At 45.0% G+C, this 57,671-nt stretch carries 53 protein-coding genes and 1 pseudogene (2 of these 54 only partly in view); 29 read left to right on the top strand and 25 right to left on the bottom strand.

Annotation, left to right across the window (positions count from 1 at the left end):
- Positions 1-130, top strand: partial view of a hypothetical protein gene (locus tag HUB64_RS15075; RefSeq protein WP_113939800.1) — the 3' portion only. 167 nt of this gene lie to the left of the window's left edge; 130 of the gene's 297 nt are visible here — the last part of the coding sequence; its start codon lies beyond the left edge, outside the window; it ends in the stop codon at positions 128-130.
- Between the two features lie 209 nt (positions 131-339).
- Positions 340-1,674 (top strand): dicarboxylate/amino acid:cation symporter, encoded by a 1,335-nt coding sequence (locus HUB64_RS15080; protein WP_173497315.1) that lies wholly within the window; start codon positions 340-342, stop codon positions 1,672-1,674.
- A gap of 73 nt (positions 1,675-1,747) precedes the next feature.
- Here HUB64_RS15080 and HUB64_RS15085 read toward each other — a convergent pair whose 3' ends face one another.
- Positions 1,748-2,164 carry an META domain-containing protein gene (locus tag HUB64_RS15085; RefSeq protein ID WP_173497316.1) on the bottom strand — a complete coding sequence of 139 codons (417 nt, stop codon included), beginning with the start codon at positions 2,162-2,164 and terminating at the stop codon, positions 1,748-1,750.
- A gap of 71 nt (positions 2,165-2,235) precedes the next feature.
- On the opposite strand from HUB64_RS15085, the gene HUB64_RS15090 reads away from it, so the two are divergent.
- A complete protein-coding gene (locus HUB64_RS15090; protein ID WP_028759411.1) occupies positions 2,236-2,466 on the top strand; it encodes a hypothetical protein in 231 nt (76 codons plus the stop codon).
- Between the two features lie 36 nt (positions 2,467-2,502).
- Here the strand turns inward: HUB64_RS15090 and HUB64_RS15095 are convergent, their stop codons facing one another.
- Complete coding sequence (locus HUB64_RS15095) at positions 2,503-3,519, bottom strand: GGDEF domain-containing protein (protein ID WP_173497317.1); 1,017 nt, start codon at positions 3,517-3,519, stop codon at positions 2,503-2,505.
- 168 nt (positions 3,520-3,687) lie between these two features.
- On the opposite strand from HUB64_RS15095, the gene HUB64_RS15100 reads away from it, so the two are divergent.
- Positions 3,688-4,230 (top strand): GNAT family N-acetyltransferase, encoded by a 543-nt coding sequence (locus tag HUB64_RS15100; protein WP_131525099.1) that lies wholly within the window; start codon positions 3,688-3,690, stop codon positions 4,228-4,230.
- An 80-nt stretch (positions 4,231-4,310) separates the two neighbouring features.
- On the top strand, positions 4,311-4,661 hold the full coding sequence (locus tag HUB64_RS15105; protein WP_131525100.1) for a hypothetical protein: 351 nt from the start codon (positions 4,311-4,313) through the stop codon (positions 4,659-4,661).
- A 38-nt stretch (positions 4,662-4,699) separates the two neighbouring features.
- On the opposite strand, the gene HUB64_RS15110 is transcribed toward HUB64_RS15105, so the two are convergent.
- The gene (locus HUB64_RS15110; protein ID WP_131525101.1) at positions 4,700-5,104 is read right to left on the bottom strand and encodes a GNAT family N-acetyltransferase; all 405 of its coding nucleotides are present in this window, start codon (positions 5,102-5,104) and stop codon (positions 4,700-4,702) included.
- 158 nt (positions 5,105-5,262) lie between these two features.
- Here HUB64_RS15110 and HUB64_RS15115 point away from each other — a divergent pair, with 158 nt between their 5' ends.
- Positions 5,263-7,677, top strand: coding sequence for a TonB-dependent receptor (locus HUB64_RS15115; protein WP_173497318.1), 2,415 nt, complete (start codon positions 5,263-5,265; stop codon positions 7,675-7,677).
- A gap of 123 nt (positions 7,678-7,800) precedes the next feature.
- Here HUB64_RS15115 and HUB64_RS15120 read toward each other — a convergent pair.
- The 3 genes and pseudogenes from HUB64_RS15120 to metK form a co-directional block, all read right to left on the bottom strand.
- Positions 7,801-8,126, bottom strand: a pseudogene (locus tag HUB64_RS15120) (transposase); the annotation flags it as partial.
- Between the two features lie 77 nt (positions 8,127-8,203).
- Complete coding sequence (locus tag HUB64_RS15125; protein ID WP_105252989.1) at positions 8,204-8,689, bottom strand: hypothetical protein; 486 nt, start codon at positions 8,687-8,689, stop codon at positions 8,204-8,206.
- A 142-nt stretch (positions 8,690-8,831) separates the two neighbouring features.
- Complete coding sequence (gene metK, locus HUB64_RS15130; protein ID WP_028761631.1) at positions 8,832-9,983, bottom strand: methionine adenosyltransferase; 1,152 nt, start codon at positions 9,981-9,983, stop codon at positions 8,832-8,834.
- Positions 9,984-10,428: 445 nt separating this feature from the next.
- Between metK and tkt the strand changes: the two genes are divergently transcribed.
- The 6 genes from tkt (at position 10,429) to nhaD (ending at position 18,802) form a co-directional block, all read left to right on the top strand.
- Positions 10,429-12,423 (top strand): transketolase, encoded by a 1,995-nt coding sequence (gene tkt / locus HUB64_RS15135; RefSeq protein ID WP_173497319.1) that lies wholly within the window; start codon positions 10,429-10,431, stop codon positions 12,421-12,423.
- Positions 12,424-12,539: 116 nt separating this feature from the next.
- On the top strand, positions 12,540-13,556 hold the full coding sequence (gene epd, locus HUB64_RS15140; RefSeq protein WP_173497320.1) for an erythrose-4-phosphate dehydrogenase: 1,017 nt from the start codon (positions 12,540-12,542) through the stop codon (positions 13,554-13,556).
- Positions 13,557-13,690: 134 nt separating this feature from the next.
- Positions 13,691-14,866 carry a phosphoglycerate kinase gene (locus HUB64_RS15145; protein ID WP_173497321.1) on the top strand — a complete coding sequence of 392 codons (1,176 nt, stop codon included), beginning with the start codon at positions 13,691-13,693 and terminating at the stop codon, positions 14,864-14,866.
- A 223-nt stretch (positions 14,867-15,089) separates the two neighbouring features.
- On the top strand, positions 15,090-16,157 hold the full coding sequence (gene fba / locus HUB64_RS15150) for a class II fructose-bisphosphate aldolase (RefSeq protein ID WP_028761627.1): 1,068 nt from the start codon (positions 15,090-15,092) through the stop codon (positions 16,155-16,157).
- A 205-nt stretch (positions 16,158-16,362) separates the two neighbouring features.
- Positions 16,363-17,100: a YdiY family protein gene (locus tag HUB64_RS15155; protein ID WP_028761626.1), complete on the top strand. Its 738-nt coding sequence runs from the start codon at positions 16,363-16,365 to the stop codon at positions 17,098-17,100.
- A 232-nt stretch (positions 17,101-17,332) separates the two neighbouring features.
- Entirely contained in the window at positions 17,333-18,802 is a 1,470-nt protein-coding gene (gene nhaD, locus HUB64_RS15160) for a sodium:proton antiporter NhaD (RefSeq protein WP_173246601.1), read from the top strand.
- Between the two features lie 193 nt (positions 18,803-18,995).
- Here the strand turns inward: nhaD and HUB64_RS15165 are convergent, their stop codons facing one another.
- Together HUB64_RS15165 and HUB64_RS15170 are read right to left on the bottom strand one after the other, a co-directional pair.
- A complete protein-coding gene (locus tag HUB64_RS15165; protein WP_173497322.1) occupies positions 18,996-19,514 on the bottom strand; it encodes a hypothetical protein in 519 nt (172 codons plus the stop codon).
- A 10-nt stretch (positions 19,515-19,524) separates the two neighbouring features.
- A complete protein-coding gene (locus HUB64_RS15170) occupies positions 19,525-20,346 on the bottom strand; it encodes a cytochrome C (RefSeq protein WP_168824862.1) in 822 nt (273 codons plus the stop codon).
- 429 nt (positions 20,347-20,775) lie between these two features.
- Here HUB64_RS15170 and HUB64_RS15175 point away from each other — a divergent pair, with 429 nt between their 5' ends.
- The 3 genes from HUB64_RS15175 (at position 20,776) to HUB64_RS15185 (ending at position 23,571) form a co-directional block, all read left to right on the top strand.
- Positions 20,776-21,525, top strand: a complete 750-nt coding sequence (locus tag HUB64_RS15175; RefSeq protein WP_105250092.1) for a helix-turn-helix domain-containing protein — start codon at positions 20,776-20,778, stop codon at positions 21,523-21,525.
- Positions 21,518-22,072: a hypothetical protein gene (locus HUB64_RS15180; protein ID WP_113939813.1), complete on the top strand. Its 555-nt coding sequence runs from the start codon at positions 21,518-21,520 to the stop codon at positions 22,070-22,072. Before HUB64_RS15175 ends, HUB64_RS15180 begins: the two co-directional genes overlap by 8 nt.
- A gap of 95 nt (positions 22,073-22,167) precedes the next feature.
- Positions 22,168-23,571 (top strand): hypothetical protein, encoded by a 1,404-nt coding sequence (locus HUB64_RS15185; protein ID WP_028761621.1) that lies wholly within the window; start codon positions 22,168-22,170, stop codon positions 23,569-23,571.
- Here HUB64_RS15185 and HUB64_RS15190 read toward each other — a convergent pair.
- The 6 genes from HUB64_RS15190 to HUB64_RS15215 all read right to left on the bottom strand — a co-directional run bounded on the left by HUB64_RS15190 (position 23,552) and on the right by HUB64_RS15215 (position 33,893).
- Positions 23,552-25,789 (bottom strand): PAS domain-containing protein, encoded by a 2,238-nt coding sequence (locus HUB64_RS15190; protein ID WP_173497323.1) that lies wholly within the window; start codon positions 25,787-25,789, stop codon positions 23,552-23,554. The two genes, HUB64_RS15185 and HUB64_RS15190, sit on opposite strands and share 20 nt — an antisense overlap.
- 190 nt (positions 25,790-25,979) lie before the next feature.
- The gene (locus tag HUB64_RS15195) at positions 25,980-26,687 is read right to left on the bottom strand and encodes a TatD family nuclease-associated radical SAM protein (protein WP_173497324.1); all 708 of its coding nucleotides are present in this window, start codon (positions 26,685-26,687) and stop codon (positions 25,980-25,982) included.
- Between the two features lie 228 nt (positions 26,688-26,915).
- Positions 26,916-30,107: an efflux RND transporter permease subunit gene (locus HUB64_RS15200; RefSeq protein ID WP_173497325.1), complete on the bottom strand. Its 3,192-nt coding sequence runs from the start codon at positions 30,105-30,107 to the stop codon at positions 26,916-26,918.
- Positions 30,107-31,318 (bottom strand): efflux RND transporter periplasmic adaptor subunit, encoded by a 1,212-nt coding sequence (locus tag HUB64_RS15205; RefSeq protein ID WP_173246592.1) that lies wholly within the window; start codon positions 31,316-31,318, stop codon positions 30,107-30,109. The genes HUB64_RS15200 and HUB64_RS15205 overlap by 1 nt, the downstream gene beginning before the upstream one ends.
- 362 nt (positions 31,319-31,680) lie before the next feature.
- Positions 31,681-32,940: an ATP-dependent RNA helicase SrmB gene (gene srmB, locus HUB64_RS15210; protein ID WP_105250089.1), complete on the bottom strand. Its 1,260-nt coding sequence runs from the start codon at positions 32,938-32,940 to the stop codon at positions 31,681-31,683.
- Between the two features lie 236 nt (positions 32,941-33,176).
- A complete protein-coding gene (locus HUB64_RS15215) occupies positions 33,177-33,893 on the bottom strand; it encodes a tRNA1(Val) (adenine(37)-N6)-methyltransferase (RefSeq protein WP_173246586.1) in 717 nt (238 codons plus the stop codon).
- A 528-nt stretch (positions 33,894-34,421) separates the two neighbouring features.
- Here HUB64_RS15215 and brnQ point away from each other — a divergent pair.
- The 6 genes from brnQ to HUB64_RS15245 all read left to right on the top strand — a co-directional run bounded on the left by brnQ (position 34,422) and on the right by HUB64_RS15245 (position 40,364).
- A complete protein-coding gene (gene brnQ, locus HUB64_RS15220; RefSeq protein ID WP_168824874.1) occupies positions 34,422-35,834 on the top strand; it encodes a branched-chain amino acid transport system II carrier protein in 1,413 nt (470 codons plus the stop codon).
- A gap of 120 nt (positions 35,835-35,954) precedes the next feature.
- Positions 35,955-36,857, top strand: coding sequence for a site-specific tyrosine recombinase XerD (xerD, locus tag HUB64_RS15225; RefSeq protein WP_173497326.1), 903 nt, complete (start codon positions 35,955-35,957; stop codon positions 36,855-36,857).
- A 140-nt stretch (positions 36,858-36,997) separates the two neighbouring features.
- Positions 36,998-37,723 (top strand): bifunctional protein-disulfide isomerase/oxidoreductase DsbC, encoded by a 726-nt coding sequence (gene dsbC, locus HUB64_RS15230; RefSeq protein ID WP_105250085.1) that lies wholly within the window; start codon positions 36,998-37,000, stop codon positions 37,721-37,723.
- A gap of 94 nt (positions 37,724-37,817) precedes the next feature.
- A complete protein-coding gene (gene recJ / locus HUB64_RS15235) occupies positions 37,818-39,542 on the top strand; it encodes a single-stranded-DNA-specific exonuclease RecJ (RefSeq protein WP_173497327.1) in 1,725 nt (574 codons plus the stop codon).
- A 17-nt stretch (positions 39,543-39,559) separates the two neighbouring features.
- Entirely contained in the window at positions 39,560-39,889 is a 330-nt protein-coding gene (locus HUB64_RS15240) for a hypothetical protein (protein ID WP_105250083.1), read from the top strand.
- A gap of 34 nt (positions 39,890-39,923) precedes the next feature.
- Positions 39,924-40,364: a GNAT family N-acetyltransferase gene (locus HUB64_RS15245; protein ID WP_173497328.1), complete on the top strand. Its 441-nt coding sequence runs from the start codon at positions 39,924-39,926 to the stop codon at positions 40,362-40,364.
- Positions 40,365-40,430: 66 nt separating this feature from the next.
- Here HUB64_RS15245 and ahpF read toward each other — a convergent pair whose 3' ends face one another.
- The 4 genes from ahpF to HUB64_RS15265 form a co-directional block, all read right to left on the bottom strand.
- Positions 40,431-42,002: an alkyl hydroperoxide reductase subunit F gene (gene ahpF / locus HUB64_RS15250; protein WP_173497329.1), complete on the bottom strand. Its 1,572-nt coding sequence runs from the start codon at positions 42,000-42,002 to the stop codon at positions 40,431-40,433.
- 163 nt (positions 42,003-42,165) lie between these two features.
- Complete coding sequence (ahpC, locus tag HUB64_RS15255) at positions 42,166-42,735, bottom strand: alkyl hydroperoxide reductase subunit C (protein WP_105250080.1); 570 nt, start codon at positions 42,733-42,735, stop codon at positions 42,166-42,168.
- Positions 42,736-43,077: 342 nt separating this feature from the next.
- Entirely contained in the window at positions 43,078-44,613 is a 1,536-nt protein-coding gene (locus HUB64_RS15260; protein WP_173497330.1) for a leucyl aminopeptidase, read from the bottom strand.
- An 89-nt stretch (positions 44,614-44,702) separates the two neighbouring features.
- Positions 44,703-45,446 carry a spermidine synthase gene (locus HUB64_RS15265; protein WP_113939824.1) on the bottom strand — a complete coding sequence of 248 codons (744 nt, stop codon included), beginning with the start codon at positions 45,444-45,446 and terminating at the stop codon, positions 44,703-44,705.
- 106 nt (positions 45,447-45,552) lie between these two features.
- On the opposite strand from HUB64_RS15265, the gene HUB64_RS15270 reads away from it, so the two are divergent.
- The 3 genes from HUB64_RS15270 (at position 45,553) to HUB64_RS15280 (ending at position 47,111) form a co-directional block, all read left to right on the top strand.
- A complete protein-coding gene (locus HUB64_RS15270) occupies positions 45,553-46,098 on the top strand; it encodes a mechanosensitive ion channel family protein (protein WP_106651494.1) in 546 nt (181 codons plus the stop codon).
- A 16-nt stretch (positions 46,099-46,114) separates the two neighbouring features.
- A complete protein-coding gene (locus HUB64_RS15275) occupies positions 46,115-46,558 on the top strand; it encodes a hypothetical protein (protein WP_173497331.1) in 444 nt (147 codons plus the stop codon).
- Positions 46,559-46,649: 91 nt separating this feature from the next.
- Positions 46,650-47,111, top strand: coding sequence for a hypothetical protein (locus tag HUB64_RS15280; RefSeq protein ID WP_173497332.1), 462 nt, complete (start codon positions 46,650-46,652; stop codon positions 47,109-47,111).
- Between the two features lie 137 nt (positions 47,112-47,248).
- Here HUB64_RS15280 and HUB64_RS15285 read toward each other — a convergent pair whose 3' ends face one another.
- The 4 genes from HUB64_RS15285 to fccA all read right to left on the bottom strand — a co-directional run bounded on the left by HUB64_RS15285 (position 47,249) and on the right by fccA (position 51,435).
- A complete protein-coding gene (locus HUB64_RS15285) occupies positions 47,249-47,536 on the bottom strand; it encodes a hypothetical protein (protein ID WP_173246570.1) in 288 nt (95 codons plus the stop codon).
- 50 nt (positions 47,537-47,586) lie between these two features.
- Entirely contained in the window at positions 47,587-48,324 is a 738-nt protein-coding gene (locus HUB64_RS15290; RefSeq protein WP_173497333.1) for a dienelactone hydrolase family protein, read from the bottom strand.
- A gap of 68 nt (positions 48,325-48,392) precedes the next feature.
- Positions 48,393-49,382 carry a 2-hydroxyacid dehydrogenase gene (locus HUB64_RS15295; RefSeq protein ID WP_105250073.1) on the bottom strand — a complete coding sequence of 330 codons (990 nt, stop codon included), beginning with the start codon at positions 49,380-49,382 and terminating at the stop codon, positions 48,393-48,395.
- A 259-nt stretch (positions 49,383-49,641) separates the two neighbouring features.
- A complete protein-coding gene (fccA, locus tag HUB64_RS15300; RefSeq protein WP_113939829.1) occupies positions 49,642-51,435 on the bottom strand; it encodes a fumarate reductase flavoprotein subunit FccA in 1,794 nt (597 codons plus the stop codon).
- 498 nt (positions 51,436-51,933) lie between these two features.
- Between fccA and HUB64_RS15305 the strand changes: the two genes are divergently transcribed.
- The 3 genes from HUB64_RS15305 to HUB64_RS15315 are packed head-to-tail and all read left to right on the top strand — an operon-like array spanning position 51,934 to position 53,240.
- Positions 51,934-52,344, top strand: a complete 411-nt coding sequence (locus HUB64_RS15305) for a hypothetical protein (protein WP_105250071.1) — start codon at positions 51,934-51,936, stop codon at positions 52,342-52,344.
- Between the two features lie 5 nt (positions 52,345-52,349).
- Positions 52,350-52,919 carry a bifunctional 2-polyprenyl-6-hydroxyphenol methylase/3-demethylubiquinol 3-O-methyltransferase UbiG gene (locus HUB64_RS15310; protein ID WP_173246555.1) on the top strand — a complete coding sequence of 190 codons (570 nt, stop codon included), beginning with the start codon at positions 52,350-52,352 and terminating at the stop codon, positions 52,917-52,919.
- Positions 52,920-52,949: 30 nt separating this feature from the next.
- The gene (locus HUB64_RS15315; RefSeq protein WP_105250069.1) at positions 52,950-53,240 is read left to right on the top strand and encodes a hypothetical protein; all 291 of its coding nucleotides are present in this window, start codon (positions 52,950-52,952) and stop codon (positions 53,238-53,240) included.
- Between the two features lie 83 nt (positions 53,241-53,323).
- On the opposite strand, the gene HUB64_RS15320 is transcribed toward HUB64_RS15315, so the two are convergent.
- The 3 genes from HUB64_RS15320 to HUB64_RS15330 all read right to left on the bottom strand — a co-directional run bounded on the left by HUB64_RS15320 (position 53,324) and on the right by HUB64_RS15330 (position 55,730).
- The gene (locus HUB64_RS15320) at positions 53,324-53,509 is read right to left on the bottom strand and encodes a hypothetical protein (protein WP_028759392.1); all 186 of its coding nucleotides are present in this window, start codon (positions 53,507-53,509) and stop codon (positions 53,324-53,326) included.
- Between the two features lie 86 nt (positions 53,510-53,595).
- The gene (locus tag HUB64_RS15325; protein ID WP_173497334.1) at positions 53,596-55,029 is read right to left on the bottom strand and encodes a cytochrome C biosynthesis protein; all 1,434 of its coding nucleotides are present in this window, start codon (positions 55,027-55,029) and stop codon (positions 53,596-53,598) included.
- 275 nt (positions 55,030-55,304) lie between these two features.
- Complete coding sequence (locus HUB64_RS15330; protein ID WP_173246549.1) at positions 55,305-55,730, bottom strand: organic hydroperoxide resistance protein; 426 nt, start codon at positions 55,728-55,730, stop codon at positions 55,305-55,307.
- Positions 55,731-55,911: 181 nt separating this feature from the next.
- Here HUB64_RS15330 and ohrR point away from each other — a divergent pair, with 181 nt between their 5' ends.
- Both ohrR and HUB64_RS15340 read left to right on the top strand, forming a co-directional pair.
- On the top strand, positions 55,912-56,367 hold the full coding sequence (gene ohrR / locus HUB64_RS15335; RefSeq protein WP_251071080.1) for a hydroperoxide resistance transcriptional regulator OhrR: 456 nt from the start codon (positions 55,912-55,914) through the stop codon (positions 56,365-56,367).
- 137 nt (positions 56,368-56,504) lie between these two features.
- Positions 56,505-57,671 carry the 5' portion of a glycerol-3-phosphate dehydrogenase/oxidase gene (locus tag HUB64_RS15340; RefSeq protein WP_173497335.1) on the top strand. Its footprint extends 9 nt past the window's final position, so the window shows 1,167 of its 1,176 coding nt (coding positions 1-1,167); its start codon is at positions 56,505-56,507; its stop codon lies beyond the right edge, outside the window.

A 57,671-nucleotide genomic window follows, 5' to 3' on the forward strand; every position in this document is an offset into this window, starting at 1 on the left:
GTCCGACTTTATTTTCAGTGGTTTTGATGACGATTATTGGAGTTATTTGATTGAGCGTGAGCAACCGCCTGCGTCGCTTTATCGTCAGCAAATAGCACCAAAAAAAGTCACAGAATATTTTGATGCTTAAGCAGGAAAACTAACATCTCAGCGGCCAATTTAACAAAGTTGGTTTGGTTAATATTACTGATTTTAAGACGGTTTAGCTCAACGTGACCCAGATCATCCCTCGATTAAAACCCCTCTGCTAGACTCGGCGATTGCCCCATTTAGACTGAGAAACTAGCGCGCTAGTTTTGGTCTTTGCCCCATCATAGTTTCGAATTCAAGGTTATCAATATGACAAAACAAAAGTCGTCAGCATTAGGTCGTGTTTGGTCTCGCTGGATGTCAGTGCCGCTGTGGCTGCAAATTGTTATCGGTATGGTGCTAGGTATTTTAGTGGGCATCATCTTCGGCGAGCAAGCGACTCACTTAAAGCCGATAGGCACCTTGTTTGTTAATTCCATTAAGATGCTGATTGTGCCATTGGTGTTTTGCTCACTGATTGTGGGCGTCACTTCGATGCAAGATACGAACAAGATGGGGCGTATTGGTTTTAAATCTTTTGCGTTTTATCTCTTTACCACGGCTATCGCGATCACTATCGGTTTAATTGTCGGTTATGTTCTTCAACCCGGTGCTGGTTTAGGTTTGTCATTGGCAGATGGCGCGGCTCAAACTGCCAAAGAAATACCTTCTTTAGTCGATACTTTGATCGACATAGTGCCGACGAACCCTATTGCGGCTTTAGCAAGCGGGCAAATTTTGCAAGTTATAGTATTTGCGATTGTTTTAGGTATCGCCTTAGTGCTGATTGGCGAGCATGGCAAACCTGCAATTAAAGTGTTCGAAAGTTTAGCTGAGGCCATGTATAAAATGGCCGACATGGTGATGAAGCTCGCACCCTACGGTGTATTTGGGCTAATGGCTTGGGTAGCGGGGGAGTATGGGATTGATATGCTTTGGCCACTGATCAAAGTTATTATTGCTGTGTATCTTGGCTGTATTATTCATGTGTTTGGATTCTATAGTTTTTTACTGCGCGGATTTGCAAAGTTAAGCCCGCTGCAGTTTTTTAAAGGGATTAGCAATGCCATGTTAGTGGCGTTTACCACATCGAGCTCTGCGGGCACGCTTCCTGTGAGTATGAAGTGTGCGAGTGAAAATTTGGGGGTTCATAAGAAGATCTCTAGCTTTGTGTTACCGCTAGGCACCACAATCAATATGGATGGCACAGCATTATACCAAGGGGTCACAGTGCTGTTTGTGGCACAAGCGTTTGGTATCGACCTGACTGTCATCGATTATCTCACCATTATTTTAACGGCGACGTTGGCCTCTATTGGTACTGCGGGTGTGCCCGGTGCGGGTTTAGTGATGTTGACTTTAGTACTCACAACCGTAGGGCTTCCCTTAGAAGGGGTGGCATTGATTGCGGGAATTGACCGTATTTTAGATATGGTGCGTACTGTGGTAAACGTCTCCGGTGACTTAGTGGCGACGATTGTCATTGCAAAGTCTGAAGATGAGTTGGATATGGCGCATTATAATGCCGACATAGATCAAAGCGCCGTAATAGCCGAACAGAATATTGCCCTCGAAATTGCAGCGGCTAAGAGTGTCAAAGCATAGGGAGCTTTTATTGCTGGTTCGTTAACTAAAAAAACCGCCATTGGCGGTTTTTTTATGCTGACAAGTTTTATGGTTACTTCATTTGGTTTAACACTAACACTGGCTTGTCGTCGCTGTTAAGTAAGGTAAGTCGGCCTTGCACTAATTTTGCTTTGGTAACTAATGGCATAGCTTGCATCACTTTGTGCTCTTGCTGCATTAGGGCATCCACGCAGGCTTTCATTGTGCTACCGGCAGGAGATAGCTTAAGCTCTTCGCCTTGCTGAGTATATTGACCGAAAAAGTTATTGCAGCTGTTGTTGCCATGTAATTTACCTTCGGCCTCAAAGGTGATTTGCGCTGGGCTGTAATCGATAGTCGGTTGGCCTTGAACCATTTCAATGTGCCAGCGGCCTTCTAATGGAATGGTATCATTTGGAGCTATATCGGCACTTTGGCAGGCTGTGATGCCTAAGAGTAATGCACCTAAGATGAATGTTTGTTTTAACATCGTTGCGGTTCCTTTTTCCATGATTATGGCCATAGTGTGACAAGTTTTTCGCAAGATCTAAAGGGGTTTATATGACAGGCTCATTTAAAAGTACTCTGAATTTGTTGAAGTTTTTACATTGGTTAGGTGTATTGATGCTAGTTTGTGGACTTGGGTTTTATATGTTGACGCAATGGAGTCTAGAGATAAGCGGCATGTTATTGATCTCAAGTCTGATTGGTTTAGGGTTGGTCTTAATGTCGCCCTATCCTGTGGTGCTGTTTATCCAATGGGCGAAGCGCCAAGATGAGCATTCCAAGTAATTTTGTACTGCCTAATTAAGCCTAAATTTCATTAAATCAAAGCTCTGCCGAATCTGCGGCGGGATTATCGTACAAGCTTGAGTCAATGGCGAGTTCTACTGGCGTGTCTGCGGCTTGGGGTACAGGTGGGCGCATTGAATCAAGTTTACCCCGTGCGAGTTCCATCATTGGTGCAAGTTTGGCGCTGGATTCTGGGGTAAAAAAACTGTAACTCACATCGAGTTTTAGCTGATGGTTTTGTTGTTCTAGCTGTTTTTCTACTCGCTTCATAATATGTAGAACATCCCGTTCACCATCCACAAAAGCAAGTACCACAAATTGAGTGCTGTTGTAATGGGCGGCAACGTCAGCGGTTCTTATCGTATCTTGGATTAACTTGCCTAACAGTCTGTGGTGATTATTTTCGAGTGGTATTGGTGTGTTATCCGTGCTCAGTAATTCAAAGAAGATGATACCTGCATGGGCACCAAAGCGGCGGCCTAAATTGAGCTGTCTTGGCGCCATCATCAAGAAGCCGTAATGGTTGAGCATGCCGGTTTCTTGGTCGCGCATCGAAAGGGATTCAATTCTATGGTTCTGACACAGCAGAGATAATTCCTGTTGCAGCAATATCTGAAACGGTTCGAGCATAGCGGCATTGGCTAGCGGGTCTGCCATATGTGGGTTGAGTACGCACAGGGCGCCAAATTGGCTGCCATCGGGCCAAGCGATTGGACGTGAGAGAATATGCTGAATACCATCAAAATCCCTTGGTAAATCCTCTAACATAAAGCTGCCGAGGTTTTGATATAAACCATCAGGTTGGCTGTTTTGTATCTGTTTGAAGAGTTCGAGTGCTGGTGGATATAAAGTGCCTGCGGTAAATTGCGGTGTTTCAGTGATTGAACTGACGATGATCTCAAACCCTGCACTGATTTTTTGGAATATGAAAACCGTGTTGGCGTTGTAATAGCTTTTGATGAGCTCACATTGGTGCATCCAGCGTGTGAGATTGACTTGTTGATTATCGGTATCAAGTAAACTCAAGTTGGGATTAATGGTTTCTGGCAACATACAAACGCCTAACTATGGCTAAATATCCATTAAGTTTGGGAAATAAAAGGATATTTAGCAAATCAAAGCCCTAAATATTGCCTTGTCCTTGCTGTGCCTATTAACCCAACCGAGTATACTGGCGGGCTGAAATTGGGCCAAAAGCAGAAATAATGCTGTGAGAATACTGTGAAAATTAGACTAGCCTTACCTCAAGATGTTGATTTATTAGCGATGCTAGAGAAAAAACATCTTAATGATGAATTAGCTTCCGCCAGTATGGGGTTACAAGGACAAGCTTTTTCCCACGGTGAACTGAGCGAATTAGTGCAGCATCATTGGGTCGTAGTTGCACTGGTAGAACAGCAGATCGTCGGTTATGTGATTGCAGGCCGTTGGGGATTTTTCGAACATTGGCCCATTTACCGCACTTTGTTGAATCGTTTAGGGCAACTCGATTGGGATGGACCTAAATTAACTAAGGCCAACTCTTGCCAATACGGGCCGATATGGGTGCAGCAAGCCTACCGTGGGCAAGGGATTTTCGAGGCATTAGTCCATGAAATTCGTCGCCAAGTTGCTCCGCATTTTAGCTATATGTTGACCTTTATTGCTGAAGATAATGAACGTTCCTTTGCCGCTCACTCGGGTAAAGCGCACATGCAGGTTGTGGATTTTTTCACCGTTTCGGCAAGAGATTATTATTTAATGGCGGCAAAGACCCAAGCTTAGTTGTTCGATGATAGAAATTAAGGATTCAATCTCTACTGTGTAAATAACCCGAGTTCAGGTTAAATAACGGAGATAAATACATGAATGTACAATTTGTTGAGTCACTATTAACGGCCTATGCCGAAGTCAATTTATCGGCTTGGGACAACTTGAGATTGGTCCTATCTGAGTGCGCTCACCATGAATGTGAGGCGAGGGGATTTGAAGTCGAGTTTATCTCCGATTCAGGGCAAGTGCAGCATTATTGGGTACAAGTGGGGAATATTTGGCTCGATTGTGGTCGAACCAATGCCTATTCGACGGTGATTACGCGACTGACCGATAAGGAACTTAGCCGTGTAAACTCCAAGAGCGCGTTAGAATGCGCTATTTTATCCCAAGAGCAGATTGGTCTACTCTGCATGCAAAACGCCCATTTCGATCATTGCTGAGAGTGTTAATTCAGTCCGTTTCTCAATCGCTTTTTTGATCAATACTTCTTCATCAGAAAGATGCGCTGAGGGTCAGTGGTGACAGTGCCTATGATCTCAAACCCTTGTTTTTCATAAAACACAGGTGCTTGAATCGATAAGGTATCCACTTGAGCTACCAAGCAACCCCGCTGTTTCGCCTCAGCTTCGGCAAGTGCCATCAGTTTATGCCCAAGCCCAGTGCCTCTGGTTTGCTCATCAACCCAGACAACATTGATTAAGAAGTTTTTATAGATAGTCCGGCCACCCACACCACCAATCAACTTGCCAGCTTCATCACGTGCAATGACAGTCAAAGGCACTGATTTCTCAGGTCCTAACAGCCCAGCATTAAATTGCCTAACGCCGTCTACCAGCGCATCCACAATCGCGATATTTTCTTCACTCATAACTTCAAAGTTCATGTCAAAAACTCTTTCTGGAATGTGATTACTTTATAAACGTAAATGTTATTTCTGTTGTATTCAACTTTTGATTGATCTCACTAATGTTAATCATTATCATTCGCGAAATCATTTATAAGTTACATTTGTAAACTAAGTTTACTAAACAGGAGAGGTTTATGTTATTTCGTCAAACTTGCTTGGCAGTTGCCATTACCGCTGTATTTACGGGTAATTTTGTCCAAGCCGAAGAGGCTCCCGACAGAAAAATGGAAGTTATGGTTGTTACTGCCTCTGGATATGAACAGAAATTGGTTGATGCACCCGCCAGTATTTCTGTTATCACCCAAGAAGATTTGATGATAAAACCTTATACCACTCTCCTAGATGCAGTGCGTGACTTGGAAGGGGTTGATATTGGTGAAACCCGTGATAAAACAGGGCAAGGTACCATCAGTCTACGCGGTATGGGATCTGACTATACCTTAATCCTTGTCGATGGTAAGCGTCAGAATAACCATGGTGATATTTATCCAAACAGTTTTGGTGGCAATCAATTTGGTCATGTACCACCACTTGATGCTATTGATCGAATTGAAGTTATTCGTGGGCCAGCATCAACGTTATACGGTGCAGATGCTCTAGGTGGTGTGGTGAACATCATCACTAAAAAAGTGGGCGACGAATGGTCTGGCTCTATCACTCACAGCCGAACTCATCAAACCAATGATGCCTATGGCGAAGATATCACTACCGATTTCAGCGTGATGGGTCCCCTCATTAAAGGCGTTCTTGGGTTATCGATTCATGGCAGTATTTATGATCGAATGGGGTCTACACCAGAGTATGCACCAGTAGATTATCCCAATGGAGAAGTACGCACTCGTTCACTCGGTTTTGGTGGTGGCGGTAAAACCGTCGATAACGAAAATCATATGTTAGGTGGGAGTTTAAGTTGGACGCTAAATGAACATCACAAAATTTGGTTTGATTTAGATTCCTCATCTCAAGATTATGATAATACGCCACTGATCAATGATAACGGTGAACGCGAGTATCCGCTTGGTACTGTTGATAATATCGATAGTCTCTGGATTGCCAGTAACTTCTGTAAAGGCGGCGTAGGTTCCCGTGAGGCTGCTTGTCTAGCTAGCGGTGGTGAATGGGCAAGACGATCAAATCCGCGAGCGGGTTACAGCGAGACTCAAAAATTTACCCGTGATGCTTGGGCGTTAACCCATGAAGGTGCTTGGGATTTTGGTACAAGCTTTGTGTCACTATCCTATGTAGACACACAAAATAATGGCCGCACACTGCCATTTACCACTGCTGAAAGAGTATTACTACTGCAGATGATTGATGGTAAAGGGGATTACACCGGCATGACTGAAGCCGAACGTAAAGCGATTGCTGAATCCACTTTCCTGCCTAGACCTAAACGCGAAATGGCAAGTAATCAATATACGCTTGATATGAAACTCGATATTCCATTTGAAGCTGCAGGAAATCATGTCGCAGTGACGGGGGCGCAGGTGATTCGTGGTGAGTTGAAAGACGGTGTATTTGGTATGGAAGAAGGTACGCCGGGCGCAGTACAAGAACACAATATGTGGTCTGTTTTTGCTGAAGATACATGGAGCATGACTTCTGATTTATCTGTTACTGCGGGTTTACGTCATGATGATCATGAAATATTTGGCAACCAACTCAGCCCACGTCTATACGGCGTTTACACCATTAATAATGAGTGGACTGTAAAGGGTGGGGTGAGCACAGGCTTTAAAACACCTAAAACCACACAATTGTATGATGGTGTCGTTGGCTTTGGTGGCCAAGGAACCTCACCGCAATTTGGTAACCCAGATCTCGAAGCTGAAACCAGTGTGTCCAGCGAAGTCGCCCTGTATTGGTCTCATCCAGATGGCCATAATTTTAACGTCACTATTTTTAAAAATGACTTTGACGATAAGATTGCTTCACAACCCTGTGGTAAAGGTACGAGCATAGAATGTTCCGATGCGGGTGAATATGCTGATTTAGGTTATGCAGTCAGTAGCAAAACAGTCAACATAGATAAAGTTACTATTCAAGGTGCTGAGCTCGCGGGACGTTGGGAAATTCTAGATGCCTTAACATTAAATGCTAATTATACCTACACAGATAGCGAGCAGAAAAGCGGTGCAGAGCAAGGTCGTCCACTCGGCAACAGTGCCAAGCATATGGCAAACGCGACATTAAAATGGGAGTTGACCGACTCATTTAACGTATTCTTGACCTCAGAATACCGTGCTAAACGTTATCGCTCTTGGGATATCATTAATGATGCTGCACTTTACTATAAGGGTTATAACGTGTTCCATCTTGGTGGTTCTTATCAGGCGAGTGAGTTTGTCACCTTCAACATGCGAGTAAATAACTTGTTTGATAAAGATTTTACTTCATACGATATTGTCTTCACCGAATGTAGTGACACTAGCACCACTTGTGTCTCTGACGACAATGGCCCAAACGGATACACAGCATCTTACGTTGATGATTTTAATAACAAAGATAAGGCCCGTAACTTCTGGGTTGGTATGAATGTACGTTTCTAAACTAATACTCTGTGCATTAGTCATTATTTGATATTCATGGGCGATAGATAAAACTGAGAGTTACCCGTTTGATAAAGGTATCCACTATCAATTAAACAATAGGGTAACTCTCATTACTCATTACTCATTACTCAGTGCACCTGCACTGTGCTGGTGAGTCTGCACTATCGAGCCATCAATAAAGACCCATTCCGTGTCGGCCATTTTCGCTAAAGCTTTGAATAAATAGGCCTGAATGTCTTTTCAGACCATAAATAAAACCGTCTAAAGACCGTACTCCAATGGCTCAACTCTTTGGGTAAATCTTGCCAAGGGATACCTGTTAGAAGGTGGTAAAGAATGCCTTCGAATGTTTGTCTATGTTCAGGTTTATCATAAACACGGCCTGTGCTTTTCATTAAATGAAATAGTGTTTCCCAGTGTGCATTGGTTAGCATCAGTATTGGTATGCTGTCTAAAAATCATTCTCGAAAGCTCAATAGACCCTAGATGAAGTCAGAAAAATTAAAGGTGCTAGCGTATAAGGCTACAGAATGAGCCATTGTCCGTTTGGATAAGTACCAATATAACCAAAGGGGATTCTTCCACAGAGATACCAAGATAGGCGTTCACTCGTAAAGGCTGAAAGTTTAACGTCAGCTAGTAGCAGTGTTGCGAGCGTATTAGCGTCATCGGATGTCAGCGCGCATATTTCTGCAACGGGAATAATTTTCCAAGTGGAGAGGTAAGCTGACTTAGAAATTTCATCGACTTCGCTGTCAGAAATCCAAGCATGCACATCATTTACTACTGCCTTTGTTTTTAACGAATTTGCCAAGTCATGGTCTGTTACACACAGGCTTTCATAGTGGATTTCGTAAGGTGTTTCAAAAAAGGCTTCAGGATCGGATTCAAGAAAAGCGGCGATCTCCTCTAATGTACCGTATGTCTTTGCTGTTTCCTCTGGCAGACCTACGTTGGCTGCCCATGCACAAGATTGAAGTTGCTGTAATAAGATGGCGTTATCGGTCATGGGGTCTGTGCACTCTAATGGTCTGTGTATATGCTGCTTTTATTTTGCCATATTTGTAATCTAACTAAATGTCAGACATAAAAAAACCGCTGGGTAGCGGTTTTTCATGGATCTTAAGTGTAAAAATTGAAATGAATTAAGACTATAGACCCGCGTCAGCACGTAATATTTCGGCTTTATCAGTCGCTTCCCATGGGAATTCGCTGCGACCAAAGTGGCCATAAGCGGCGGTCGCTTGATAAATTGGACGTGCTAAATCTAGCATGGCCGTTAAACCGTATGGGCGCAGTTCAAAGTGTTGACGGACTAACTTGATCAGCACTTCTTCAGACACTTTACCAGTACCGAAGGTCTCGATGCTGATAGAGGTCGGCTCTGCCACACCAATTGCGTAAGACACTTGGATTTCACAGCGATCAGCAAGACCTGCTGCAACTATGTTTTTTGCCACATAACGTGCAGCATATGCCGCGCTACGATCCACTTTTGATGGATCTTTACCAGAGAATGCGCCACCACCATGACGGGCCATGCCGCCGTAGGTGTCAACGATGATCTTACGACCCGTTAAGCCGCAATCGCCTACTGGACCACCGATAACAAAACGGCCAGTTGGGTTGATAAAGAACTTAGTGTCTTTGTTTAACCATTGAGCCGGTAATACAGGCTTGATGATGGTTTCCATCACGCCTTCAATTAAGTCGGCTTGTGAAACGTCATCTCTGTGTTGAGTCGATAACACAACTGCATCGATACCGACAATTTTGCCATCATCATAGGCAAAAGTGACTTGGCTTTTCGCATCTGGGCGTAACCAAGGTAGCGTGCCATTTTTACGCACTTCAGACTGACGTTTCACTAATGCGTGAGCATAGGTGATAGGTGCAGGCATCAGAATGTCAGTTTCGTTGTTGGCATAACCAAACATTAACCCTTGATCGCCAGCACCTTGCTCTGCAGGGTCTGCGCGGTCTACACCTTGATTGATGTCGGGTGATTGCTTACCAATGGCGTTTAATACTGCGCACGAGTCTGCATCAAATCCCATATCTGAATGGGTATAACCAATTTCACGCACCGTTTTACGGGTGATTTCTTCAATATCAACCCAGGCAGAGGTAGTGACTTCGCCACCGACTAATACCATGCCGGTTTTGACATAAGTTTCACACGCTACGCGTGCTTTTGGATCTTGAGCCAGAATTGCATCTAGCACAGCATCAGAAATCTGATCTGCAATCTTATCGGGATGACCTTCTGAGACCGACTCAGAAGTAAACAAGTGCTTTGCCATAGTAGGAAAATCTCGTCGTTAGCATTCAAACGTGTAGAAGCATCTACATCTAGACGGCTATTTTAGTTTAAATCCGATTGCCGATCACCCCCGATAATAAAAAATCCTCTCAGATTGTGACCTGAAAACGACTACGCCCTGCCATAAATAGGTTATTTTACTTATATTTCATGGTATTAAGTTTACTATGTTTTTGAGAAATTTATTTCTCCATTATAAGTGATCCTTGCTATGCCCTCTCAAGTAAACGCGAGCAAAGTGACTAGCTTATTTCTGCGACTTATATACTCAAGCTACCTGAATCCTGCATCTTCAGGTTGTTTGGGTACATATTCGGCCATCTTTTGCTGAGTGAATGGCAATTTTAGTTTGCGTCACACTGGCATGTAGGGGAAAATATGCATCCAAATTGCCCGCTAGACCCCACAAACAAGCAGGAGAGAGCATGTCTTCCCGTAAAGTACTCGCAAACGCAATCCGTGCGTTAAGTATGGATGCAGTTCAAAAAGCAAATTCAGGCCATCCCGGCGCCCCAATGGGTATGGCAGATATTGCTGAAGTGCTGTGGAATGATTTCCTTAAGCACAACCCGAACAATCCGAAATGGGTAGATAGAGATCGTTTTATCCTCTCTAACGGTCACGGTTCAATGCTGATCTACTCTTTACTTCACCTGACTGGTTATGAATTACCAATTGAAGAGCTAAAACAGTTCCGTCAATTGCATTCTAAAACACCGGGTCACCCAGAATACGGTTACACCCCAGGTGTTGAAACCACAACGGGTCCACTCGGTGCGGGCATCAGCAACGCTGTCGGTATGGCGATTGCTGAGAAAACCTTAGCGGCACAGTTTAACCGTGATGGTCACAATATCGTTGATCACTATACTTACTGCTTCCTCGGCGATGGCTGTTTGATGGAAGGTATTTCCCACGAAGCCTGTTCATTAGCCGGTACTTTAGGTTTAGGTAAACTGGTCGCATTTTGGGATGACAACGGTATTTCTATCGATGGCCATGTTGAAGGCTGGTTCACCGATGATACGCCAAAGCGTTTTGAAGCTTACGGCTGGCATGTGATTGCCGGTGTTGATGGTCACGATAGCGCGGCAATCCGTGCTGCTATCGAAGCGGCGAAAGCCGTTACTGATAAACCAACCATGATTTGCTGCAAAACCATTATCGGTTTTGGTTCACCTAACAAATCAGGCAGCCACGATTGCCACGGCGCGCCACTAGGCGATGCGGAAATCGCAGCAGCCCGTGAATTCCTTGGCTGGCCACATGCGCCATTCGAAATCCCTGCTGACGTTTATGCGGGTTGGGATGCCAAAGAAGCCGGTGCTGCCCGTGAAGCGGCGTGGAACGAGAAGTTTGCAGCATATCGCGCTGCTCACCCAGAACTGGCTGCTGAATATGAGCGTCGCGTTCTGAAAGGTGAATTACCGGCTGATTTCGAAGAAAAAGCGCAGGCATTCGTGCAAGCATCACAGGACAAAGCCGAAGGTATTGCGAGCCGTAAAGCCTCACAAAATGCCATCGGTGCATTTGGCGCTATGTTGCCTGAACTGTTAGGCGGCTCTGCTGACTTAGCGGGTTCTAACTTGACACTGTGGTCAGGTTCTAAAGGTATTCAAGACGATCCAGCTGGTAACTACATTTACTACGGCGTGCGTGAATTCGGCATGAGCGGCATTATGAACGGTGCTTCGCTGCATGGTGGTTTCATCAATTACGGCGCAACGTTCATGATGTTCATGGAATATGCTCGTAACGCAGTACGTATGTCGGCGCTGATGGGCATTCAAAACATCTTCGTTTATACCCATGACTCTATCGGTCAAGGTGAAGATGGCCCAACGCATCAGCCAGTTGAGCAATTAGCTAACCTGCGTATGACGCCAAATATGGCCGTATGGCGTCCATGTGATGCGGCAGAAACGGCAGTTTCTTGGAAAGCTGCGATTGAGCGCCGTAATGCACCTACGTCACTGATCTTCAGCCGTCAAAACCTGAAAGCTCAAGCGCGTACCGCTGAGCAATTAGCTAATGTGGCTAAAGGTGCTTATGTACTGCAAGACTGTGCGGGTACACCAGAACTGATCCTGATCGCAACCGGTAGCGAAGTACAATTGGCAATGGATGCAGCCGCTGCACTGACTGAGCAAGGTAAACACGTTCGCGTAGTTTCTATGCCATCGACAACTGAGTTCGATAAGCAAGATGCCGCGTATAAAGAATCTGTATTACCACGTGCTGTGACTAAACGTGTGGCTATTGAAGCGGCGCATACCGATTTCTGGTACAAGTACGTCGGGTTTGAAGGCACAGTTGTGGGCATGACCACATTTGGTGAGTCTGCGCCGGGTAACGTGCTATTGAATCACTTCGGTTTCACCGTTGAAAATGTGCTGAATGCTGCAAAATCATTGGGCTAATCGCTCAAGGGATTAGATTCAATACAAAAGGTTAAACTTTTTAAGTGTTAATCTGTATAATGCGGCCTGCAATCGTTTGCAGGCCGTTTTTGTATTAAGAGGAAATTGAGACCTCAATGATCCGAGTCGCTATCAATGGTTATGGCCGTATCGGCCGCTCTATTCTCCGAGCTTTATATGAGTCTGGAAAACGGCAGCAAATGCAGATTGTCGCGATTAATGAATTAGCTAAACCTGAAGCCATTATTCATCTGACCCAGTACGATACCACCCACGGTCGGTTTGCGCACAAAGTGAAGCTTGTTGATGATCATATGCTGATTGGCGACGATGCGATAAAAATCCTCCACGAGCCCGATCCGGCAAAACTCCCTTGGCACGAGATGGACATAGATATTGTCTATGAAGCCACAGGCGTATTAGTCGATCGTCAAAGCTGCGAAGCCCATATTCACGCCGGCGCTAAACAAGTGCTGATAAGTCATCCATCCTCAGCCGATGTCGATGGCACGATTGTCTATGGTGTAAACCACGATTTACTCCGCGCCGAACACACAGTCGTTTCCAACGCTTCTTGCACCACTAACTGTATCGTGCCTGTGATCGACGTACTCGATCGCCACTTCGGCGTTAAAAGCGGTGCGATTACCACTATCCATTCGGCGATGAACGATCAGCAAGTGATTGATGCTTATCATGATGATTTGCGTCGTACCCGCGCCGCTGGCCAATCGATTATCCCTGTTGACACTAAACTTGCCCGCGGCATTGAGCGGATCTTGCCGCACATGAAAGATAAGTTTGAAGCGATTTCTGTGCGCGTGCCCACCATCAACGTGACCGCCATCGATTTGTCCGTGACCTTAGAGAAAACCGTCGATATTGCCACAGTCAATCAGGTGCTGGAATCGGCCGCCAATGGGCGATTTAATGGCATTTTGGGCTATACTGATGAGCCCTTAGTCTCATGTGATTTCAACCATGATCCGCGCTCCAGTATTGTCGATGGTACCCAGACCCGCGTGAGCGCCGGTCAGTTGGTGAAGTTACTCCTGTGGTGCGATAACGAGTGGGGTTTTGCCAATCGTATGTTAGATACGAGTTTGGCGATGATTGCGGCCAAGCGAGGCTGATAAAAGTAGATTATTCACTTGTGGGTCACTGAATTTATGCCAATTCGACGGGATGTCGAGCGCCGAGCGGCAGTCAATTCATACCGGCTATGTGTGAAACAGTTTGTTTTTTGATTATAAAAGGAAGCGTTACCATGGCAATTATCAATATGTCAGATCTGGATCTACAAGGTAAGCGCGTGCTTATCCGCGAAGATCTCAATGTCCCTGTCAGCAATGGCGTCGTCACCAGTGATGCACGTCTGCGCGCCTCTCTACCGACTATCGAGTTGGCCCTTGAAAAAGGTGCGGCTGTGATGGTGATGTCGCATTTAGGTCGTCCGACCGAAGGCGAATACAATGCTGAATATTCTATGCAACCTGTGGTCGATTATTTGGCAAAAGCCCTGCCTTGTCCTGTGCGTTTAGCGACCGACTATTTAGACGGCGTCGACGTTGCCGTGGGTGAAGTGGTTGTGTTCGAAAACGTGCGTTTCAACGTGGGTGAAGGTAAGAACAACGAAGCCTTATCGAAAAAAATGGCGGCGCTGTGTGATGTCTATGTGATGGACGCCTTCGGTACTGCACATCGTGCCCAAGCATCGACTCATGGCGTGGGCATGTTTGCCCCAATCGCCTGTGCCGGTCCATTACTGGCACAAGAATTAGATGCCTTAGGCAAGGCATTAGATAATCCTGCGCGTCCAATGGTGGCGATTGTCGGTGGCTCTAAAGTGTCGACTAAGCTGACTGTGCTAGAAAGTCTTTCAGGCATAGTCGATCAGTTAGTGGTTGGCGGCGGTATTGCCAATACTTTCATTGCGGCGGCGGGCTACAATGTCGGTAAATCGCTGTATGAGGCGGATTTGATCGACGAAGCTAAGCGTTTAGTGGCTAATGCTAAGAGCCGTGGCGCCGATATTCCTGTGCCGACCGATGTGGTCGTTGCGGGTGAGTTTAGCCCAACAGCAGCGGCAACGTTAAAATCGGTTAGCGAAGTCGCTGATGGCGAAATGATTTTCGATATTGGTCCAGATAGCGCTGAAGCACTGGCTAAAATTATCGAATCTGCAGGCACTATCGTGTGGAACGGCCCTGTGGGCGTGTTCGAATTCGACCAATTCGGTGAAGGTACTAAGCGTATCGCCCAAGCGATTGCTGATTCAAAAGCGTTCTCTATCGCAGGCGGTGGTGACACTTTGGCTGCGGTTGATAAGTACGGTATTGCCGATAAAGTGTCTTATATTTCGACTGGTGGCGGTGCTTTCCTCGAGTTCCTCGAAGGTAAAGAATTACCGGCTGTGGCTATGTTAGAAAAGCGCGGCGCTTAATCATTAAGTTTTAAAATACGCGGCGCATAAGACGCCGCGATAAGCTCTGATAACATCAAAGCTTTGATAAAAAGTAAAAAATTATAAAAAAACCGCCCGTATTCATCTAAGGTACTTAATTTAAGTTGTTTATTTAAGGTACAGAGTTGAATGCGGGTATAAAAATCCATCCAAACGATAGCGACCTCGGTGATAGATATCACCCTATTATTGGAGTTAAAAAATGGCGTTAATTTCCCTACGACAACTACTTGATCACGCAGCAGAACATGGATACGGTGTGCCTGCGTTTAACGTTAACAACTTAGAGCAGATGCGTGCCATCATGCAGGCCGCTGAAGCAACAGACAGCCCTGTGATAGTGCAAGCTTCTGCTGGCGCGCGTAAATACGCTCGCCCACAGTTCTTAAAATATTTGATGGCAGCGGCTCTTGAGCAGTACCCAGATATTCCTGTGTGTATTCACCAAGACCACGGTACCGATCCTGATATTTGTCAGCGTTCTATCCAATTAGGCATGTCATCAGTCATGATGGACGGCTCTTTGATGGCTGACGGCAAAACGCCTGCATCGTACGAGTACAACGTTGATGTTACCCGTCGTACAGTGGCATTTGCCCATGCGTGTGGTGTGTCAGTTGAAGGTGAAATCGGCTGTTTAGGCAGCTTAGAAACTGGCCAAGCTGGCGAAGAAGATGGTGTTGGTGCATCAGGTATTTTAAGTCACGATCAAATGCTGACTAGCCCTGAAGAAGCGGCGCGTTTCGTTGCCGATACCCATGTTGATGCACTCGCGATTGCTATCGGTACTAGCCATGGTGCATATAAGTTCAGTCGTAAACCGACGGGCGATGTACTGCGTATCGACCGCATCAAAGAAATTCATGCGCGTATTCCTAATACTCACTTAGTGATGCACGGTTCATCTTCTGTGCCACAAGAGTGGCTAAAGATCATCAACCAATATGGTGGTCAGATCCCAGAAACCTACGGTGTGCCATTAGAAGAAATCGTAGAAGGTATCAAACACGGTGTACGTAAAGTCAACATTGATACCGACTTACGTTTAGCATCAACGGGTGCCGTTCGTAAATTCCTAGCTGAACACCCAAGTGAATTTGATCCACGTAAATTCCTGAAAGCATCAATGGAAGCCATGGCCGATATCTGTACGGTTCGCTATGAAGCTTTCGGCTGTGCAGGTCAAGCATCTAAGATTAAGCCATTGTCTTTACAAGCAATGTATAAAGCGTATCAGTCTGGCGCGTTAGATCCTAAGATCAATATGTAAGCGTTATCGCTGAGATAAAAACCCGCTAAAGCGGGTTTTTTTATACTTAAAATAGCTGCAATTTTCATTTTTTAATCGTAAATGTTAATATCGCGCAGATTTTCAGGGGAAAATACTAACCCTTATTAATATGTGCTTATTCAGCATCGCTGGGACGAACAGATATTTATAGGGATTGGATTTAACGGAACAGGAACGGATAAACATGAAGAAAGTACTGACCGCAGCACTATTAATGACTGCACCTTTTATGGCGACAGCTGGGGCCGATTTTGTAAAAGGCGATGAGACATTCGCAGGTGAAGCTGAGCTTGGTGCAACCTTAACCACAGGTAACACTGAAACCTCATCATTCAAAGGGCGTTTAAATCTTAAGCATGAGCTTGGCGATTGGGAGAATCAGTACTTACTCGAGGGTTTATATAAAGAGGATACAGGTTCTGTTACCGCGAAACGCTATTTAGCGGGCGCACAAGGTAACTACAAGATGACAGATCGTAGCTACTTGTTTGCTAACGGTAATTATGAAGTTGATCCGTTCACAGGTTATGATTACACGCTATCTGGCGCAGCGGGTTATGGTTATAGATTCTATGATACTAGTAAGACCTTTTTAGATGTCGAAGTCGGTCCAGGTTATATCTATCAGCGTCTTGATACAGAGCAAGCACTTATCGAAGGCCATGACACCAATGACAGCGTCGTCGCTCACGGTGTGATCAACTTTGAAACCGAAATCACTGACACCTCTAAATTCCAACAACGTTTCGTTGCAGATTACGGTGATAAGCTCGATGCCCGCTCTGAAACTTCGTTAACGGCGAATATTATCGGCGCATTAGCAATGAAGTTTGCCATTATTGTGCGCTACAACAGCGAGCCGTTGGATAATAAGAAAAGTACAGATACAGAAACCAATATGACCTTGTTATATTCCTTCTAATGCTGTGACACTGATTTAGAAACTAAAAAGCACCTTTGAGGTGCTTTTTTATTGGCTCTTTTTAGACTAAGTTAAATGTTTCTTTATTAGTTATCGCTGTAGTTATACAAAAATTAATGTTTTAAACGCCTTTGGTTATAGGGTAATGCATAGAAAGTTGCGTTTTATCAACATTTACTATGCCGAAGCTATGGTAATTTTCGACTAATTTCCTACGTAGAGATGAACTTTAATGAAATTACAGCGGTTGTTTAAAGGCAGTGGAATGGCGTTATGGAGTCTATTCTGCGTTGCAATATTGAGCGGATTCTCACCTGCAGCATGGGCTATGACAGAAGGGATAGAACGGCTTAATTTAACCGCCTCGAGTGTGGGTTATGTTGCCGTCTTTGTGTTTGTACTTGCATACATAATGGTGATGGCTGAGGAATCGTTACATTTACGCAAGTCGAAACCTGTGCTGGTCGCGGCAGGGATTATCTGGGGCATGATAGGTTTTGTGTATGTACAAAATGGTATGTCTGAAGTGTCGGAAGCGGCATTCAAACATAACTTGCTTGAATATGCAGAGCTTTTACTCTTCTTACTCGTGGCAATGACTTATATCAATGCTATGGAAGAGCGAAATTTGTTTGATGCCATTCGTGGTTGGCTTGTCGGCCGTGGGTTTAGTCTAAGAACCGTATTTTGGTTGACGGGGTTTATGGCGTTCTTTATCTCACCCGTGGCAGATAATTTAACGACTGCGCTATTGATGTGTGCCGTGGTGATGAAGGTGGGGGCAGGGCAACGCAAGTTTATCACCCTAGCCTGTATCAACATTGTTGTTGCGGCTAATGCGGGTGGTGCGTTTAGTCCGTTTGGTGATATCACGACCTTAATGGTGTGGCAAAAAGGATTAGTGCACTTTAGCGATTTCTTCCATCTGTTTATTCCTGCTTTAGTGAACTTTGCATTACCCGCTGCCATTATGAGTGTGTTTATTCCACATTTTGTGCCAGAGCCAGAAAAAGAGCATGTTTATACTAAGCCGGGTGCTAAGCGAATTGTTGCGTTGTTTTTACTCACAATCGCTACGGCAGTGTGTGCTCATTCCTTCTTAGGTATGCCGCCTGTATTGGGTATGATGACGGGATTAGGTTTCTTACAATTTTTTGGTTTTTATCTGCGTAAAACCTTCAATCGTTCCGTTGCCCGCGAACGTGCAAAGGCTGAATTGCGTCAGGACGAGCAGCGTCTGCAGCAACTTGGTAGTGTGGTGCCCTTCGATGTGTTTAGCAGGATCTCCCGCGCTGAATGGGATACCCTGTTGTTCTTTTATGGTGTAGTGCTATGTGTGGGTGGCCTTGGCTTTATGGGGTACTTGAGCTTAGTATCTGAGGCTTTGTATTCCAATTGGGATACGACCTATGCCAACGTGGCTATCGGTCTGTTGTCTTCGGTTGTTGATAATATTCCGGTGATGTTTGCTGTGTTGACGATGAACCCTGAGATGGCCTTAGGCCAATGGTTACTGGTAACGTTAACCGCAGGAGTTGGGGGCAGTTTATTGTCAATTGGCAGTGCTGCAGGGGTCGCGTTAATGGGACAAGCTAGGGGGATTTACACCTTTGGTGCCCATTTGCGTTGGACACCTGTCATTGCGCTGGGTTATATCGCGAGCATTTTAGTACATATGTGGCTCAATGCCGCGATGTTCTAAATAAAAGTACTGAGCATTCATCATTTGGGCTGTATTGACGTTTGTGAGTCGTTTTGTAGCGGATAATATCGCGAATTATTTAGCGAACAACATCGATCTAACAAAATTCAATCGCATAACGTCTAGATATCAATGAATAAAATAGAGGCATCCGATGGATGCCTCTATTTGTTTGGATATGTCATGGGAAGGATTATTGCGGTAGAACTTGGATTAAATCCAGCTCGTTATTGGCTTTTGCACCGTAGATCTGAATCGCGACTTTAATTTGTGCCACTGAACCACTTGGATCCTGCTGAGCCCAATCTAAGCCTGCTATCTCAAATTGATATTGACCGCTTGTGACTTCGGTTAATTTACCGCTGCATTCTCCAAGACTTTGGCAACGATAATTTTGGGTAACATGCCAGTGTTTCCATGCCTTCGGATTCGAGGATTCCTTGGCTTTGTCGGGGAACCCAAAATAGTAAATATCATAGGTTTTTGCTGCAGTGATCGCTTCTTGTTGCGCATTCGTCAGTGAAAATTGAATTGTCCCTGTACTCGAGTCAAATTGCTCAAGCTTGAGATTTATTTGCGTTGCTTCATCAATGTTTACTGCATTTTCGACGGGAGGTGGCTGCGGCGTTTCAGGCTCAGTGTTATTGCTGTCACTGCCACATCCTACGAGCATTAATGTCGCGAGGGTCAATGTGAGTAATGGGTATTTCATCACAGTCTCCTTAATTGAAATGCCCTGTATGGCAAGTGGTGCATTCCATGTCTGTCTTTACACTTGCCGCTGAGCCTAGTGTGCTAGTGCTACCATGACAAGTTTGGCAATCTTGCGCATCTGGTGTTGGCTTACTACCAACAAGGGCGCCGATATTCTCCCCTTGATAGGCACGATTCAATACATCTACTAGGTAATAAGCCATAGACGCGGATAAGCGGTAGCAGCGTTCACCTTTTTTCGCGAATGGTAAGCCAGAAGCCTTTGACCAGTTACTGATAGATGAGTGACATAACACGCTCTTGGCTTTTGATGAACTGCCCACAAGAGCCGTTTTTTCTGCTGTCGAGCCAATACCAGTAACAAATTCAGGTGAAGATAAAGGGAGCGTTGTATTTTCGTAGTAGCGGAAGGTATTAGCTATCACGGCGTTATTGTGACCATTAATGTCATCTAAAATATTCACTAACATGCCTATCGCATTAAGATTACCGCAGAGCGTGCCTTGACCCGTTACCCCTGCAAAACCATAGGCGGCTAATGCCGTTGGAATTGTTTTGAACTTGTCTGCATCGGCACTATTAGATTGGGCTAGCATAGTCACAACGGCATGAAAAACTTGGTGCATACAACCACCACCCGTTTCATAGGCCAGTTTTGCTGTTGCCATTGCATCAAGTGGAACGTATTTAAGTTTCTCACCTATCGCTAATTGATATTGACCATCGGCATTCGTTGCCGCGAGAACCGATGTTCCCATGAGTGTTGCACCTGCCGCAGCGGTGCTAATACCAATAATACGGGTTAATGCTTGACGTCTATTTATGCTCATTATGTATTTCCTCTATGTAGGATTACTTCTATTTATCAAATGCTAAAGATAAATTGATGGCGTAAATTCTAAGCATGCTTGAGATAAATATTGTGATTTACGCCGGAGGATATTTGCCTTTTACATGAGCGGTAAATAGCGTCACTACAATAGAATTAACCGACTTAAATTATGTATTTTAATTAACTAAACAGATTGCAAAGTGCTCATCGTCCCGATTTTTGTTATATTTATGTAAATTTATGCCGAATTTACCATGTGCTAAATGGCATTTATTCCTGTGAGTTAACGCATGTTTTTGCCTAATAGCGCTGAACTTGGGGGTCGTCTCACGAAAATTAACTATTTGCTGACTTGGGTTAGCAAGATCACATTAATCATTAGTTAGTTTGCATAGACTTAACTTTGTGTTTTTATGGAGTTGAGTGGATGTTGATGCAATTGGGAGACTGCAGGTTTGATCGGGAACGAGGCATACTGATTGAGTTGTCTCGCGATGAATCTTGGCATCTTCCTCGAGCCGAGTTACAAGTACTTAATTTGCTTGTTGAGCATCAAGGTAAGTTGGTTTCTAAGCACATGCTGAAGACGGGGGATGGAAAGCATCCGCCGCTAACTGATACCTCTGTGGCCCGTGCTGTTTTTATGCTTCGCAGCTTTCTTGGACCTCAATATGAGGGCTTGATTGAAACCGTGAAAGGCCAAGGTTATTTACTCCAACCATCTAATGGGACTGAGTTTAGAGGTGTTAATTACCTCAGATTGCACACAGTGCCTTTGTGGAGTGCCTTAGTGTTATTCGGGTTTATGTTAGCGTTTTCGGTGTTTTATTTGAATCATACGGATCACAGCAAGCCAACCCAAGCACTTATGACCTCAATATTACCTTTGGCTTCAGGCCAGCAAGTACGATTACACTTATTTGCTGATTCCAATACTAATAACACCTTACTCTTCGAATTAGGTGAGCGCTTAAGTGCAGGATTAATCGCCTGCGGTCAAAGTGATTGGGCTGATGTTTATGCTTCTTTGTCCCATGATAAACAAGTGCTTAATATTACTTTTCGAGGCGAAAAACTCGGTCAGTCAGTGATCCGTAATATTAAAATCAGTGATTTCACTCGACCGAAAACCTTCATCGATGCTGCTTGGCTGCAGGAGGTTAACATCTGTGGCTAAATGGCTAAAGTGGACGATTAATATTGTTATCTTGTCGGCATTGATTATGGCCTGCGGTGTGATATACAAACAGTCGGCTACCAATCAGACGATGATTTTAAATTGCAGCTCTGAATTATTCGACCGCCATTCTAGTGCCAATCCTAGCGGCAGCTCGAGTGTTAGCAGTGACGGTAAATTTTACCTACTCGTGGATGTTTTGATTGCCGCTGACAATACGCAGATCAATTATCGTTACTTTAATATTGACGGTACGAGTGCGGGCAATATTTTAATGCAAGGCAAAGTCGACAGTATTGAGGCCAATAGCATGACCTATAAAGTTACCGTTAAAACGAAAACGGAATCTGAAATTGAAAAGCAAAAAAATTGGCCAGAACATATGAAATATCTATCCTATATCAGCAGCTTACATTTTAATGACTCAGAAATGCACAATCTCAGTATCGAGGTGTTAGATATGGATGACACCAAAGATTATGCCGTGGTCCTTTTTCAGCCTAGCAATACCATTTGTGGATGCAGAATCGTAAATAGTCGAATTTAATCAGTGAATTTGAGTTTATTTCAGTTAAGATTAGTGCTCATTGATTTGTGATTACTGTGGTGAGTCTCCAGTGAGGGATTCATGAAAAGGGTGTTGTGTCTAAGATACGTGTAAAGCAAGAAGAATCCCTGTCGATTAAGTTCAGCCATCAGATGGAAAAGGGCGATAATCGTCAGCTTGATCTCTATTTCTTTTTACCTAAGGAAATGGGCATAGGCTCGCGCACGCTCAATGAAGAAGAATACTACTACAGCTCAATAGTTGGACGTCGCTCATACTATTCAGAAGGCTTGCACTTACCTCTGGTGCAGGGGCGTTTTGCCAGTTTAAATCGACGTACTGTTGAAGAGTTCAGGTTGTACCTAAATCTCTTCGCCTATCAGTTTGCGGTTGCGGTTGAAAACGATGTTAAAGAACTCAATCAAATCACAGATGTAACCCATTTTTATTTTGCCCTCGACGAATTACGCGAACAAATTGCCCAGTTGCTGAAAAAGTTTCGTCGTAACGAACCAGGTGATCCCAAATGGAAATCTTACTTTGAAAATGCTGATAACTACTTGTCTTGGTTTTGTGAGCAGCAGTTACTCAAAGTGCTCGCTTATGCCACTCGTACCAGTGATTTCAACGATATTTTAGAGCGGGTACTCACGCTATGTCGTAATGAATGTGCCTATCGTGATGAGCATAAGTACAACTCTGCGCAAACTAAGCAAGATCCTAACCGTATCTCTAACAAGATGTTGTTGTTGCGCCGTTTAATCCAACAAGGTGTGGTACTCAAAGAAGAGTTAAAGCCTTTAGGGATTGGCCTTAAAAAGTTTACGACAGGACTGGCAACCGCGTTAGTGATGTTGGTGGTGTCTGCGTTGATAATTCAAGCGCAGGGCGCCTTTAGTGGTTTTACTATTGCGCTAGTGCTGACCTTGGCCGTGATCTACGGTTTTAGGGAAATCTTTAAGGACGATGTGCGCAATGCCATGTGGCGATTTATTCAGCGGGGTCGACCACGTTGGAGCCGCATTTTACGGGATACTACGAGTCAGGCGGTTATCGCTAAGCAGTTGGTATGGCTTGAGTTTATGCGTCAGCAAGATCTACCTGAAAAAGTCAGTGACATTCTAAAGCACAGACATAGTCAAAATAAGGTCGATGCGGAAATTCTGCACTATAAAATCGCCACTAAGGTGAATCAGAGTGAATTCCAAGCGGGATATTCGACTATTCAAGAGCAAGTGAGCTTTAGCTTAGTGCCTTTTGCCCGTTATTTAGAACGGGGTAAAGCGAAGATTTATAAGGAAGTTGAGGGCAAAATTAGTTATGAATCGGTTGAGCGGCGCTATCAAGTCAACCTGATTTTAGTGTTGCGTGATGGGCGCGAAGCCCCGCAGTATATCCGCTATAAAATCACCATGAACCGCTCGGCAATCATAGAAATTACCCAGAGTCAGTTGCCTGACTCAGTTAATGCACCCGAATCTACGATTGATGACGAGTAAAGGCTTGACCGATATTTTGATCGTTATTTTGCTTCGCCCGTTTTAGGGCGATTTCGGCATTATTCAAATATTGCTCTAATGTCTGGCCTTCTTGATAACCCGCAATACCAATACTAATACCTTCCCCTAAGCCATTACCATTGAGCTTTTCCATCATATTGAGGGCAAAGTTGTGCGCATGGGTGGCGTCTGTGTCAGGTAACATCACAATGAGCTTCCCTAGCTGCCAATGCAGAATTTGATAATTAGCTGGAATTTCAAGCAATAATTGCACTTCTATTTCTTGCTGACGATTTGCCAGTTGGTCGATATCACTCATGTGGCTTAGCATGCCCTCTGGATTGATATCCATTAACAGTAAGCTTGAACTGAGACGGCTTGGTGGCGGCAGAGAGTTAAAGTAACGTTCTAAATCTGCCAAATTCAGCAGAATAGTACTGCGATGGGGTACAAGGTTACGCTTCTCTGTGCCTCGACCACGCTCGGCGGCTTGCTCTAAAGTGCAGACGATATAATCAATCTCACCATCGGCGGCCACATGACCCTTCAAGGTGGCTTGCAAACAATTGGAATGCGCTTGCTTAGGTGAGCATAGAATTTGCCCTTGCCACTGACCTTGCATGGCTATCTGAGCGCTGATCCTCTGCCATTGATTGCCTAAATCATTCGCGAGTAATGACGCTAAATCTTGATTTAAATCGCCATTGAGTTGCATTAGCGCATCGAATACAGGATTGATTTTAATCAGTTTACCGTTAGCATCAGTGAGGGCTGTCGCGACTGTGTTATCGCATAAAAGCTCACTGAGAAAAGCATTTTGTTTGCTGCTGATTAACTCACTGATGTCCTCAAGGGTGATTAATAGATGTGGTGAGCCTCGGCTCGCCCTTGGTGCTTGGCGGATATGAACGCGTAACGTAGGGCCATCAATACTGTCTAGACTGATTTCACCAGACCATTGACCTGTTTTATGTACCTGCTCCATTAACTCCGTGTAGGTTTTATCATCGAGGCATAAGGTACGCTGTAGGCTTCGGTCTGTCAGCTCATCTAATGGTACTAAGGTCGCTTGTGCCGCTTTAGTATTGGCGCTGATGACTCTGGCATTTTCGTTGACCATCATAAAGCCGATGTCACTATTAAATAAGCCATTAGCAACATCAATACTGTATTGGCGTGAACGCTGTTGTAAGCGATACATGTGGCTGAGTAGTACAACCCAAGCGGCTAAAACCGTTAATATTAACGATGCCACAATGACAATGTTTTGCCATTGTGAGAAACGAGCAGCTATGTCTGAGTTGCGCACATAGGAGAGTAAAAAATATTCTCTGTGAGTCTCAGGTTGGGCTGTAAGTTCGATTTTAAGGTAAACAAAAGTGGCTTCTTCACCGTGGAATTGTCCAAAGTTGCTCATGGACATATCGCGCCACAGGGCCGGATAGCTCTGTCTTAAACTTGCTCCTAAGGTCTCTGGCATATTGCTTAGAGGGGCGAGATCGCTAGCGCCAGCATAGAGTAATCCCTGAGTATCCAGCACTAACATAGGGGATTTATTGCTCGAAAAGGCTGGTTTTATGGCCTCCAGCATTTTTACCATAGAGTTGTATGTCACCAGATAACCGATAGAACTCTGATCGGGCTTCTCGAGCCACGCCATTTGATACATATAAGGTTCAAGCATGCCGTCTATCGGAACAAATTCCAGCGGTGAGGTATAAACTTCTTTGCCACCCATGCTCCGACTCGCTCCAAGTAAGGTCGGTGGTAAGGCATCTTTATTGAAATTAGGGGGAGTTGAGAATTTATAGTTACCTTGGGGATCGTACAGTGCAATGCCGAGTAACTCAGGAATATGTTTTACTAGATCTTGCCAGTTTTCCTGCAATTTAAGTTGTTGCTTGGCGGTAGGATTGCTTAAGTATTGTTTTAGCAGTTCCCCATTGGCGAAAATTTGGGTTCGAAATTGCTGAAAAGACACTTTATCTGCGATCAATGAGCCTATGGTTTGCAGTTCACTGTATCTTTGCGTTGCCCACTCTTCTTGCAGGCGTCGTTCACCTAACGTAATGATTAAGTGAGTTAAAATAATCATGCCAATCACCAGCATAGAAAGCTGGCTTGCAATAGCGAGTAAGCGTTGATGCGACCAATAGATCCCTTGGGTTAAAGAGAGCAGTGGCGCAGCGGGATACGTGCTTGGGTTATTCTTCAGCATGAACCGATTATGAGTGGGTGAACTGTTAATTTCGCTATGTTAACACGAAAGAATTGTTACGACAGTGCCAAGTTACTCAGCAAGATTCCTTGAGTAAAAGTTAAGACGATTCACACATGTACCACTCACGTAATCGACAGTGTTATCTGCTTGGGTGTTTGAGTCGATTTTGGCTGTATTAGAATGCCGTTTAGCCTAAGGCGCCTAATATGCGATGCTTGAATTCGCAGCCGTAGGACTCAACTTGTTCACGACAGATGTCGATATCAACCCCCGCTAATCCTTCGATGGCCGAAACTTGTACCGTTTCAATATAGTGTGGCGCTAATGCGATGAAGGCATGTACGGCAGAATAGGAACCAGCGAGTTTGGGGCGACAATGTTCCATATAGGCGGCTTCATTATCCGCATTGAGGGAAATGGATAAACTATCAACGCAGTTGGCTAGTTCCGGCAAAATATTGCGCCTATGGACTAAATTACCTAAACCATCGGTATTAATGCGTACTCGCCCGCCTCTTTGTTTAATTTCTTTCGCCACCGCCAGCAAGGTTGGAAGATTTAAGGTTGGTTCGCCATAGCCACAAAACACATATTCTTCGAAGTCTTTAACATCGCCAAGCAGTGGAATAATTTCTTCGGGCTTAGGTTGGTGACACAGTGCCAGTTGATATTCGTGGATCTGTTTACTGCCATTATGTTTTGGACAAAACGCGCAGCGCAGGGTGCAGCGGCCCGTAATATTAAGGTAGCGACTGCGACGAATATCATAGACAAGCGTTTCAGTCGCACAGGTTTCATTTGTGCAAACTTCATCTGTTATGTGACCGTTCGCTAGGGTTTCTGTGGTGACAACTTGTGGTTTATCAATATTTTGCTTGTGCAGATGCTCAGACATAATGATGGGTTTCATTCTAACGATAGCTGACGACTTAAACACAGTGTAGCGAAAGCCTGATGCGATAACTGTCAACTAGATCGCAACTTGAAAGCTCAAGCCACTCGCGGCAGACTGAAAATGACATAGATGATTGAGAGGTTATTGACTCGCACTGAGGATTAAAAAGAGAGCCTAAGCTCTCTTTTTAAGGTTCAATACATTGATTAACTGCTTCTAGTTAACTTCCTATAGATAGTCTTTTTTATAGTCAGTGGGGACCAGCGGCTCTAAATGCTCAGGTGTAAAGTCCACTTCATGGTCTTTTTTAGGCTGCCACCACCAATGGAAGAAGCGGCTGCTAGTGCGCTTAACGTCGTCGAGTATGATGTACAGCAAGGGCACTAAAATTAGCGTCACAAGGGTCGAGAACAGGATACCGAAGGCGAGGGATGTCGCCATAGGGATCACTATTTGCGCCTGCAAACTACGTTCGAGAATAATAGGCACTAAGCCGACGAAGGTGGTGAGTGACGTCAGGATGATCGCCCTAAAACGATAACAGCCTGAATCGACCGCCGCCTGCCTGACCGATTGCCCTTGCTCCCGCGCACGGTTCACAAAGTCCACCAAAATCAAGGAGTCGTTCACCACCACTCCCGCTAATGCCACTATGCCGCAGAGACTTAACACGCTCATCGCGAGTCCCTGAATTAAGTGACCAAACAGGGCGCCGATAATCCCGAAGGGGATCACAGACATGATGATTAACGGCTGACTGTAGGATTTAAGTGGCACGGCCATCAAAGCATAAATGGTGAACAGCGCAAAGAAGAAGCCTTGCATCAAACCTACCATGGCATTCTGTTCATCCAAACTGCCACCGTCCAGTGCAGTTTGGATTTTAGGGTACTTGGCCTGCAATTGTGGCAGGTAATCTTTTTGGATTTCTTGCACTACTTTTGAAGGTTCAACGATGTTTTTGTTGGCATTTGCCGTGATGGTGATCGCTCGCTTACCGTCAACACGGGTAATTGAGGCGTAGGATTCACCTTTTTCAATTTGTGCCACAGTCGAGAAGGGAACCGAAGTGCCCGTTGGCGTGCGGATCAGCATATTTTCCAGATAACCCACAGTACGGCGCTGCTCTAATGGATAGCGCACCATTACCTTGATTTCTTCTTTATTACGTAAAATCCGTTGGGCTTCGTAACCGTAGAAACCATAACGTACTTGGCGGGCTAAATCGGAAAGGGTCAGGCCAAGGGCTTCTGCTTCTGGGCGTATCTTGAGGCGAATTTCATGGCTGCCCGATGAAAAGTTGTCGGCAATATCGTACACGCCTTCATAGCTGGCGAGTTTTTGCTTCAACTCTTTAGAGGCTGCGGACAGCTCATCGAGGTCACTCGAGGTCAGTCTGAAGGAAATATCGCCACCAGCATCGTTTGTGCTCGCGTTAAAGCTGAGTTTTTTAACCGACAAAAGCTCGGGCAATTGTTCACGCCACGCGGCAGCAATCGTCACGCCATCGACTTCCCGGTCTTCACCTTTCGTCAGTTCGGCAAAAATGAAGGCTGAGGTACGGGAGCTCATATTGATAAAGCTGTGCTTCACCACTTGATAACCGTTATCTTTCTCCATTTTTTCGTTCATCTTGTACAGGGCTTCTTCTATGCTCTGTACCACTTTTAAGGTGTTACCTTCGGAGCTGCCTTCATCCATTTCAAGTTCAACTTGAATAAAGTCTGAGGGAATGTCTGGGAAAAATACCCAGCGCACTTTGCCACTGGCGACTAAGGCAATCGACAGAATCAATACACCGATAAAGGCCGCGACCACGTTGTATCTGTGTTTGATACAGCGCTCGAGGAAGTTGCGATAGCTGTGGTGAATAAAGTATTGCACTCTGTCGTTAAAATTGGCTTTTAGGTGGCCAAAGAATCCCTTTGGTGCGCCAGGTTTTTTAAACTTCATGTGCGCTAAATGCGCTGGCAGAATGAACTTAGACTCTACCAATGAGAAGGCTAAACAGAGGATGACCACCATACCGATGGATTTCCAGATAATCCCCATAGGGCCAGAAACCATTAACATGGGAATAAATGCCGCAATTGTAGTTAAGACCCCGAAGGTCGCGGGCATCGCCACTTTTTGCGCGCCGCGGATCACGTTCTCAACCGAGTGACCGTGGCGTTCGACCTCTGTGTAGGCACTCTCGCCGATGACAATGGCATCATCCACCACTATTCCGAGCACCAAGATAAAAGCGAATAGGGTCAACATGTTGATCGTCATGGAGAAAGGTTCGAGCGGCATGACCAACATAGTGCCGAGGAAACAAACAGGTATTCCCATCATGACCCAAAATGCTAACTTCAGATCGAGGAACATGGCTAAGATGATAAACACCAACAAGGCACCGTAAAACATGTTTGACATCATCATGTCTAAGCGGCCCTGGAGATAGTGGGTCATATCACCCCAAGTATCGAGTTGAGCGTTAGCTGGCAGTGTGGCGCGGCGCTGCTCGACGTACTGTTTAACTTGGTCTGCAATGTCTAAGGCGTTTTGATCATCAATGCTGGTGACTTCAATAATCGCAGCGGGCTTGCCGTTAAAGCGGGTATATTCCAAACGTTCTTCAAAATCATCTTTGATGGTCGCCACTTGTGGCAGCATCACGCGGCTACCGTCGGCGCGAGTTGTGACGACTATATTGGCAAAGTCATCGCCCGTGTAGGCTTGGCCTTTGGTGCGCAATAGGATATCGCCATCTTGAGCACGAATAGAGCCACCTGGTAAGTCTAAGGAGGAGTTTTGCACTGCTAATGCGACCTGCGAGAAGGTCAAACCGTATTCTCTTAACTTATTCTCAGAAACTTCAATACCGATTTCATAATCGCGCACCCCTGTGACTTTCGCACGGGTTACAGCGGGGAGTTGGGTTAAATCGTCACGCACCGACTTAGCCAATTCTTTCATATCGTGGAGTGTCATATCGCCATAAACAGACACCCAAATGACGTTATTCTCTGGCTTGATTTGAGAGATATTCGGTTTTTCGATGTTCACTGGGAAGGTTGAAATTGCATCTAACCGCAGTTTGGCTTCATCGAGAATGGTCTGCACTTCGTAACCGTCTTCAACTTCAACGGTAATCGAGCCAACGCCTTCGCTAGCCACAGAAGTCACTTTCTTGATGCCGTTGATATCTTGGATGGCTTCTTCAATCTTGATATTGATGCCTTCTTCGATTTCCTGTGGCGCCGCACCTGGATAGGCGACGGAAATATTTAATAAATTGAGTTCGAAAGAAGGAAAAACTTCTTTATTAATCAAAATACTGCTGAACAGGCCGCCGATGAGCAGAACACACATTAATAAGTTCGCGGCCACACTGTTGCGGGCGAACCAAGCTAAGATCCCTTTTTGAGTGTCCATTATTTGACTCCAGCGGTCGCAAGACTCGATTCAGGAGTATTTTCTTTTGGTGTCTCAGTGGGCAATGCCGCTTCACCTAAGATTTTGACCATTTGCCCATTTGCCATACTGTTAAAGTGGGTCGTAGCGACGCGTTCGCCCGTTTTTAGACTGTCTTTGATGAACACATTTTCTAAATCACTACGAACCACATTTACTTGGCGCATTTCAATGATATTTTTGTCGCTGACTAGGGCGACTTGGTCGTTACGAACCACATGGCGGGGTAATTTAACTATGCCATCGACAGTGCGGCCCTTGATGACTGCATTGACGAAGCTGCCGTATTTAAGTGGTAAGCTACCTGGCACTTTATTCGCGCGCAGATAGGGATCTTTGATTTCTGCGACTAAATACACCATGCGATTTTCGGCATCGATAACACCTTCACTGCGGATAATATTGCCTTCCCAAGTATTTTCTTTGCCCGCCAAAGAGGCGCTAAGCGTGACTTGGGTATCGGGATTATCGACAGACTCTAAATAGGCTAAATCATCATTAGAAATGGGTAAGCGGATTTCGGCAACGCGAGTATCGTAGAGTTCACCTAGATTAGTGCCTAAGCTAACGTATTGACCTAAATCGACATTTCTAACTTTGATTATGCCGTCAAAGGGCGCACGAATAACTGTGCGCTCAAGATTACGTTGGGCGCGCGCCAGTGCTGCTTGTGCATATTTTACGTTAGCTTGTTCTTTTTTGAGTTGCGGGATACGTAGACCTAACTCAGGGGGCAAGCCCTTGTCGTAGCCTTTGAATTCGATTTTAGCGACTTCACCACGGGCTATTTCTTCGTTCAGTGCGGCGGTGGCTTGGGCCAGCGTCGCTTCGGCTTGCATTAAGTCAGCCTCGTAATCTGAGGGCTCGATTTGCGCTAATTGGTCGCCTTTCTTGACTATGCCACCTGCAACAAAATGAGGGGAAATAGTGAGCATTCTGCCTTGAACTTCGGTCACTAGTTGGGTTTTATACTTTGGGGTAACCACGCCGTAGGAAGGTAAGTTTAGCGATACTGTTTGCTGAGTCACTTGCGTGACATCAACGATAGGAATGGGCATCTCTTCAGGTTTTTGTTCTGGCGCCTCCTTCGTTTGCATTAATAAGGCTGCGCCAAATACAAACAGCAGCAGAATAAGAAAAGGAGACAGTCTCCTCAGTAGGGTCTTCATCATATAATGGTTAAATCCATGCTAATCGCGTAATGGGGTTAAAGTAGCAGAGTCGGCCACGCCAATAAATTTATTTTTGTAAATTAAATGTTTCTAAAAGTGATGCCGCGACAGATATGCTCATCATGCATCGATATTTGGGCGAAAATTAGAGCAGAAAGGTGATGAAAGGTTCAGTTAGGTAATTGGAATATATTGAAATAAGAATGAATACGTATTGGGGTTAACGGCTCTAAATCCGCCGCATTTCATTCTATATAATTAAACATAGCAGGATATTTTTAGTAAAATCACCCATGTAAGTTATATTTTGGTAATAAAAAAGCCGCATATAGCGGCTTTAGTTTGGTGAATTTAAGCGGGTGTTACTTTTTCTTACGGGCGATTTTACTCGCTTTCTTTGCCGCTTCTTTCTTGCTCGTTTTCTTCGCAGCTTCTTTCGCTTTCACTTTGGCTTTTTTCTTACCCGGTGTGCGCGCTTCTTTATTCTTTGGACGCAGCTCTTCGATCACGCGGCGTTTCAACGGTTGCTCGATATAACGCTCGATTTTACCAACGATACGCATGTCGTGGGCTTCGGCAAGCGAAATCGCGGTACCTTTTGCGCCAGCGCGGCCAGTACGGCCAATGCGGTGGATATAAGTGTCGGCAGAACGTGGCATATCGAAGTTGATCACATGGGTGATATCGTCGATATCGATACCGCGTGCAGCCACATCGGTCGCCAACAAGACATTGACTTCACCTTTAGTAAAGCGACTTAAGGCTTGGAAGCGTTTCTTCTGTTCCATATCGCCACGCATAAAGGCGCAGGGAATACCGACTTTAAGTAACTGGCCTTCTAGGCTAGAAACGATGTCGCGGGTTTTCACAAATACGATAGTCCGTTTGACATCCTCTTGGCGTAGCAGATGACACAACAGCGCAAATTTATGCTCTTTATCATCGGCTAAGTGGATCCATTGGTGGATCTTGGCTTTTTCACTGCGAGGGGCTTCAACATCGATTTCAATCGGGTCGTTTAACACTTCACGGGCAAAACGTTGTACACCGCCGCCTTCTAAGGTGGCAGAAAACAGCATGTTCTGTTTGCGGCCTTGGGCCTCAATAGCAATGGCTTGCACCACAGAAGAGAAGCCCATGTCTAACATGCGATCGGCTTCGTCGATAATTAAGATATCGACTTCTTGTGCGTTGAAATTGCCTTTGTCTAAATATTCCATCAGGCGGCCTGGGGTCGCGACCAGAATATCGACGTTGCCTGCTAAGGCTTCTTCCTGTGGTCCATAAGGAACGCCACCAGTAACGATAGCAATATCTAAACCTTGGCCCGTGGCTAGGTGACTCGCATAACGGTGGATTTGGCTGGCTAACTCACGGGTTGGCGTGAGGATTAGCACTCTTGCTTGTCCAGCAAAACGACGGGGAAAATCGATCAAATGTTGTAGCGAGGGCAGTAAAAAGCTCGCTGTTTTACCTGTTCCTGTCGGGGCGCGCGCAAGAATATCTCTTTGCTCTAGGGCGTAAGGAATCGTTTCTTGCTGAATCGTAGTGGGTGAATGATGCCCCATGGCATTAAGCGACTCTAATAAGCTAGGGTCAAGCTGGAAATCTTCAAATTGCATGCGCAGCGTCTCGACGGATAATAGCGAAGCATTATAAAGGTTATGGCGGTTAACTTAAATAACTTATCTAGATCTCCTGTGTTTATCTTCTGTGTCAGTAAAGTTTTATGGTAATTGGCATAAGTTAATTACTTTTAGGTCAATGTATTAGCATTTAATTTGTGGGAAATTGGACCTTTCGTTAAATTTGCCAAACTTAGCGAGCTTTACTTAACTTGTCAGGATTGGACTCGATATCAGTATTTAAGGTAAAAATCTTGGATCAATTGCACCATGGTTTGTGTGTATTGGCCAGAACGTTCACGAATAGTGATATCACTGAGCTTTGGAGCCATTTGTGGATGAGTCTTGTGGGCGAGTACGCAGAGTACTCGATTAGCGCTTTTCCCTACAATGCTGATAAGGTTGGTTATTTCAATCAAATTGAGCTGAGAGTGCGTTAATATTTCGTCGAAACGGGCCATACTCTGCATTGGTAATATGAGACTTGCCTTTCCTTGCGGTGCTAGGCACACATGAATGGCATCGAGTAGTGCGGTAAAGCTTAAGCTATCTGTGTGACGGGCCATAGCGCGCTGGGATTGTATCGCTTGCGTGCCTTGCTCAAAATAGGGGGGATTACAAATTATGTGATCAAAATACCCTTGATACTCAGTTTGTTGGCAAAAGTCTTGGATGCTGCAATTAACTAAGGTCAGTCGATTGGCCCAAGGACTATTGTGGAAGTTATGTTGGCAAGCATGGGCGGCATTGGTGTCTAATTCGACACTGGTGATATGTGCTTGACTGCGCTGAGCTGCCATTAAACTGAGTAAGCCGCTGCCTGCGCCTATATCTAAGATTGATTTCGCGGTGGTCAGTTGTGCCCATGCCCCAAGGACGACGCTGTCTGTGCCTACGGCCATGCCGCAATTCATGTCATCGATATGAAATTGTTTAAAAGTGAATGCCATGGGGAGTTAATTTTGCCGTTCTAAAGTGATTTAGGCCCAATATTGGGCGCGCAATATTCTAATTCTAGCCTTCGTTTTTAGCTAATGTTTTTAAACAGTCGCATCTGTCCTAGCTGTATGAATTTGTGTCGCCAAATCATTTACTATTTTACGTGGCAATACTTATTTCACTTAATTAACGCTTTAATTTATTGCCTTAGAAACCTTTTATTAGCAGTTAATTAGCATTATTTCGCTTTTTTTGCCTGAACGGACTTGTTGTCTTGTATTGATGCTTTAAGTCTGGTATTAGTTTCGCCCCCATTTTTAATCACTTTTAAGATTAACGGATAGGTAAACGAGTTTGTTGGTGAATTAGTCGTCAGTTAGGCTACATAAACGTTCGCCATCGTTTATAAACTCGGCAGATATCGAACATATTTACCACGGAATTGTGTAAACATAGATTTGCACTCCGGATGGGCTTTGTTTTAGCTATGGCTAATCGACACATAATCACTTAAGTTTGTAAAAAAACAATAAGACAAGATGGGGCTTCCAGTGCAAGACAATCAGATGAGTATCGGAGATACATTAGGCTTAGGTTTTATGACCTTTGCGTTCTTTTTAGGTGCGGGAAACCTAATTTTTCCACCATTCGCGGGTATGTTAGCGGGCGAAAATATGCCCCTCGCCATGTTGGGTTTTTTGATTACCGCCGTAGGTTTACCTTTAGTTGGACTGATTGCTGTCGCTAAGGCTCAAGGTAAGGTTATGGCTATGCTGCCAGTATTTGCAGCAACGACATTGGCCGTCGCGATTTACATTATTATCGGCCCTGCTTTTGCTGCGCCGCGTACGGGATTAGTGGCTTACGAGATTGGCGCTAAGCCATTTATCGATGACACCACGGCAACGTTTTTGCTGGGCAGTTTAGAATTAAACCTGACGCAACTGCTATACACATTAGGTTTCTTCGCTGTCACTATGTTGCTGGCGCTTTTCCCTGGTAAGTTGCTCGATAGCGTAGGTAAAGTATTAACGCCTATTTTATTGATTTTGTTGGTCGGACTAGCAGTCTCCGTGCTGTTTTTACCTGCATCCGAAGTGGGCCAAGCAGTGGGGGATTACCAACAGCATCCGCTGACCAAAGGTATTTTGGAAGGCTATAACACTATGGATACGTTAGCATCCTTGATGTTTGGTATGTTGATTATTGATATCCTGCGTAAAAAGGGCATTGACCAACCCAGTGATCAAACTAAGTATCTCATTCGTGCAGCCTTTATCGCCGCCGCTGGTTTAACTTTTGTGTATGTGTCCTTGTTCTTTTTAGGTGCAACCGCCGGCGATATCGCTATCGGCACTAAAAATGGTGGCGAAATATTAACAAATTACGTGACCCGCGAGTTTGGGGAACTAGGCTCAGTCTTGTTGTCATCAGTCGTGACTTTAGCTTGTTTGACCACTGCGGTTGGACTGGTGAGTGCGTGTTCTGAGTTCTTTAATGAGCTAATGCCTAAACTGTCTTACCGTTTCCTGGTGATCTTTTTAAGCTTGATATGCGCTGTGATTGCGAACGTGGGCCTAAGTCAGTTGATTGCTATTAGTATTCCCGTATTAATGACGATTTATCCTGTGGCTATTGCTCTTGTGGTTGTGACTTTCCTGACCGCTTATTTTGCGAATCCACAGTTTGCACATCGTGCAGTACTGAGCGTGGCACTGTTTTTCGGCATCTTCGATGGTCTTAAAGTGGCAGCGAAAAGTTTGACTGACGCTGATGGTCAAGCCATGAATGGCTTAGCACAGGTTTTTATCCATATAGTGAATGTTATGTCTCCAGTGTTATCTAAGCTGCCACTCTATGAAGAAGGTATGGCTTGGTTATTGCCGACCATTGCGACGATTGCACTGTGTTTAGTATTCGGTCGTGGCCGTGGTCAAACGGCTGCAGCCTAGGCTTTGCATTCTAGTTCTCGTCTTTATGCTTAACTCAGTTAAGCTTATGCAGGCTTAGACATATTTAAATTAATATCAACGGCGTATCATTTGATTACGCCGTTTTTTTATGGAGTATTTGTGCCTAAAACCTATATGCCAGATCCACTTATCGATGCTTTTCTTGATGATCTTTGGTCAAGCAAAGGACTGAGTGATAACACGCTATCGGCCTATCGTACCGATTTACGCCATTTTGATCGTTATCAAGGTCAGCAAGGCGTGACGTTACTTGCGGTTTCTCAGACCGATGTTAGGGCATATCTGGCCTTTAGAGTTGAGCAGAATTTTGCGCGTACCAGTAGCGCTCGGCTGCTCAGCAGCTTACGGCGTTTCTATACTTATCTGGTGCAGACCAAGCAGATTTCAGCCGATCCTATGGCCTTAGTCGAGTCACCTAAGTTAACGCGCCATTTGCCGGATTCTCTGAGTGAGTCGCAGGTTGACCGTTTACTGTCTGAGCCCAATGTGGATGATGCCGTCGAATGCCGTGACAAGGCAATGCTAGAGCTTTTGTATGCAACTGGCCTCAGGGTGAGTGAACTTGTCGGCTTGACCATGGAGCAAATGAGTTTGCGCCAAGGCTTAGTACGTATTGTGGGCAAGGGTGGCAAAGAGCGTCTTGTGCCGCTGGGGGAATTGGCTATTACCGAAGTGGAGGGCTACATGAAATTTGCTCGCCAAGAGTTGCTCGGTAATAAACAATCTGATGTGGTATTTCCGTCGAAACGCGGGCAGATGATGACGCGGCAAACTTTTTGGCATCGGATTAAACTTTATGCTCTGCGTGCGGGGATTGAAACTGCATTATCACCGCACACTTTACGCCATGCTTTTGCCACTCATTTGCTCAATCACGGTGCCGATCTGCGGGTTGTCCAACTGTTATTAGGTCACAGCGACTTATCGACGACACAGATTTATACCCATGTAGCACGGGCAAGATTGCAGGAATTGCATCAACAGCATCATCCTAGAGGCTAAAAAAGGATTTAGTTACAGCATAAATTTGCTTTCCGCGCGGCTTGTCTGTAACTTTTTGCCCCTATACAGGGTCTATTGAATATCTCGAGTTAGAACGGCCCCAATATCTCGTTGTAGCGACACAATTTATAGGATGTCCCATGAAGTTGACCCCAGCATTATCCTTAGTTTTTGCCCTCCTAGTTGCACCACTTGCCAGCGCTGCCACTGCGACGTCTCCCGATACCGCTGCGATTAAGCAAAAACTCGGTGAGATGTTAGATGTTGAAGTCATTTCTATGCAGGACTCACCAATTGAGGGCTTGTATCAAGCAATGACCAACCGCGGCGTGCTCTATATTAGCCGTGATGGTTCAAAACTATTCCACGGTAGTGTGTATGATATCGATAAGGGCATGAAAAACTTAACCGAAGCCGCATTAGCGGGTCCGCGTTTAGAAATGATGAAGCCGCTTGAAGAGAATATGCTTGTCTATAAAGCGAAAAACGAAAAGCACGTGGTCACTGTATTTACCGATGTTAGCTGTGGTTATTGCCGTAAATTGCATAGCCAAATGTCTGACTACAATAAACTTGGTATTACAGTGCGTTACTTAGCCTTCCCGCGCGCGGGTGTGCCGTCAGCTAATGCCGACGAGATGCAAGCTATCTGGTGTGCTAAAGATCCATTAAAAGCCATGACTGATGCTAAAGCGGGCAGCAAAGTTGCCGCGGCAACATGTGATGCTAAAATTGCTGAGCAATATGCTTTAGGCACAACCTTTGGTGTTAATGGTACGCCTGCAATCGTATTAGAAGATGGCAATATGATCCCTGGTTATCAACCGCCTGAAGACTTATTACGCACCTTAGAGGCACGTCAGTAACAGCCTAAAATGTAAAATTTATCCCACGAAAGGTGAGCTTAAGGCTCACCTTTTTGTTATCTTATTGCCACGATTTCATGAGAGTTTGAGTCCCTTGATCCATAAGATAGTCCGTCGCCCAACCGTTGATGATAGCCATTTACCCGCTCATCTTTCGCCGCTATTGAAACAGCTTTACGCTCGCCGTGGTGCGCTCACCCACGAATGCGAGCTTGTCCTTAAGGGTCTATTAAGACCTGAAACCATGAAAGGCTTGCCCGAAGCCGCGGTGCTTATCGCCGATGCCATGCAGGCGAATAAGTCGATTCTGATCGTGGGTGACTTTGACGCAGACGGCGCCACATCGACCAGTGTGTGTATGTTGGCGCTGCGGATGATGGGCGCGGTGAAAGTGGATTATTTGATCCCCAATCGCTTCGATTACGGCTACGGCTTAAGCCCTGAAATTGTTGCAGTTGCGGCTTCCAAACAGGCTGAGCTACTCATCACAGTTGATAATGGTATTTCATCAATTGACGGTGTTGCGGCGGCCAAAGCCTTTGGTATGCAAGTGGTGATTACCGACCATCATTTACCCGGCCATGAGTTACCCGCTGCCGATGCGATAGTGAACCCTAACCAACCGGGCTGTCCATTTGCCAGTAAATCGATAGCGGGTGTCGGCGTGGCCTTTTATTTGATGACGGCATTAAGGGCTGAATTACGGACGCGAAACTGGTATCAAACCCATGGTATTTCTGAGCCTAATTTAGGCACATTACTCGATATCGTTGCCCTTGGCACCGTTGCCGATGTGGTGTCACTCGATGCCAATAATCGTATTTTGGTTGAAGCAGGTTTGCAGCGCGTGCGAGCCGGGCGTTGCCGTGTGGGGATTACTGCGTTGCTTGAAGTGGCGAAGCGAAATCCGGCGCGCATTGTCGCATCTGACTTTGGTTTTGCCGTAGGCCCTAGACTGAATGCCGCAGGGCGACTAGATGAAATGGCACTTGGGGTTGAAACCTTACTCTGCGAAGACATGATGTATGCACGGCGCATGGCGGCAGAGCTTGACGGATTGAATCAAGAACGTCGTGAGCTGGAAGTCGGCATGCAGCAGGAAGCCTTAAAAAGCCTAGAGCACTTAAAGCTTAACGAAGCCGAGTTGCCTTGGGGGATTGCCTTATTTCAAGAGGATTGGCATCAAGGCGTGATCGGGATTTTGGCCTCGCGCATTAAAGACAAATACCATAGACCCGTGATTGCCTTTGCCGATGCGGGCAATGGTGAAATTAAAGGCTCGGCGCGTTCGATCAAAGGCTTGCATATGCGCGACTTATTGGAGTTAGTGAACACTCGCCATCCGGGACTGATTATCAAATTTGGTGGTCATGCAATGGCGGCGGGTTTATCGCTCAAAGCGGGCAGTTTTGCTACTTTTGCCAAAGCCTATGATGATGCGGTGCGTGAGCAGCTTAAACCTGAGTTGTTAACGGGTGAGCTTTGGTCCGATGGCGAGCTCACTCCCGCAGAGTTGAATCTTGAAATGGCTCAGTTACTGCGCAATGCGGGGCCTTGGGGACAAGCTTTCGAAGAGCCGTTATTCGATGGTTACTTTACGATAGTGCAACAACGTCTTGTCGGTGAGCGCCACCTTAAGCTCGTACTTGAAACCCAATGCGGCACTGTGATGCTCGATGCGATTGCTTTTAATGTGGATTTGTACACTTGGCCAGATGCGACGATTAATCATGCCCGTGTTGTGTATAAACTCGATGTGAATGAGTATCGCGGCAATTTTTCGCTGCAACTTATGGTTGAGCAAATCGAAGCTATGTAAGATGACAAGGAGTTAAGTTGAAATCATTATCCGATAAAAAAATTCGCCAGCTACTTAAGCGTTTTGCTTGGATATATGTTATCTGCTTAAGTGTACCGTTTATCTCAACCTTACTCACTACTAAGGCTCAGGGGCAAATGCTGCTTATGGGGATTTGGCCCGCAGCCTCCTTGTTTTACTTTCTCGCTTACCGTTATTTAGCTAAATCCTTTAAGTATGAAATCAATCGCCACTTAGCCTTTAGTTATCATGGCGGTGGCACTTTAGCGGGGGCTTTGTATTCGTTAGCTAAAGTGGTGTTATTAGCGATGGCATTTATGATATTTATGAGTGCCAATAACACCTGAACTGACGTTAACGGAAAATTTCGGAGAAAGGAAAATGCTGCAGGAAACAGGATACAGAGTCAGTACAGATCAAGCTGAAATGAATCTTGAGGTTATCCATGGCTTTATTAGTAATAGCTATTGGGCGCAGGGCATGCCAAAGGCGCTGCTACAAAAAGCGTTAGCCAATAGCCTGTGTTTTGGGGTATTTGATAAGGACAATCAACAAGTGGCTTTTGGCCGCTTAATCACAGATAAAGCCACTTTTGCCTATCTTGCCGATGTGTTTGTACTTGAGTCGCACCGTGGCTTAGGCTTAAGTAAGTTGATGATGACATCAATTATGGAACATCCTGAATTACAAGGTTTAAGACGGATAATGTTAGCCACCCGCGATGCCCATGGACTCTACGCCCAGTTTGGTTTCAACGCGGTCGATCCCCCTGAAATGCTCATGCAAATTAGGCCTGCTAAGCCTTATCAATACCTTAGTTAACATCAAAAAAATAGCCAGCATTTGCTGGCTATTTTTGCGTTAGCTTTGATGTCTGTTGACGAAGCCTTAAGCGGCTTTGGTCGCGGCGGTTTCTTCATCGCTGTGGCGAATTAAGTAATCAAATGCGCCCAGTGATGCGGTCGCGCCGCTGCCCATGGCAATGATAATTTGCTTGAAAGGTGAGTTAGTGACATCACCTGCGGCAAAAATACCTGGGACTGAGGTTTGCCCGCGCTCATCGACTATGATCTCGCCCCTTGGGGTTAAATCGATCGTGCCCTTCAACCATTCCGCATTCGGTACTAGCCCAATCTGCACGAAGATACCTGCAAGTGCGACATGGTGACTCTCGCCAGTGGCTCTGTCTGTGTAGTTCAGGCCATTAACCCGAGTACCATCGCCAGTCACTTCAGTGGTCATGGCTTGGGTAATGATTTTAATGTTACCCATAGAAGCCGCTTTACGTTGCAGTACATCGTCGGCGCGCAGGGTTTTATCAAATTCCAGCACAGTCACATGTTCTACTATGTTCGCAAGATCGATAGCCGCTTCGATACCTGAGTTACCGCCGCCGATCACCGCCACACGCTTGCCCTTAAATAACGGGCCATCACAATGTGGGCAGTATGCGACGCCTTTGCCACGGTATTCTTTCTCGCCGGGGACGTTCATCTCACGCCAGCGGGCACCTGTGGCTAACAATACGGTACGGCTACGTAATTTAGCGCCGCTTGCCAGTTCAAGCTCGAACAAGCCATCTGTTGATAACGACACTGCCTTTTGGTTGTCCATGATGTCGACTTCGTAGTCTCGTACATGGGCTTCAAGGTTTGCCACTAGTTTTGGACCTTCGGTCGCTTTGACCGAAATAAAGTTCTCGATACCGACGGTTTCAGCCACTTGTCCGCCAAACTTGTCGGCAACAATACCGGTGCGAAGTCCTTTACGTGCTGCATAAATAGCTGCCGCTGCGCCGGCTGGGCCGCCGCCAACGACTAAGACTTCGAATGGCGCTTTTTCATTAATTTTATCGGCCTTACGGCTTGCGGCATTGGTATCCAGTTTATTGAGGATCTCGCCAATGCTGATACGGCCGGCTGCAAACACTTCGCCATTTAAGTAGACAGAAGGCACAGCCATAATGTTTTTGCTGGTTACTTCTTCTTGGAACAGGGCACCGTCGATCATCACGTTGGTGATATTCGGGTTAATAGCCGCCATCATGTTCAGTGCCTGTACTACGTCTGGGCAGTTTTGGCAGGTCAGTGAGACGTAAGTTTCAAAGGCATATTTGCCTGGCAGATTGCGGATCTGCTCAATAATATCATCGCTGAGTTTGATTGGGTGTCCACCCGTGTGCAGTAATGCCAGCACGAGTGAGGTAAATTCGTGACCCATAGGCAGACCAGCAAAGCTGATTTGCGTATTAAGCTCTGGGTTAATCACTGTCATCGCTGGGATGCGTTCGCCCTGAACTTCTTTCAGGCTCACCAGAGAAGATAGGCTGACAATGTCTTGCGCTAAGCTTTTTAATTCTTGAGACTTTCTACTCTCATCTGCAGACACGACAAGTTCAACTGGTCTTTTGAGGTTTTGCAGATAGGTTTGCAGTTGATTTTTTAAATTCGCATCTAACATGTGATGACTCCAAAATCGCTTAAAAGGGAGAAATAAGGGGGCCAGTCTAGGCCCTTGCAGGGGCGGGCTTAATCCTTTGCTGCGTGGCGCTACAACTGTGTTGGCTGTAACGCCAATCAGCTTGGGACGCTAGACTGGCGGGGTTGACGCTTTGCAGGCTAAATTAGATTTTGCCAACGAGGTCTAAAGACGGTGCTAATGTTTCGTCACCTGGTTGCCATTTAGCTGGGCAAACTTCGCCATCGTGAGTAGCAACATATTGAGCTGCTTGAATTTTACGAACTAGCTCTTGAGCGCTACGGCCGATGCCTAAATCGTGAACTTCGCTGACCTTGATTTGGCCTTCAGGGTTAATCACGAAAGTACCACGCAGTGCTAAACCGTCTTCTTCAATCATCACGCCGAAGTTACGGCTGATAGTGCCTGTTGGGTCAGCCAGCATTGGGAAGTTGATCTTCTTGATGGTGTCTGACGTGTCATGCCATGCTTTGTGAGTGAAGTGAGTGTCAGTTGATACTGAGTAAACTTCAACGCCCATACCTTGCAGTTTTTCGTAGTGATCCGCCATGTCGCCTAATTCAGTTGGGCAAACAAAGGTAAAATCTGCTGGGTAGAAGAATACGACTGACCACTTACCTAACAGGTCTTGTTCAGTTACTGGAACGAACTCACCATTGTGGAATGCAGTGGCTTTGAATGGTTTGATTGTGCTGTTGATAATTGATTGAGTCATTTTATGCTTCCATTTAGTTGATGATGGCTTAAGTTCATAACGAGGACATTTGCTTGCGTCCTGTCGATGTGAAGCATATTACCGACTCGATTAAAATTAAGATAACGGATAAAAGCTATCATTCTAATCGGTTTGGCCGAATGATGATGCGATTAGGTCGGATTCAATCGGTTTTTCTGCGACTGCTGCGGTTTTGGCGTGACTGGGTGTAGTTTAGGTTTAGCCTGCTGGTCTTTGGTGATTGAGATAAGATAAATTTCGAGCATAAAAAAGGATATCAATGATATCCCTTAAAGTGTAAATACAATTAAAACAAGATACTGAGGTTCTAGGTTCTAGGTTCTAGTTCTGTGCTTTGGGTTGAGTTAACCAAGTGCTGAGTAAGCGCACGCCGTAACCTGTTGCGCCCGCAGGCACAACAGCGGTATCGGTGGCGGTTAAGGCATTGCCCGCGATATCTAAATGTGCCCAAGGCTGTTCGCCCGCAAAGCGTTTTAAGAACATGGCCGCAGAGGAAGCGCCTGCGCTGCCTTCTTTACCTGTGTTTGTGAGATCCGCGATAGTGGATTTAAGCTCATCCGCATAGGCTTGATCTAACGGTAAGCGCCAGACCTTTTCGCCAACCTGTTGACCTGCATAAGTTAGCTGCTGTACTAAAGGCTCAGAATCGGTAAACAAGCCTGCATAAACATTGCCTAACGCACTCACTTTTGAGCCAGTCAGTGTCGCAACATCGATAATCACTGATGGCTTATAATTTTCTCTGGCATACCAGAGGCCATCGGCCAGCACTAGGCGACCTTCGGCGTCGGTATTGAGCACTTCAACGGTGAGACCTTGGGCGGTTTTAATCACATCACCAGGGATCATTGCATGACCCGATACCATGTTCTCCGCCATGGGCATAATCGCCACTACGTTGACTGGCGCTTTTTGAATCGCCATGGCTTTAATAGTGCCAAGCACTGTGGCTGCACCTGCCATATCTGACTTCATCCGCGCGATTGAAGTACCTGTCGCCTTAATATTGTAACCACCCGAGTCGAAGGTGATACCTTTACCGACCAGTGCGATTGGCGCGTCTTTGCTACCAGGCCAATGGGCGACCACTAACTTAGGTGGGCGCTCGCTGCCTTTACCTACAGCAGCTAAGGCGCCCAGTTGTAGACGTTCGATATCTTTGGTTTCTAATACCGTGACTTTAACGCCGAGGGATTTGAGTTTTCTGGCTTCGTTAGCAAAGCTGTCGGGATACATAATGTCTGCAGGTGCGTTTGTCAGATCGCGCGCTAAAAACACACCCGCTTCAACCGCTTGCAGATTTTTATGGTGTTTTTGGTTGCGACTTAAATCATCGACAGCGATTTGGTAATTCTTCTCGGCACGGGGGCTCGCTTTGAACTGAGTGTAGCGATAACTGCGTAGTTCAATTCCGTGTGCAAGCTCAGAGGCAAATAGCGGCGCGGCAGTTAAGCCTTGGGTGAGTACACGCACTGTAGCTTGGGGAACCGTATCGAGTTTGGCCGCAACATTGCCACCGATGGTATTAATGTCACCGGGCGTTAAGTTTTTTGCATCGCCAATGCCGACCAGTAAGACCCGTTTAGCATCAATTTCGCTGGGTACCAAAATCTCGAGGATTTCCCCCCGTTTGCCGGAAAAAATATTATCCGCCGTTGCTAGGTTTAATTGATCTTGGGTCGACTGAGGTAAAAAGTCGATCCCATAGGTAGTAGAATCAGCGCTTTGGAATAGCACTAATGTATCTGAATTCAGTGAGCTACGAGTGTCAAAACTAAAACTTTCGGCGTTAGCATTGAGAGAGTTAAGGCACGCCAGAGCCATAACGCTTAACATAAATTTGTGCTTATTTTTCATGGTGACAGCTCATATCATGGAAGTGTGAGAAGAATATCAAAGCTCAGCCTTAGGGTTAACTAATTTACGCTATTTTGCTGATATTAGTATTAAATCCAAGGCCCAAAGCGTGTCAATGATCGATCAAGGGCAAAACCCAATTGTTGCGATAAAGATTGAGCACTACTTTTAAGGGCCGAGGTGCCTAAAAGCTGTGGCGATTGGCTCGCAAAAATCACCCAATTACCGCCGCCTGTGAGACAAGCGTTCACATGGGCAAAGTGTTGTTGTAAGTCGGCTAACAACTCGCGATTTTGGCTATGTTCTTTCCAGCAGTTCAGCACTAAATACCCATTGGGTTTGATGAGGTTAGTGCACTGCTCAAGGAATATTGGCGAAAGCTGCCCTGTTTCAACGCCTTTGGCTGTATAAATATCGGCAAAAATTACATCCACTTTTTTATGATCGCCAGCAGCTAAAAAGGCAATAGCATCATCATTGATAAGATTGAGCTTTTTACCTATCGGCAGTTGAAAATAGCGCTTAGCTAACTCAATCACCGCGGGGCGTAATTCCACCGCTGTTAACTTTATTGCCGCGTCGAAATTGCGCAGTGAGTGAATAATCGAGCCGCCGCCTAAACCTAAAACAATAGCGCTCTTGGGCTTACAAAACAGTAAAACCAACAACATGGCTTGCACATAAGTGTGCTGGGGAATATGGGGCGCCGCCTTGAGGATCTTACTCTGCTCATCGTTATCCCCAAAGGACAGGATCCGTGAGTCGTCGTAATCGATTACACGAATCGGGCCTAGTGCGTCTTGGGTTTCATGTAAGAGGGTAGAATCGGCCATATTGGATTAATTACTCGATTTAGCTGTTTGGCTTGTTTGCACGGGCTATAACTGCTCGCGCAAAAAAGTTAGAATTCAGACAGTTTTAGTTAATTGAGCCGCTATTATGACAAATCAAATCCTGCTTGCCTGTATTTATCTTGCAGTGTTTATCTTTTTACAGCGCGCCTTAACCCATTGGGTTAGAAAACTCGCGCAAATGAAGCAAGTGAGTGTTGCACGGACCAGTTTAGTGACCCGTTTTATTTCCTATGTGATGTTTTTTATTACTCTGTCCTTGATGGCGGTCTCGCTCGGACTGGGCTATCAGGATGTGTCGCTATTTGTGTCATCCGCCTTTGCAGTGATGGGCGTAGCATTGGTTGCTCAATGGTCGATATTGAGTAATTTAACCGCTGGCGTGCTGATCTTTTTCGTGTTTCCCTACCGTATCGGTGAACGTATTAGAGTGGTTGATAAGGATGAAGATATTAGCGGCGTGATCATCGAAATCGCTTTATTCCATGTGCTTATTCACCGCGACAATGGCGATACCATTACTTATCCCAATAACCTCATGCTGCAAAAGGCAGTGTTAAAGCTCGCCGATCAAACTCCCTTAGCCGAACGTCAGGCCTTACTCGAAGGCAAAAAGAAGTTTGATCCTGAGTAACAAAGGATATAGATACATGGTCATTGAAGAAGAGGTTGGCAAATTGATTGATACTGAACTTTATAGTTCATTACTCGTCTATACAAAAAAGAATAGCAAAGTAAATGTGAATGAATGTGATCTACCTAAAGTGTTATTAGCCTATGATGCACAAAAAATAAACGCCGCCGAGTTTTCTATTTTAGAGATGGAGAAGATAGTGTCATCGAACATGCCACTATTTACTCGTTTCTTCGATAAAAAAATTGATACTTTTATTGATGCACCAGATGAGCAAGAGAGCAATGATGATGTTATCGCAACACTGCCTTTTTATAAAAATTTCTTGGTGATATACATTATTGAGTTCTGCCTCTTAATTGAAAAACAAGATGAACTAGAACGTTACCTTAAAAAAATAAGAGTACCAGACAGCAAAAAATATTCACGAAAATTAAAGGAGATAATGACTGCTTTGTAATTGAGAACAGTCAGAGTTATACGTGTACATAATTTTTAACAAACTTGATAGATCTGGCCATGGTTGGCAACCTTAGTTATTTGGAGTTCGCATGTTTGTAAAGTCAATAACCATTTTTCCTTTTGGTGATATTTCAGGAAAAGGTCAATCAAAAATCTGGGAAAGGAAATTAGATATACCTTATTTAGGGGATGGCTTTCTCATACGTATTTGGGGGACAAAAGAGGGACCAACAGTATCCCAATGTGAGGCATTCGATAAACTCATCAATAATGCAGAGCAGATTAGAAAAGATGCAACTGCTAGGATTATTCATTTCCTTACCTCTTCTGACATAGTTCCTGCAGATATTGAGCTCTCCTCATCCAATGTTTGGGCATTTTTGTTGCCATGCTTGATCGAAGTTCATGCAAATAATGAATACAGCCTTGGTGTTGGTAAGCTTGGTACGAATGCCATTACTATTGGATATGATATTTCTTGGGGTAAAGGTTTTCCCCTTTTGCAGATAGGTGTTTTAGATGGCTTTATCGATGAAATATATTCCGAATAGTGATTATCTGCTTTTTACTAGCAGTTTAATATATGAAAGGATGAATCACTAAAACCATAATATTAGTTAAGGTTTTAGTGATTCATTTGATTTTAAAAAGTTAGATCGTTAGGTGTATTTTCGATAATTACTGAACGCTATTTTAACGAGGCAATAAAGGCTTCAGACTTTTGGCGGTAGGATTCTTCAAATGCAATGATAGCAGCTATGATACCAGAGCCCAAAAGCACTTGTAGAGAGGGGATAAGAGTAGCTATGCCCACTGTCGACCAAAAGTTAAGGCTAAATCCACGTGTCATCCAAAACTGACTCGCTAGGCCAATTAATGAAAGCACGACGGCTAATAACGAAACAACGGTTGTTACTCGGGTAATCATTAATAGTAATGCTAAGTTTTTTGAGGATAAATTTTTATAGGGTTTCATTTTTTACTCTTTCCTTAAGTATTTAATATCTTGTATGTTTAATTTATAAACTAGTGCAGTATTCTTTGAAAAAACGCTACCGCTTGCAGGTACATTTGCAGTGCGAGTGCGGGATCATAGCGTTCGCCTTCATCACGCATAAAGGCGTGTTGGGCGTTGACTTCAAGCCAAGTGAAGTTACGGTTCAGCGCCATTAATTGCTGGTGAATTAGTACTCGGCCTTCCGCAGATACGTGGGGATCTTGCTTGCCGAACACTAACACTAATTCCCCTTGAATATCACCGCTGCGGCTCAATGAGTCATTGCCGTAAGCGCAGGGTAGGGTGTTGGAATGAATGTCGGTAGGATAGAGGCAAAATGCACCTAAAATAGCGGGGTTGAGTGCGGCGCGGTAGGCTAAGTGGCCGCCGATACACACGCCCATAGAGCCAACTTTGCCATTGCAGTAAGTTTGTTGAGTGGCAAAATCGATCAGTGCTTGGGTATCGCTATCGTGATGTTCTAGGGGTTTGGCAAATTTATCGGCGTTACCTTTATCTTTACCTGATTCATCATAGGCCAGTACAGTGCCTAAAGGATTCAGTTCATGGAACACTTCGGGTACTAACACCACAAAACCGTGGCCAGCAAGAATAGTAGCGGTGCGGGCGATGGGCGCAGTTTGCTGAAATATCTCGGAATAAAAGATGATACTTGGGAATATTCCCTGTGCTTCTGGGCGATAGATATAGGTGCGCATTAGCCCTGAAGGTGTGGAGATATCCTGAATTTCCTGAGTCACTAACATATTTATATTCCTCTATGAGGCTTCAAACGTTGAAGCCTCACTTTAGCAGTCAGGATTTTATCTGTCAGTTAAAACAATTCGTTACCAGATAGCTCACCTGCACATAGTGCTTTTATATTGCTCAAGGTCGTTTTGGCAATGGCGCCTAGGGCTTCTTCGGTGAGGAAGGCTTGGTGACCCGTGAAAATCACGTTATGGCAGGCTGATAAACGACGGAATACATCGTCTTGAATAATTTCATTCGATTTGTCTTCGAAGAACAGGCCCTTTTCGTTTTCATATACATCTAGCCCAAGCGAGCCGATTTGTCCCAGTTTTAATGCTTCCATTGCGTCGAAAGCATTGAGTAAACCACCGCGGCTGGTGTTGATCACCATGACACCGGGTTTCATCTTGGCGAAGCTGGCTTGGTTTAGTAAGTGACGGTTATCCGCGGTCAACGGGCAATGCAAGCTGATGATATCGCTGTTGGCATAAATAGAGTCGAGATCTTGATATTCAACATTCAGCGCGATGACAGCCGGATTGATAAAGGGATCGAAGGCAATGACTTTACAACCAAAACCGAGCAATACCTTGATGGTTGCTACGCCGATTTTACCTGTACCAATCACGCCGACGGTTTTGCCGAACATGTTAAAGCCGACTAAGCCTTCGAGGGAGAAGTTGGCATCGCGGGTGCGTTGGTAAGCTTTGTGGATTTTTCGATTCAGTGTCAACATCAGTGCGACTGTATGTTCGGCCACGGATTCAGGAGAATAAGCTGGTACGTTAACGACTTGCATGCCTAAGCGTTTAGCGGCAACTAAATCGACGTTGTTAAATCCAGCGCAGCGCATGGCGATAATTTTTGTGCCACCCTTAGCGAGTTCGACCAGAACTTCTTCACAGAGTGAATCGTTGACGAAGGCGCAGACAATTTCAAAACCTTCGGCAAGCTTCACTGTTTGCATGCAGAGGCGATAATCGAAGTACTCAATTTGTGCACCAAACGCAGCATTTGTGCGGTTAAAGTGCTGCATGTCGTAATGTTTTGCGCTAAAAAATCCAATTCTCATTTCAGTCACCTAACGGGTTTGCTGATGTAATTATCTGGCAAAGAGTGTAAGTGAGTTAGGGCTTTTTGTCCTTAGCCTTAGAAAATTCCCCGTTAAAAGAGTGAGCTTTATCATCAATTGGGAATAAAAAAAGCGAGCCCCTGACGGCTCGCTTATTGATTGACTGCTTTTACTTGAAGTGTTCAAGCTAGGGCTCTCATATTGAAAGTCGTACTATTATGAGCTGAGGGTTAGTCCTTTAACCCTCCGTTATTGCATTTTACTTTTTGTCTTTAGCGTATTTAGCTGCAGATGCACCCGCGATACGGCCATAAGTAACGATATCGGAAATAGCATTACCACCTAAGCGGTTAGCACCGTGAACGCCACCTGTGACTTCACCTGCTGCATATAAACCATCAATAGGCTTGCCCGTTTTTTCACTCTTCACTTCGGCTTTAGTATCGATCACAACACCACCCATAGTGTGGTGAACTGCTGGCGCGATTTCGAGAGCGTAGAAAGGTGCAACAACTAATTCACGTGGTAAATCAGGACGTTCAAATTGAGCATCTTTACCTGATTTAACAAAGCCATTATAAGCTTTCACTGTTTTAGCGAGTTCGGCTGCTGGAATATCTAACTGTTTAGCCAGATCTTCAATTGTTTTGCCTTCTTTAACAATGTTCAGGTGCACATAGCCTTCGATAGCTTTTAAGCTCTTACGGATAGAGTCATCGAATACCAAATAAGCACTTTCGCCTTTTTGTTGCAGAATCGCGGCAGACGCTTTGTCACGGGTGGTGATTTCGTTCATAAAGCGGTTACCTTCACGGTTAACCACGATCGCACCGTTACCACGTACCGCTTCGGTGATCATTACACCACCAGCAGGTGAATAAGTTGGGTGAGCTTGAATAAATTCTAAGTCACGAGTTGCAGCACCCGCTTGCAATGCCACGTCTAAGCCATCACCTGTAGCACCTGGGTGGTTAGTCGCTTTAAAGCCTTTTAACTTAGGATCGTACTTAGCTACACGATCGTTATTTTTCGCAAAACCACCCGCTGCGATAACGACAGCGTCAGCTTTGACAACGTAATAACCTGTGTATTCACCCTTCACCAATACGCCGGTAATTTTACCGCTCGCATCTTCAAGAATACGTACTACACGGCTGTTTAAGCGGATGTCAGTACCACGTTTCACTGCATTGTCCCATAGAACTTGTGCTACGTGTGCACCCACGCCTGCGCCGCCTGTTGGACGGTGACTACGGTTAACACTTGCGCCACCCATACGACCTACGTCAGTCATATCGGCACCCATAGAGGTTAACCAATCGATAGAGTCTGATGAGTTGTTGGCTAAGGTTTTGACTAATTCAGGATCGTTAATATTGCGACCACCTTTCATTGTGTCGTCGATCATGATTTGTTTCTTGTCTGCGATACCTAGTTTAGCCTGTGGCTTAGTTTCTGCAGCGTTCATACCGCCAGCAGCAAGTTTAGTGTTTCCGCCTGGGATAGGTTCTTTTTCAAGCAGGATAACTTTAGCGCCTGCATCACGGGCTGAAACGGCTGCAGCAAGACCTGCACCACCTGAACCTATGATCACGACATCAGTGGTTTCTTTTGCGCCAGCGGCAATGGCTTTATCTTGAGCAGCTTTGTCTGCATCAACAGGCACAAACTTACGTTCCCACTTGCCACCGTAAGGCATATCGAAGCCGAAGCTGTGACAAGCATCGCAATAGGTGACTGATTTTTCATGACCTTTATGGCAGCTAGTACAAGCAATTTCGCCAATTAGGTGAGATTTATGGGGTGATACTTTATCTTTAGGTGCAGCGGCGGCCAGTTCTTTTAAATCACCGTGGCAGCTAACACACTGAGCATTTTCATGGGTAAGGTTGTCGTTGGTGACGCCACCTTTGTCTGATACGTGGCAGCTGTCGCAGCTACCCATTTCACCGTGAAAATCGGCTAGCACTTCTGGTGCTGCATAGGCAGTACCTGCCATAGCGCCAGAGATCAGCATGGCTAGTGCTGTTTTTTGAATCTTTCTTGTGAACATGATAGTTCCTCCGCCGTACATTCATCTACTTAATAAGGGTTATTCATCGTGGCGTGATATTTATTTTTTACGCAGCTCACGCACTGTTAGAGCATTCTCCATTTGCAAATTTAGCACTATCTAAAGAGGTATATGTGTGCTCAGATCACATAACCTTTGTTACAGCGAAAATAACATATTTAAAATGTGCAATCGGATGGGAAATATTAATGAAGTTGAGACTAATCACTGCTTCAATACGGTATAACATGCGTTAGTTAACATATTGAATGGATTGATTTTAACTTTATAAAATAAAAATGGTATGAATTATGGTTTTGGTAGCGTGTTTTATCTATTTGTATTTTATAGATATTATAATTTAATCTTGTATATTGAGGTGATGGCTTATTTATTTTTATGTCTTCTATAAATAATGTTATTTCAAAAGCCTTTATTGTATAAAATTATATTATCATTTTAATTAAATGTTACGCAATTGATTCTTAAGGGGTTGTAATGCACAAACAAGGCATATCTGAAAAACGTTTTTGGTTTCAACGTTTGAGTAAAACCAGTTTAAGGGCATTACATATTTTAGGGATAGTAGGTGTCGGTGGTGGCATTTTATTAGATGTAAATAAAGTGCAATGGTTGAGTTATTGGTATCTCGCGATGACGACGGGCAGCATATTAATGTTGTGGGAAATCGCACGGGATTGGCGCTGGCTGATCCAGCTTAAGGGAGTGTTAACTTTAGTAAAAATAGGCTTGCTTGGCCTGTTTGTGCCGCTGGCTCATTACAAACCTGAGCTGTTAATCGTGATACTTTTTTTGTCAGTTATCGTGTCCCATGGTCCTGCAGGGCTCAGGCATTATTCTATTGTGCATCGTCGGCAAATTGACTCGAAAAAAGAAATTAAGGGCTAATTGATATGTCTGTAACCCATACGTCAACTTTAACGCCTGCTGCGTTAATCACAGAGTTCGCTTGGCCTAATCCATTTGTGTCTAACTTAGCCTTGAGTTGTTTTGATGGACTTAAGGTGCTCGATCTCGCTTGCGGTTCTGGGCGTAATGGTTTGTGGTTTTTAGCGCGAGGGGCTGAAGTGACTTTTATCGATCGAGATTTGTCAGCCATGTCACACATTGATCAGGCTAATGCTTACAAATTACAAAGGGATTTAGAAGCTGAGGTAGGACCATTATTGCTGGTTGAAGAGTACGATATTGTCTTAGTATTTAATTATCTGCATCGCCCATTACTGCCACAAATTGCTAAGGCGGTTAAGAGCACAGGCCTTATTGTCTATGAAACCTTTACAACGCAACAGGCGCAGATAGGTCGGCCACGCAACCCAGATTTCTTACTTACTGAAAATGAACTCAAATCAGTGTTTGCTAACTGGCAATCTTTACATTACTTTGAAGGTCGATTATGTGATCCGCAGTCCACTCAAAGCAGTTATAAAGCCCAGTTGATTGCGCGAAAACCTACAACGTAAATTTATTGATTGAGACTCAGAGGTCGTAGGATGTTTCCCTATCCAGAGCAATATCGCATTGCAACGCCGCCGTTGACGACCGCCTTTATGGTGGCGTGGGCTTTATTCAGTCACAGCTTATTTTCCGATGCAAATCCTGTCGCACTCTATCCGTTGTTAGCGCTATTTCCCTTGGTGATTGGATTACACTTATATTTGATTTTGTTAGCAAAAGGAATGGGGCGACTCGATCAGTGTTTCTATGCCTTAGTGCATATCCCACTGGCATTTGTGGTGTGGACATTTACTATTATGCACGTGAATGGTAACGCTTTTTCTTAAATTCGCCTGACGTTTTAGAGAAAATAACAAAAAAAAGCGCCCTGATAATCAGAGCGCTTTTTTTGATTTTGTATTGCTAACAATTAGGCCGTGGTGTTGATGTTGTGGCCTGCATTGCCTACGGGTTTTGGCGCCGCAGCTGCAATTAAATCTACCGCGATTTTACCTTCGGCTTTTTGCTGCTCTTTGGCTAACTGAGCAACCTTAACGCCAATTGCACCATTTTCTAGATTTGGTGCGATAGCTTGGGTATTCAGTGAAATTGACATAACTAACCTCGATTGTAAGCTGGATCCCTTTATCGGCAAACCCACGGTTAACTTTAGTCGTTACACATGAATTTGCCAATTTGCAATTATTTTGCCTTGGCCGTGAGCAGTTTGCGGCCGATAACAATTATTGCTGTAACGCCTAGCGAGCCTAAAATCAATCCGAGTGCCAGGCTCACATTTTGCAGTGCTGTTGGGTCAATAACCAGTGCGATACCCATACCTAACATCATCACGCCTGACATAAGTTTCAGGGTTTGGCCTTCTTTTTCGGTCAACTTACGTTTGCCTAAGGTCGCACTGAAAACGATAACAATAATAGCCAGCGGGATCACATAAACAATATTGTATAAAACCAAATACATATAGCGTTCAATGTCTGGCAGATTGTGCATAGATAGCACACTGGTGTAGATCATTGGGAAGCCTGCGGTGCAAAGTAATTCATAGGCGTTGGCGAGGATAGCTAATACGGTAGAACCTATGAGTAACGCGCCTAAGTTACTGGAATTGGATAGTTTCCCCATGCGTTTTATTAGACTCGTACGATTTTCTGCCGACATCGATAGTGTCACTTCTCCCTTAGTAAAGAAGTAATCTTTGATATTGATGACTCCTGCGATCAAAGCTAAACAACCCGCTGCTAAAATGATCATACCGCCATCACTGCCTGCCCCCAGCAGTTGGAAGATGTTTAGCCATGCCGTCATAAACAGGAAATAGATAAAGCCGGAGAAGAATACGAAAATCCCGCCGACGAGTAACATGCGGCTGCGACTCTTGGCATTAACCATTATCGACAGTAAAAATAGCAACACAAAGAAGGCACAAGGGTTAAAAGCATCGACACCTGCGAGCACTAAGGTGAGTAACGGCAGAGACATAGTCTCAGGTGTCACTACTCCCACTAAAGGTAATTCAACGGGTTGAACTTCTGGCTCTGCAACGGGCTCGCTTAAGCTGGTGGCATCACAGGTACCTTCGCCAGTATCTGTGCCACAAGTGCCAAAGAGCGGTGCATCTGTTTGAGCGCTTGTGGTTGTGCTGGTGGCTCCTTTGGTGGGGAGGTCAGCGTCGCTCAGTTTACCGCCAAGGGATAAATAACAATTCTTCAGTCGATTGACTAAAAATTCACCCGTTACCGCTTCACTTGAATATCCCACAATGGCTTTTTCACAACTTGCCATATAGGGCACTGAGCGTGCTTCTGTACTGGTTTTGGAGGCGATATTTTGCCAAATATCCTGCACGCCGGGATCTGACACCCTATGGGATTCGAGTTCTATCCAAGGGTATTTTTGCGGTAATGAATCAATGAAGGGATGGGCCTCTGCACAGTGCGGACAGGTTTTTGACCAAAAGAAATACAGCTTAATTTTGAGCTCACCCTGATCATTCACATAATGCCAGGTTCGATCCGCTGAGCTTGAGGGTGTTGTCTCGGCCCAGCTCGGGATAGAAAAGGCAAAGAGGAATAATAGCGAGCAAAAGAGAGATAATTTCGATAGATATTTTGTCATAGCGCCTCCCACAGAGAGTGGGTTTAAGTATCGTCAAACGGTTCGATTATCTCTTACTCTACTTAAATCAATCATTTTGATTAAATTAGATATTAAGAAGTGTTAGTTAACTCGCGAATAATAATTTTTTGGGAACTGAAACCAGTTTATCTCCCTGTGAAATGGGGTGATGCACACTCACTCTCAGCTTGAGTCGTTATTGGCTAATAAAGAATAAAGCACCCGAGGGTGCTCTATTTCTGACGTTATCAACAGGTGTCGATGATGGGTTATGGTTAGCCTAGCGTTACGCCATTTACGCTAAGTTTCACGTCGATATTATTGCGCGTGGCGTTCGAGTATGGACAAACTTGATGTGCATGACGCACGAGGGCTTCTGCGGCTTCTTGCGGTAAATCTAAGCTGACTTCTAAGGCAACCGCTAATGCAAAACCACCGGCGTCATTGGCACTTATGCCAACAACCGCACTGACTGGCGCTTCGGTAATATCCACTTTGCCGATTTTTGCGACGTGCAAAACGGCGTTTGAGAAACAGGCGGCATAACCTGCGGCAAACAGTTGTTCGGGATTCGTGGCGAGACCGCTACCGCCCATGGCTTTTGGATAGGCTAAAGCGACATCCAGTAAACCATCATCAGTGCTGACTTGACCTTGACGACCCGCTTTTGCTGTGGCACGTGTTTCATAAAGTGTTTTCATAGTATCAGACCTTCTGAGGTTAAGGATTAAGTAAAATAATTTAAATTGCGCACAATTCAATTGTGGTAAACTATAATTCGATCTTTGGTGTGAATGCAAGTATATTGTGCACAATATATTTAATTTGTCGGATCTTCCTATGGCAACGCTTCAACCCAATACCCGTATTAATCCTGTTGATATGGCCGAAAATGCCAGCACAGAGAATGCCTTATGTCTTGAGAATCAAGTGTGCTTCTCACTTTATAGTGCTGCAAATGCTATGGTGCGTGCCTATCGCCCTTTGTTGGACAAATTAGATCTAACCTATCCGCAGTACTTAGTCATGCTAGTGCTATGGGAAGAGCAGGGGATTAGTGTCAAAACCTTAGGCGATAAACTTTTCCTCGATTCAGGCACGTTAACGCCATTGCTGAAGCGGCTAGAATCTAAAGGATTAGTGACTCGTGGTCGTAGCGAGCAGGATGAACGCGTGAGAGTGCTGGCCTTAACGCCTACAGGACTTTCCCTCAAAACACAGGCAAGTGAAATTCCTCATTTGATGCGTTGTAAAGTCGGCGGCGAGGCGAGCGAACTAAAAGCCTTAAAGGCCATGTGCGATCAAGCACTTAAGCAATTGCATGCCAGTATTGATTAAACTCTTATCGTCGAGATTTGATCTAAGATTAACTTATTGACATATTAACGCTTATTAGCGGTTCGACTGAGTGTAATGGGTTGTATGCTTGAGGCTCAGCGGGTCAGTTGTCTATTGAAGGTTAGCGAGAGTAAGTTATGGCCTGTTTCGATGTAGCCATTATTGGCGGTGGGATCAGCGGTGTCGGCATTGCCCAATATGCAGCAGCAGCGGGCTATTCCACCTTGCTGATTGAAAAGGGCGAAATTGGCGGCCAAACCTCAGCGAATTCCAGCAAGCTTATCCACGGTGGTTTACGCTATTTAGAAACCGGACAAATTAATTTAGTTCGCAAATCATTGCTTGAAAGGCGACATTTACTCAATCTTGCGCCATCACTTGTGAAAGCTGTGCCCTTTTATATTCCCGTGTACGACAACGGTCAGCGCAGTCCTTGGACCATTCGCGCTGGACTGAGTATGTATGCACTGCTGAGTGAATTTGATCCTTTAGGCCAATTTGTGTCAGTGCCTGCCGTGCATTGGCATCGTTTCAAGGGATTAAAACTCTCTGGATTAAAAGCCGTATTTCAGTACTGGGATGCGCAGACCGACGATAAATTGCTCACTCAAGCGGTGGCGCGCAGCGCGCAGGCACTGGGCGCTGAAGTGTATGCCGAGGCTGAATTTCTTGAGCTGGAACACAAGCGCGAGACCTGTGAGCTGAGTTTTAGCCACAGGGGCGAAATCCATAAAGCCGAAGCGAAGCTTGTGATTAATGCTGCAGGTCCTTGGGTAAATGCTGTTTTAAGCAAAGTCTTGCCCCCACTTGCGGGTGTTGAACTCGATTGGGTACAAGGCGCCCATGTGTTACTGGATATTCCTGCGCCCGATGGCATCTTGTACTTAGAGTCATGCTTCGATAAACGGGTAATATTTGTGATGCCTTGGTATGGTCAAACCTTAGTCGGCACCACAGAAACTGAATTAACTTCTTTAGATAAGCCGCCTGAGGCGACCGAATCTGAAATTAATTATCTGCTGGGGATCTACAAACATTATTTCCCACTAACGCCGGATATTGATGAGCTCAAGGCGCTAATAACCAAAACTTTCTGTGGTATTCGGGTCTTGCCTAAGCAAAATAGCCAAGCCTTTGAGCGACCGCGAGATACCTTAATGCAAACATCGATTTCCCATTCGCGAATACTCAGTTTATATGGCGGTAAGTTAACGACGTTTCGCAGTACCTCAGCCGAAGTGCTTGAATGGATTGAAAAGGCCATAGGTAAGCGGCAGTCTATTGCTGATGTTGATAAACTCACC

Origin of the sequence: Shewanella sp. ISTPL2 (assembly GCF_013283205.1) — a bacterium.
In the GTDB taxonomy this organism is placed as follows: domain Bacteria; phylum Pseudomonadota; class Gammaproteobacteria; order Enterobacterales; family Shewanellaceae; genus Shewanella; species Shewanella oncorhynchi.

Bases quoted from the DNA above. Each gene is read 5' to 3' on its own strand.
- HUB64_RS15080 (WP_173497315.1), top strand. From the start codon at position 340: ATGACAAAACAAAAGTCGTCAGCATTAGGTCGTGTTTGGTCTCGCTGG.
- HUB64_RS15085 (WP_173497316.1), bottom strand. From the start codon at position 2,164: ATGTTAAAACAAACATTCATCTTAGGTGCATTACTCTTAGGCATCACA.
- HUB64_RS15090 (WP_028759411.1), top strand. From the start codon at position 2,236: ATGACAGGCTCATTTAAAAGTACTCTGAATTTGTTGAAGTTTTTACAT.
- HUB64_RS15095 (WP_173497317.1), bottom strand. From the start codon at position 3,519: ATGTTGCCAGAAACCATTAATCCCAACTTGAGTTTACTTGATACCGAT.
- HUB64_RS15105 (WP_131525100.1), top strand. From the start codon at position 4,311: ATGAATGTACAATTTGTTGAGTCACTATTAACGGCCTATGCCGAAGTC.
- HUB64_RS15110 (WP_131525101.1), bottom strand. From the start codon at position 5,104: ATGAACTTTGAAGTTATGAGTGAAGAAAATATCGCGATTGTGGATGCG.
- HUB64_RS15115 (WP_173497318.1), top strand. From the start codon at position 5,263: ATGTTATTTCGTCAAACTTGCTTGGCAGTTGCCATTACCGCTGTATTT.
- HUB64_RS15125 (WP_105252989.1), bottom strand. From the start codon at position 8,689: ATGACCGATAACGCCATCTTATTACAGCAACTTCAATCTTGTGCATGG.
- metK (WP_028761631.1), bottom strand. From the start codon at position 9,983: ATGGCAAAGCACTTGTTTACTTCTGAGTCGGTCTCAGAAGGTCATCCC.
- tkt (WP_173497319.1), top strand. From the start codon at position 10,429: ATGTCTTCCCGTAAAGTACTCGCAAACGCAATCCGTGCGTTAAGTATG.
- epd (WP_173497320.1), top strand. From the start codon at position 12,540: ATGATCCGAGTCGCTATCAATGGTTATGGCCGTATCGGCCGCTCTATT.
- HUB64_RS15145 (WP_173497321.1), top strand. From the start codon at position 13,691: ATGGCAATTATCAATATGTCAGATCTGGATCTACAAGGTAAGCGCGTG.
- fba (WP_028761627.1), top strand. From the start codon at position 15,090: ATGGCGTTAATTTCCCTACGACAACTACTTGATCACGCAGCAGAACAT.
- HUB64_RS15155 (WP_028761626.1), top strand. From the start codon at position 16,363: ATGAAGAAAGTACTGACCGCAGCACTATTAATGACTGCACCTTTTATG.
- nhaD (WP_173246601.1), top strand. From the start codon at position 17,333: ATGAAATTACAGCGGTTGTTTAAAGGCAGTGGAATGGCGTTATGGAGT.
- HUB64_RS15165 (WP_173497322.1), bottom strand. From the start codon at position 19,514: ATGAAATACCCATTACTCACATTGACCCTCGCGACATTAATGCTCGTA.
- HUB64_RS15170 (WP_168824862.1), bottom strand. From the start codon at position 20,346: ATGAGCATAAATAGACGTCAAGCATTAACCCGTATTATTGGTATTAGC.
- HUB64_RS15175 (WP_105250092.1), top strand. From the start codon at position 20,776: ATGTTGATGCAATTGGGAGACTGCAGGTTTGATCGGGAACGAGGCATA.
- HUB64_RS15190 (WP_173497323.1), bottom strand. From the start codon at position 25,789: ATGCTGAAGAATAACCCAAGCACGTATCCCGCTGCGCCACTGCTCTCT.
- HUB64_RS15195 (WP_173497324.1), bottom strand. From the start codon at position 26,687: ATGTCTGAGCATCTGCACAAGCAAAATATTGATAAACCACAAGTTGTC.
- HUB64_RS15200 (WP_173497325.1), bottom strand. From the start codon at position 30,107: ATGGACACTCAAAAAGGGATCTTAGCTTGGTTCGCCCGCAACAGTGTG.
- HUB64_RS15205 (WP_173246592.1), bottom strand. From the start codon at position 31,318: ATGATGAAGACCCTACTGAGGAGACTGTCTCCTTTTCTTATTCTGCTG.
- srmB (WP_105250089.1), bottom strand. From the start codon at position 32,940: ATGCAATTTGAAGATTTCCAGCTTGACCCTAGCTTATTAGAGTCGCTT.
- HUB64_RS15215 (WP_173246586.1), bottom strand. From the start codon at position 33,893: ATGGCATTCACTTTTAAACAATTTCATATCGATGACATGAATTGCGGC.
- brnQ (WP_168824874.1), top strand. From the start codon at position 34,422: ATGGGGCTTCCAGTGCAAGACAATCAGATGAGTATCGGAGATACATTA.
- dsbC (WP_105250085.1), top strand. From the start codon at position 36,998: ATGAAGTTGACCCCAGCATTATCCTTAGTTTTTGCCCTCCTAGTTGCA.
- HUB64_RS15245 (WP_173497328.1), top strand. From the start codon at position 39,924: ATGCTGCAGGAAACAGGATACAGAGTCAGTACAGATCAAGCTGAAATG.
- ahpF (WP_173497329.1), bottom strand. From the start codon at position 42,002: ATGTTAGATGCGAATTTAAAAAATCAACTGCAAACCTATCTGCAAAAC.
- ahpC (WP_105250080.1), bottom strand. From the start codon at position 42,735: ATGACTCAATCAATTATCAACAGCACAATCAAACCATTCAAAGCCACT.
- HUB64_RS15260 (WP_173497330.1), bottom strand. From the start codon at position 44,613: ATGAAAAATAAGCACAAATTTATGTTAAGCGTTATGGCTCTGGCGTGC.
- HUB64_RS15265 (WP_113939824.1), bottom strand. From the start codon at position 45,446: ATGGCCGATTCTACCCTCTTACATGAAACCCAAGACGCACTAGGCCCG.
- HUB64_RS15270 (WP_106651494.1), top strand. From the start codon at position 45,553: ATGACAAATCAAATCCTGCTTGCCTGTATTTATCTTGCAGTGTTTATC.
- HUB64_RS15275 (WP_173497331.1), top strand. From the start codon at position 46,115: ATGGTCATTGAAGAAGAGGTTGGCAAATTGATTGATACTGAACTTTAT.
- HUB64_RS15280 (WP_173497332.1), top strand. From the start codon at position 46,650: ATGTTTGTAAAGTCAATAACCATTTTTCCTTTTGGTGATATTTCAGGA.
- HUB64_RS15285 (WP_173246570.1), bottom strand. From the start codon at position 47,536: ATGAAACCCTATAAAAATTTATCCTCAAAAAACTTAGCATTACTATTA.
- HUB64_RS15290 (WP_173497333.1), bottom strand. From the start codon at position 48,324: ATGTTAGTGACTCAGGAAATTCAGGATATCTCCACACCTTCAGGGCTA.
- HUB64_RS15295 (WP_105250073.1), bottom strand. From the start codon at position 49,382: ATGAGAATTGGATTTTTTAGCGCAAAACATTACGACATGCAGCACTTT.
- fccA (WP_113939829.1), bottom strand. From the start codon at position 51,435: ATGTTCACAAGAAAGATTCAAAAAACAGCACTAGCCATGCTGATCTCT.
- HUB64_RS15305 (WP_105250071.1), top strand. From the start codon at position 51,934: ATGCACAAACAAGGCATATCTGAAAAACGTTTTTGGTTTCAACGTTTG.
- HUB64_RS15310 (WP_173246555.1), top strand. From the start codon at position 52,350: ATGTCTGTAACCCATACGTCAACTTTAACGCCTGCTGCGTTAATCACA.
- HUB64_RS15315 (WP_105250069.1), top strand. From the start codon at position 52,950: ATGTTTCCCTATCCAGAGCAATATCGCATTGCAACGCCGCCGTTGACG.
- HUB64_RS15320 (WP_028759392.1), bottom strand. From the start codon at position 53,509: ATGTCAATTTCACTGAATACCCAAGCTATCGCACCAAATCTAGAAAAT.
- HUB64_RS15325 (WP_173497334.1), bottom strand. From the start codon at position 55,029: ATGACAAAATATCTATCGAAATTATCTCTCTTTTGCTCGCTATTATTC.
- HUB64_RS15330 (WP_173246549.1), bottom strand. From the start codon at position 55,730: ATGAAAACACTTTATGAAACACGTGCCACAGCAAAAGCGGGTCGTCAA.
- ohrR (WP_251071080.1), top strand. From the start codon at position 55,912: ATGGCCGAAAATGCCAGCACAGAGAATGCCTTATGTCTTGAGAATCAA.